The following is a 57,671-nucleotide window of genomic DNA, read 5'->3' as shown; positions in this document are numbered from 1 at the left end:
TCGGGGCAGTAGGGATACGTAAGATGGGAGACGCGCTGAAGGTCGGATTACTAGCCGACGTCGTCGGAATCGTAGCCGCCATCTTCATCGTCACGATTATGTTTTAAGGATTGGCATCTATTAATAATGGAAACAATGAGGTATAAAGAAATCGACTGAAAAGGTCGATTTTTCTTTATACCTTTCTATTTTGCCTGGATTGTGTAATAATTCATGAAGACAAATGTATTGAAAATTAAATGAGGTGAAATACCGTGGAACGATTACAAAAGGTTATTGCTCATAGTGGAGTAGCGTCTCGACGAAAAGCTGAGCAATTAATTATAGAGGGTAAAGTAAAGGTCAATGGTGTAGTAGTGAAGGAATTGGGAACAAAGGTCTCTAATTCAGATAGAGTTGAAGTGACAGGGATTCAGATTGAAAGAGAAAACAAAGTATATTATATGCTTTACAAGCCAAGAGGGGTTATTTCGGCTGTGGCTGACGACAAAGAGCGTCAAGTTGTAACGGACTTCTTCCCTGAAATCCAAGAAAGAATCTATCCTGTAGGAAGACTGGACTATGAGACGTCAGGTATTCTTCTTTTAACCAATGACGGAGACTTCGCTAACTCCCTGATGCATCCAAGTAACGAAATTGAAAAAACATACGTAGCAAGATTAAAAGGCATCCCGCCTAAATTTAAAATCAGAGAACTTGAAAAAGGGATTAAACTGGAGGACGGCATGACTGCTCCTGCAAAAGTGAAAGTGTTAAGTATTGATAAGAAACAAGGGAAATCCATCGTAGAAATCACCATTCATGAGGGCAGAAACCGTCAAGTGCGCAGGATGTTCGAAGCGATTGGGTATCCGGTACAAAAGCTGAAACGGGAAAGATATGCATTCCTGTCTCTCCATGGCTTGAACGCAGGAGAAGGAAGAGAACTTACTCCGCATGAAGTGAAACAGCTGAGAACACTGGCTGAAACAGGAAATATCCGATAAAGAATAGGTTGGAAAGTGTCACATATCCTTCATATAATTTACACTATCTCTAAAGTGATAAATGATATAATGGGAAAGGAATTTTACCCTGAAATCCAAGGGATATTTCCCTGCTTATTATGAAGGAATGGACATTACATTATGGCAGGGACTGATCTCATAAGGGTATTCTTATGACATCAGGCCCTTTGCTACTGTAAAGAGAGAAAAATCATTTCCATTCTTGAGAACGATTTCAATATGGGAGGCACACGTACATGAATAAGAAAAAACGCAGATTACTCATCCGGACAATTATTCTCATTGTGCTGACTTCTGCGGTTGCATATACTCTGTATGCAAACTTTACGAAGGATGAAAGAGGGAAATTAAAGGTGGGAGATCAAGCGCCTGACTTTGTATTACAAGATATGGAAGGGAATAAACATCGTTTGTCCGACTATGAGGGCCAAGGGGTATTCCTGAATTTCTGGGGAACATGGTGCAAACCATGTGAAAGAGAGATGCCATATATGAATAATCAATATGAAAAATATAAAGCTCAAGGTGTACACATATTGGCAGTCAATGTGGGAGAATCAGATTTCCTTATCAATCGATTCGTGTCTAAACACGGGTTGGAGTTCCCTATTTTAGTAGACCAAGAAGAGGAAGTTCAAAATGCGTACGGTATAGATCCGTTACCGACTACATTCCTCATTAACCCTCAAGGTGAAATTGAAAAAATCATTACAGGTACGATGTCAGAAAACGATATCATAGAAGATTTAGAGAGCATCAAGCCTTAGCTCAGCAGTTTAACTTGATATAAGGAGTTTTAACATGAAAGAAATCAAATGTGAATGCGGTCATGTAAATCCTAACGGTACCGTTTTATGCGAATCCTGTGGACGGGCTTTAACGGATGAAGCGAAGAATGAGAAGCTTCATGACATGCGTTATGAGGGTAGTGCAAGGCGTTCCCAAACGTATAACAGATCGATTATCGACAAGATTTGGAATTTCTTTTCATCTGTTAAGGTTGGCGTATGGTTAATTGTCATCACACTTATCGCCTCTGCAGTCGGCACGATTTTGCCCCAGGAACAATATATTCCGAATGGACAGCCAGCAAATGAGTACTATGAAGATGTATACGGCTTTTTTGGAGAGTTATATTACACGTTAGGTTTCCATGATTTATATAGTTCATGGTGGTATCTACTATTAATCGCATCGATTGGAGTTTCCCTCGTGATTTGTAGTCTTGACCGGGTAATTCCCCTCTATCGTGCCCTCAAGAATCAACGTGTTTCCAGACATGTTGGTTTCCTGAAGCGCCAACGAATCTATGGGAAAACAGAATTGGTCGACATCAATGACTCTATAAGTAAAATAAAAGAAAAATTAACACAAAAAAAATATAAGATCCGTGAAGAGGACGGCAACATCCTTGCAGAGAAAAATCGTTTTTCTAGATGGGGTCCCTATGTGAATCATATCGGTCTCATCATCTTCCTATTCGGGGGTATGTTAAGATTCGTTCCTGGAATGTATATTGATGAAACCGTGTGGATCCGTGAAGGTGAGACGAGAGCCGTTCCTGGTACGAAACAAGAATATTACTTAGAAAATAAAGGGTTTACGTTAGAGACATACGATAAAGAAAAAGACAAAGAAGTGTTTGGGGAAGCTATTGATAAGAATGGAACCATCGCCAAGAATTTCCAGTCTGACGTGGTACTGTATAAAGAATCCGGAGATAAACTTCCAGGACAAACGGCTGACCGGGAAGTGGAAAAAGAGGATTCGATCAAAGTAAATCATCCTTTGAAATTTGGAAACTTTGCCGTATACCAAACAAGCTACAAGCTGGATGAATTTAAATCAATGTCCTTTACATTTGATAATAAAGGGTCTGGGGAGAGCTTCGGCAAATTCACCGTCGATCTATTCGATCCTCAAGATACCTACGCATTTGAAGAAGGTTATAAAGTAGAATTGATGGGATATTATCCTGATTTCTCTGGATTTAATGAACAAGGGGAGCCGCAAACCAAGTCTCCTTTACCGAATAATCCTGCATTCCTTTTCAAATTGTTCTCGCCTGAGAAGCCCGATGGTGAAGTGAGCTTTGTAGGGATCCAGCAAAACCTGGAACCGCTTGGTGACAATGAATATAAATTGTCATTTGCAGGTGTGGAGACAAGAGATGTATCTGCTTTAACCGTTCATAAGGACCTCACTCTTTGGATCTTAGCCGTTGGTGGAGCCATCTTTATGATAGGTGTCGTACAAGGTGCTTATTGGCACCACCGAAGAATCTGGATCAGGCGGAGTGAAGATGGAGTCATCGTAGCCGGCCATACGAATAAAAACTGGCATGGATTAAAAAATGAAATCAACTTCGTTTTGGAAGGTACTGGAATACAGGAACCTGAAGATCAACAACAAAAGGACGAAGCAAGGAGGAATGAAGATGTCAACGCTAACAATGGCAGCGTGGAGTAGTAATTTACTCTATGTATCCTTCATGATGTATTTGATTGCTACGTTGTTTTTTGGTGGGAGCATTCGCCAAAAAAATACAACTGAAACGAATCAACAAAAGTGGGGATTAATTGGGATAGTTTTAACCCTTATTGGATTTGCCGCTCAAATAGGTTACTTCTTTTTAAGATGGGGAGCAGCAGGACACGCTCCGGTAAGTAATTTGTTTGAATTTACAACCTTTTTCGGAATGATGCTTGTCGGAGCCTTTATCATTCTTTACTTTATGTATAAGACAACGATACTTGGTGTCATTGCGTTACCATTTGCACTTTTGGTGATCGCCTATGCCAGTATGTTTCCTAAAGACATTAGCCCATTGATTCCTGCTCTTCAAAGTGATTGGTTGAAAATCCACGTCACAACTGTTTCAGCAGGGGAAGCGATTTTATCCATCAGTTTTGTGGCAGGGTTAATCTACTTATTGAAATCAGTGCAACATACAAAAGGAAGCAAGCAATCGTTTTGGCTTGAAACCGTCATGTATTCTTTAGTTGTCGTATTAGGGTTTGTAGTGGCATCAACTGCCTTTACCCTGGGGAATTACGAAGCGAACTTTCAATATGTAAATCAAGAAGGGACAGAAGCGGTTTCTGAATACACACTCCCGGCTCTTGTCGGACCGAATGAAGGCCGACTATTAACCGACAACGTAATGGAGCCGCTTGTAGAAATGCCAGCCCTTATTAACGCTAAGAAACTAAATACCGTTATTTGGTCGTTTCTGATTGGAACAGGTATTTATCTACTATTACGTTTAATCTTCAGAAAGCGTATTGCTGCAAAATTACAGCCATTGGTGAAAAATGTGAATCTGGATCTAATGGACGAAATTGGTTATCGCTCCGTTTTAATCGGTTTTCCAGTCTTTACACTTGGCGGACTCATCTTCGCCATGATTTGGGCGCAAATTGCCTGGACGCGATTCTGGGGTTGGGACCCTAAAGAAGTGTGGGCATTAATTACATTCTTATTTTATGCAGCCTTTCTGCACCTACGCCTATCTAAAGGATGGCACGGTGAGAAATCTGCGTGGTTAGCCGTGATCGGGGTTGCCATTATTCTTTTCAACCTGGTGGCCGTTAACCTTATTATCGCAGGGTTGCATTCATATGCTTAAATAATGAACGGGAGGGAGCTGACGATAGTGAGAATGATATTCTCTTTGAGTCAGCTTCTTTTTTCATATAAAATATAGGATAATATGGTTTAATTAGACAAAAGGGGGATATTACCCATGGAGGAAAACATTAGAATTTTAGTTGTTGATGATGAAGACCGGATTCGTAGACTTTTAAAAATGTATCTTGAAAGAGAAAACTATGAAATTGATGAAGCAGAGAATGGAGAAGAAGCATTAGCGCTTTCTCTCGAGAATAATTACGACTGTATCTTACTGGATATCATGATGCCGGGGATGGATGGGATCGAAGTATGTCAGCATCTTCGTGAAAAGAAAGCGACTCCCGTGATCATGCTCACTGCTAAAGGAGAAGAAGTGAACAGAGTGCAAGGGTTCGAAGTTGGAACAGACGACTACATAGTGAAACCTTTTTCTCCTCGCGAAGTGGTTTTGAGAGTGAAAGCGCTATTAAGACGTTCTTCAAAGACGAGCTTTATTCAAACAGACGCGAAGACGAAGGACCTGATCGTTTATCCTCATCTTACCATCGATAATGATGCCCACCGGGTAACTGCTGATGGAAAAGATGTGAACCTGACACCGAAGGAATACGAATTGTTATATTTCCTTGCCAAAGCTCCAGACAAAGTGTTTGACCGTGAGCACCTGCTCAAGGAAGTATGGCATTATGAATTTTTCGGAGACCTGCGCACAGTTGATACTCATGTAAAGCGATTAAGAGAAAAACTGAATAAAGTTTCTGAGATGGCTGCAAAAATGATTGTGACCGTATGGGGAGTAGGATACAAATTCGAGGTAACCAATGAATGAGGCTCTGGCGTAGTGTTGTAGGAAAGCTATGGCTAACGATCCTGCTCTTAGTTTCCTTTGTGTTATTTATCCTTACGATTCTTTTACTGGAATTCTTTCAAAACTATCACGTCGATGTGGTTGAAAAAGAATTAACCCATACGGCTGAAAAAGTGGCGAGGGTCATTCAGAATCATAAAGACTTGGAGCTCGGGATGGAACTGGGTAAAGAAATCATTGATGACCCGATAAACATCATTATCTCCTTAGATCAAAATGAGTCACTTTATTCACAGGATTCTACAGAATTTCAAAAGAATATTCACGACTATATTTCAGAAGATGAACAACTTCAATCAGTGAAAACAAAAGAAATTACCGTCAAGAAAGAGATTGAATTATCCTCGGAAATGTCATCGAACCGTTATGAAAACGTCATTATTGTCGGGACGCCCTTGCATATCAATGAAGAAGATGGAGCTGTGTATCTCTATCAGTCCCTTGGTGTTATTAAAGATACTACTCGTCAAACAACGAAACTGATTTTGCTTGCTGCCGGGATTGCCATTATTTTAACAACCATTTTTGCTTTCTTCCTTTCTACGCGTATCACCGCACCATTAAGGAAAATGCGGGAAGCAGCCTTTGAGGTAGCAAAGGGTAAATTTGATACAAAGGTTCCGATTTTGACGAAGGATGAAATCGGTGAACTTGCAACAGGGTTTAACCAAATGGGTAGGCAGTTAAAGTTTCACATTAACGCACTGAGCCAGGAGAAAGAGCAGCTTTCCTCGATATTAAGCAGTATGGCTGATGGCGTCATCACCTTTAATCGGGACGGCACGATCTTAATTACCAATCCGCCGGCGGATAGATTCCTGCAGCATTGGTATTATGAGCAAAGCGAAAGCAGTGAGGAAGCCATCCCTACTACTGTAAAAGAATTATTACAAAGCGTGGTCGTGACAGAAATGGAACAGACCGGTGAACTGAGTCTGCAAGGACGTTCGTATGTGGTGATTATCAGTCCTCTTTACAACAACAACAACATCAGAGGAGCAGTGGCGGTCGTCCGCGATATGACAGAAGAGCGAAGATTGGATAAGCTTCGGAAAGATTTTATTGCAAATGTATCCCATGAACTCCGTACGCCAATCTCTATGCTTCAAGGATATAGCGAAGCGATCGTTGATGATATTGCTGAAACTGAAGAAGAAAAGAAAGAGATAGCCCGAATTATTTATGATGAATCATTGCGCATGGGCCGTTTGGTCAATGACCTTCTGGATTTGGCTCGTATGGAGGCGGGGCATATCACTCTTAATAAAGACGTAATAGGTATCATGCCTTTCACCGAAAGAGTGACCAATAAATTTATTGGACTGGCCAAAGAAAAAAAGGTCTCCATATTCTTTGAAAGTGATGTAGGGATCAAAAATGAAATTCATATGGACCCGGACAGAATCGAACAAGTATTAACCAATCTTATTGATAATGCTTTAAGACATACTCCTACAGGCGGGGAAGTAACGGTATCCCTGACGGAAAGCAAGGGCGGTTATTTGTTTCACGTAAAAGACACGGGTTCAGGAATTCCTGAAGAAGATCTTCCTTTTGTATTTGAGCGCTTCTATAAAGCAGATAAAGCCAGGACAAGAGGGAAGTCAGGCACAGGTCTTGGCTTAGCAATCGCGAAGAACATTATTGAGTCCCATAAAGGTCATATTCAAGTGCAAAGTAAAGTCGATCAAGGGACAACCTTCACTTTCTTTCTTCCTATTTAGCCAAGAATCGATGGTATCCATAGAAACTTGACGATTTTTCTTGTTACATGGGAAACATTCTTTATTTTTTGGCTGCTCGTAGAAAACGTTGTTGAAAAAGTGATAAAAATAAATAGGAATAACTGGAGAAGTCAACAGGGGGAAAAGCACCCTGTTGGCTTTTTATTTGTAGAGAATCTTGTGAATAAAGTCTTTCCTTTTTACCGGTTAAATACTATATTGATAGTGTGTAACTTTTTCACATAAAAAACGACTAATAAATTGACGGGGAGGGGAACAAGTGGACTCCGTTTTTGAGAAATTATACTCTGATTATCATCAAGATGTATTTCAATTTCTAATATATATGGTACAGAATAAGCAGCAGGCTGAAGACCTGGTGCAGGAAGTATATATCCGGGTGCTTAAATCTCATGAGCGTTTTGAAGGCAAAAGCTCAGAAAGAACATGGCTTTTTTCGATTGCAAAAAATGTAGCCATTGATCATTTTAGAAAACAAAAGAATTGGAAGAATCGAATATTGGATAAATTCGATTGGAGCCGAAACGATGTGACAGACGACGTGGCACTCCCGGAAGAAATTGCCGTTGCGAAGGAAGAAATTAAAGTATTGTACGAGTGCTTAAAACAATGTTCGACGGATTATCGAATGGTGATTATTATGCGATATTTACAAGAACTTTCAATCGCTGAAACATCTGAAGTTTTAGGCTGGACTGAAAGTAAAGTGAAAACGACCCAGCATCGAGCCATCAAATGGTTAAGAATTGAAATGAATCAACGGCTACAAAAGGGGGAAAGAGACATTGAAGCAGTCAGAATGGAAAGATCGTGATATAGAGGACCTTGTCAAAAAGCTTCCTCGAATCAAAGATGATCGAACTCCTCAATCAATTTACGCAAGGATGGAGCGTCAGAACAAAAAGAGATTCTTTGCTTTAAACCGTTTAATTCCAACAGTCGCTGCGCTGGCAGCCATATTCATTATGGTTATGCTTGCTCCAACCGTATTAAATCAATTCAATGAAAATAGTATGGGAAAGTCTGAAATGAAATCCGAATCATCTGGCAGGGACATAACAGTGAAAAAGGCAGAAGAATCAGAGGGAAGTTCCGAAATGGTTCAAGACTCTGACAAGGAGCAAATTACGACTGAAAACGAGAATAATCAGCTAAGTATGGCTGAGTCTGAAAAAAGCCTTAAACCGCTTACAGAAGACAGATTATCTCTATATGAAGAAGACTTGGAAGGAAAGGACTACTATTCCTATGGACTTGTTTCTCCCGAAGCGGTACCTGTTCCCGTCTCGGTAGTCGACGACCCGGCAGAAGATGAAGAAAGCTGGTTGGCCCGACACGAACAACTTGCCGGTGTATTACCTGAAGGAAGCTGGGGAATGGAAGACTTTCTTCCCCTGAAAGGAAAATTCACCCTTGAAGACCGCAAAGTCATCTTCACTCTGGATGCAGATCATTCGTATAGTGGGAGTAGTTCGGTGGAATACGCTTTTTATCATTCTCTACTTTACTCATTTCAACATCAGGATTTAAACGAAGTGGTTCTTCAAGAACAAGACGGGTCAGTTCCGCAATTCAGTTCTACCGGGGAATTCTCAAAAGTCGATCTAACAGAAGAGGTTCATACGGCATATTTTCTATATTCACCAAATGGTAGAGAGCGCTTCCTTGTGCCGGATAACATAAACAGAGGAAATGTCAAAGAGTCCATTCAAGCAATGAAAAGATCCGACAAAAACCTTTTCCAAAGTGTGATTCCGAAAAACATCAATATTAGTGTTTCAGATTCAGATGACTATTTAACCATTAACTTCTTAAATGAATTGGATATTGAAACCTTAGATAAGGACACAGCTCTGGAGATGATAGAAGGTTTATTGCTGACAAGCAAAAGCTCCGGTTATGAAAGGGTTCTATTTGAAAATATTAAGCAGGAAAGCTGGAATGGATTCGAGTTCAACGAACCAATTGAGACACCGATCAGCCCGAATAAGAAAAGCTTAGAAAATTAGATGTGATGGAAAGACTGGAAGCGGGGAAGTAATCCGTTTCTGGTCTTTTTTTATGTGTAACTCCGGCGACTAGAGGCTCGAGGTCATAAGTCAAACATGCCAAAAAGGCAAAGGACGCCTTTTCGGCATGTTCGACTTATGCTTGTCGGGGCTGACCAAGCCGCCTCCGCATTTGTGTCATCCAGCTCCGGCGGCCAGCCCCTCGAGGTCATATGCTAAATTGGCCAAGAAGGCAAAGGACGCCTTCCAGGCCAATTCATCTTATGCTTGTCGGGGCTGACCAAGCCGCCTCCGCTTTTGGGATGTCTAGCTGCGCCTCCTAGTCCCTCGAGGTCACTTTGGAAAAATGGCATAAGGCAAAGTACGCCTTTTGCCATTTTCCCAAAGTGCTTGTCGGGCCTGATCAGTCGGCTCCGCATTTCCGTGTATATTTATCTCAAACTTAGACAAACTACTCAAAGGAAAATTATCTCATTCTGTTATGAATATTGAAGGGGGCATGTACATATAGTGGGGAGTGCATGAAATGAAGGTGAGAAGGCAAGAATGGTTTAATGCGTGAAAAGGTAGCGGTAGTGTCGCTTCAGTCGGGAAGAAATAAAGGTATTGCGTCAAATGGGTAAGGAGGACAAGCATGGTTTTGGATTATGTTAGAAGGTTATTAATCGTATTTCTGTTAGCGTTGTGTGTGAGCTTTATGTTCTTTACTGGAAAGATAGCGAAAGCAGAGACGAATGAGATCGCGGAAGAAACGGTATCCTGGACATTTCCAGTTGAAGGGGTGATAACCGACTCGTATGGGACAAGGTCAGGTACACATAAAGGTATGGACATAGGAGGAGATATCGGTTCTCCTGTTTATTCAGTAGCTAAAGGTAAAGTCACTAAATCCTATCTTTCTGCAAGCTACGGCCATGTAGTATTTATTAGGCACGATAACGGATACGAAACCGTTTATGCTCATCTTGAAAACCGGTTTGTAGAAGAAAATCAAGAGGTGGGTCAAGGTGAACAGCTTGGAAGTTTAGGAAACACAGGCAGGTCGACAGGAGCCCACTTGCATTTTGAAGTGCATAGGGGGAAATGGACGATCGATAAGGAGAATGCAATCGATCCCTATATGGTATTTGGACAAGGTCAGGTTGGGCAGCTTGTGTTTGCTCAGGAGAAAGATCCTTTTCAGGCAGTGGATGTTTCCGGAACACCTGAAAGCACCCATGGTGTAAGCTCTGCAGAAGAAGTTCAATCTAATGAAAAACAGGTAAGTCATATCGTACATAAAGGGGAGACCCTCTGGGGGATTTCTCAGCAATACAATATATCTGTGGAGGATATTAAGAGTGCCAATGAGTTAAATGACACCAATTTGGTGGTTAACCAGTCTTTAGACATCCCTCAATCAGCAGGGAGTAGGTATGTAGTGAAACAAGGAGACACCTTATACTCCATTTCAGTCGCACAAGGAATTGATGTGAATGAATTGGTGGCTTGGAACGGATTGGATCTTAAGACGCCTATCTATCCGCAGCAAGTTTTAAAGCTGCAATAATAGATGTGTAAACTTTATAGAATCAGGTTAATCAAATTTATTTCGAATTCGAACTTTTTCCTTCACATAATCCCCATCCTTATGTATAATGAGAATGTATAAAAAAATAAAGATTCGTCTTCGGGGCAGGGTGAAATTCCCTACCGGCGGTGATGAAACATTTGTTTCTAAGCCCGCGAGCCTTTTGGGGCAGGATTTGGTGCGATTCCAAAGCCGACAGTATAGTCTGGATGGGAGGAGATGAGGGTTTATGCCAAAACGTTTAGAAAAAGGGAAGCTAGACGTTTATTCGGGTATGCCTTATCATTCTCCTAGATATACGTATCTAGGGGTTTTTTAATGCTACCTTTGGCTTGAGCTATCTTCGATATGAGATGAGTCTCCTAAAGGAGAGAGGTTTTATGAGAAAAATGAATACGCGCATGTTTGTAACGGTTGGTATGTTAAGTGCCATATCCTATGTGTTGATGTTGTTTAACTTCCCGATTCCACCATTTCCAAAGTTTTTAATGGTAGATTTTAGTGACGTTCCTGCGTTAATTGCAACTGTGACATTAGGTCCTCTGGCAGGGATATTAGTTGAATTATTTAAAAATGTAATTGACTACATTATGACAGGAAGCGATACCGGCGTCCCAATTGGTCATGTAGCCAATTTTATGGCGGGAGTACTTTTAATTCTACCGACATATTATATTTATTCACGCTTTCAATCTAAAAAAGGACTGTTGATTGGTCTCATCACAGGTACTGTGGTCATGAGTATTAGCATGGGGATTCTTAATTATTTTGTGTTCCTGCCTGCTTATAAATACTTTATGAATTTTGAGCTTCCAGCTGAAATAATCATTACAGGAATTGTCCCATTCAACATTTTAAAAGGAATTTTAGTAACAACGGTCTTCATCTTACTATTTGTCCGCCTTCAAGGCTGGTTATCAAGACAGGTAGCCCTGAACAAAGCGGCATAGAGCTAATATAAATCGTAAACCCCTCAATCACAATTGAGGGGTTTTTCTAATATTTTCAATGTAAAAAGAAAAAGCTAAGGAGAATTTCTCCTTAGCTTTTGTGATTACTATTCAAACTTAAGTGCGTCTCCATCAAAAGGTTCGTCAGCTACTTTAATGGAATCAGTAGGACAACCTTCAAATGCATCAATCATATCATCTTCCAATACGTCAGGAACTTCAACCGTTCCTTGGTTATCGTCTAATGTTACAAATGCAATACCTTCATCATCATAGTCGTAAATATCTGGAGCAGCAGCCCCGCACGCTCCACATGCAATGCATGTATCCTTGTCAACGATCGTATATTTTGGCAAAGAAAAAACCTCCCGAGTAAATAATTCTATATAATTCATCATTATACACAATGTAAGTTTGTGAAAAATCACTTAATGTTTATTTTATAGAGGATTGTATAACTTTTCAATAGTTAGGTGGTTTCTTTTTATTTTTATCCTATATATGAAAAACAAAACATGGTTAAACAACAAATTCATGGTACAATATTTGACAATAACCTACATGTTAAGGAGTAGAGAATTGACCTATCTTAATTATGTGATTTTATATTGTCTCTTGCAAATAAATGGAGAGCGTTCAATTTACTCTGTTTTTCATATCTTAAAAGGAAAAAAATCCTCCCAGTCGATCCAGGATGCCCATATCTTTTATTTGCAGCCGTTTTTCCTTTCTTTACCTAAGCTTAAACGAGCGTACTTTAATCAGAAGGTAAAGGAATTAGAGAAAGTGGGGTATGTCATTGTCGACGAAAGTGGGAAAGCGACTGTGACCACTGATGGTATGATTTCTGTCAAAAATGATTTTCAAGGTGACTCATTTCCATCAAATATGAATGGACTCGTTTACGGTGATCAAACGGTTCTGTTTTGGAAAAGATTAAGCCTCCTTGTTCAAGTTCTTTCGAACGGGAAACAGCAGGAAACGCTCTATTTTCCTGTGCAACGCAACAAAAATGTTCAAGATTGGGTGAAGGGCTGCCTAAAAGCGAACCCTAATATCGATAATTTATCTTCCGCTCTATATAAGGAGCTGCACAGCCTGTTAACCAGGCTATCCCAAACCTTGGATCCCAACATCCTTGTTTTCCGCTTAACTGGATACAAGGATTATGGATGGACAGAACTGCAGGTTTCGAAGAAATTAAATATGCATCAAGAAGAATTCCGTTTTAAATTTCTTAATTTAGTACACGGTATGTTATCAGAATTAGAAAAGGAATGTTCAACTTACCCTATACTATATTCCATCGGCTTAAAAAGTGATCAACAGCAAAACCTGACAATTTCTACAAGTAAAACATATGAGTTGTATCAAAAAGGGCATACAATCGAAGAGATCTCACGTATACGTGATTTAAAAATAAACACCATTGAAGATCACGTGATCGAATTAATTTTAACACAGAAAGAATTTACCATTGAGCCGTTTATTTCTCAAGAAGAATATCAGAATGTATTGATGGTGATGAAAGACGCGAAAACCAAAAGGCTGAAACCGATTAAAGAAAAGCTTCCTCATTTATCTTATTTTCAAATTCGGGTAGCGATCGCAAAGGCAGGTGAGAACCGTGAAGTTGCAACAAGAGCTTAAAAAGAGATTTGGCTATTCTTCTTTTAGAAAAGGACAGAAGGAAATCATTCAATCCGTCCTGGATAGACGAGATACGGTGGCGATGCTCCCTACAGGAACCGGTAAGTCTCTGTGCTATCAATTGCCCGGATATCTAATGAGGGGACAAGTGTTAATCGTTTCTCCTCTTCTGTCATTAATGCAGGATCAAGTGGAACAGATGAAAATAATGGGAGAAAAAAGGGTGATCGCACTTAATTCATTTTTACCCTATATGGAGAGAAAAGCGGCTCTTGAGCAATTACATCTATACAAGTTCATCTTCATATCACCAGAAATGGTCATGAATCCCGGTATCATCTCATCCCTTCAAAGATTAGATATATCCCTGTTCGTCACGGATGAAGCTCATTGTATTTCGCAATGGGGTCCTGATTTCAGGCCGGATTACTTGAAGCTGGGAGAGCTTAAAGACAAGCTTGGGAATCCAACCACATTGGCGTTAACGGCCACTGCTACTGAAGAAGTAAGGAAGGACATTAGAGAAGTGCTTCAAATGGATGAAGCAGTAGAAAAAGTCTACTCAGTAGATCGTGAAAATATAGGTTTGTTTGTCGAGAAGGTCACGAATCATAACGAAAAGCTGGATTCCCTTCTAGAATGCATTACAAAATGGGATGGACCGGGAATAATCTATTTTTCAAGTAAACGAATGGCAGAAGACGTTTCTTTTTGGCTAGGGGAGAACGGTGTAACAGGTGTCGCTCATTATCATGGTGGGATGGAGCAGGAAGATCGGATTTTAATTCAGCAGCAATTTCTATCCAACAAGCTAAGAATCATATGTGCCACTTCAGCCTTTGGAATGGGTGTAAATAAAGAAAATATCCGATTTGTCATTCATTTTCATTTCTCTTCAAGTATAGAAGCGTTTCTACAAGAAATCGGAAGAGCTGGACGGGATGGAGAAGGTAGTGTGTCTGTCGTGTTATACTCTGAACAAGACCTTTCGATCCCTTTGCAGCTTATTCAAAGTGAATTACCTGAAGACGCACAGATACAAGGATATGTAAAGGAAGGCAGACAGGGTCAGACAAAAGAGATAGTCGATCTGTTGCAACTGTCAGAGGTTCAATATCGATTTCTTACTTATTATGCAGATGAGCTGACTCAAGGACAGGCACTTAATGATGATAGATTGATAGAAAAAATGAAACAAATACGGAACAATCGTTTACAATACAAGAAGGACAAACTGATTTCAATGATCGAGTGGATACAGGTCAGCTCTTGCAGAAGAGAGAGACTCCTTCATTATTTCGACGAAGTGCTTCAAAAGGAGAATAGTTTCTGCTGCGATCAATGCGGTTATACTCTTAAGGATTTCAAGAGTCAACCTTTTACCGCTGTCGCCCCAATAGAAACATCATGGGAAAAAAGGTTGGAAAAATTATTATTAGGATAAGTGGTAACGATGCAGAAACAAGGGGAAATCATACAACAGCTTACCAAGAAGCAGTTAACATTTCATTTGTATTTTACTCAAATTTTACTATTAACGATTGCCTTGGGATTAGGTATATTTTTATTTGATACATGGTCTGAATTTTGGAAACAGTTCTATATGTCCTCATCTATTTTAACAATTGGACTAACAAGCGGCTTAATTATTGTGGCCATCGACATCATATTAATGAAGCATTTACCGAGTAGATACTACGATGATGGCGGGGTGAATGCACGAATATTTACGAATAGAAGTATTGGAGAAATTGCTTTACTGGCTTTTTTCATTAGCATAAGTGAAGAAATATTATTCAGAGGTGTACTGCAATTTCACTTTGGCTTAATTATTTCAAGCATTATATTTGCTCTCATTCATTTCAGGTATTGGGCTCACTGGTTTTTAATTGTTAATATTGTCCTGCTTAGCTTTTGGATCGGTTTCATTTATGAACAAACAGAGAATTTATTGGTAACAATCATTATGCACTTTGTTATCGATTTCTTACTAGGTTTACACATGCGTAAGAAAGGAAGACAAGGGAGTAAAGAAGGGATGTCTCATGAGTAAAGACCCATATCGAGATCAGGCAGCGAGATTAAAGCAAAAAATTGAACGAGTCCCAGCGGAAGTGCCAGACAAAAAAAGAGAGACTCTCCCAGCCAGAAGTGAGCTGCATAGAGAGAAAAAGAAGAATAAGAACAAATTGAAAATGAAGTATCCATTGATTAGTATGCTGCTCTTATTTTTTATTCTTTTGCCATTGACTGTGTTCAGCATTTATTCTTATTTCGATAATAGAAATGGTCCCCTGGTGGTCATGTCTGAAGATGTGGATGACGTGGAAGAGGTTCGCTACGATCAGGCAGATAGTGATAACGAAGAGAGTGACACAGAGTCTGATCCCAAAAAAGAAGATGAGCCTTCTACAGGTGACAATAAACAAGAATCGGCTAAAGAGGCTGCTTCTTCTAATGCAGGTAAGGAACAACAAGCCCCATCTTCTCCACCCGCTAATCAAGAAACGGTAGAGGAAAAGCCGGAAGTAGAAGTAAAAGAGGAAACAAAGGAAGAACAGCCAATGTACAAGATCGTATATCACACGGTAAAACCTCAGGAAACACTCTTCCGAATTGCGATGAAATACTACAATTCACAATCAGGAGTTGACCGTATCAAAGAGTGGAATCATATTCAAGATAATGAAATTCAGACAGGACAAGTATTGGAAATTCCGTTAGACCAATAAAAAAGCACTCTCCCCACATCAGTTGGGGTGAGTGCCTTTTTTGTCTTCGATTATCATTTACAATTCCTTTGCAACAATTTTTAATAATATTTACATTGATTTATTAGAAGGGTTACAAACTGAAAATATAATAAAGTTGACAGTACTTTTAAGACAAAGAAGGGGTTGGTCTGGTGGACAGAATGATTACGCGATTTCGAAAAGTAGATGATTTGTTGTTTTACAGAATTAATGGCAGTAAACAGCTGTATCGTTCATTCTTCGGTATTGTTACTCATTTGGGAGGAGCGAGGCTTACGGTAGCCTCCATTCTGATCCTGTTTTTCTTGAGCCAGTACTATACATCTATGAAGAAAACCGTAACGGTCGCAATGATCTCATTATGTATCAGTCATATTTTTATGACCATCATTAAGAAATTGGTAAAAAGAATCCGTCCTTATCTATCATTACCAAATGCGATGGTTCACGGCTATGAATTTAAAGACCATTCATTTCCGTCTGGTCACTCAACCGCAATATTTGCCATTTCGATTCCTTTTATGATTCAGTATCCGGCAACGATTCTGATCCTATTTCCATTAAGTTGGTTGGTTGGATATTCAAGAGTAGTTCTGGGGGTCCATTATCCTTCAGATGTACTGGCAGGAGCATTCCTTGCATTTGCTACCACTTTAATGGTTCTATTGTTTATCTGATAAACCCATAGACTTTACAGATTGCACGCAATTACAAAGGGGGAAGTGTACATGCGAGTTGCATTGTTTTCTGATACTTATCATCCTCAAGTGAACGGAGTAGCAAGAACGTTGAAAAGGTTGACGAATCATTATGAGAAAAGAGGGATTGAATACAAAGTTTTTGTTCCCGATCCTCAAGAGAAAAAGGGATCCTACCCAAATGTACACTCCTTCACAAGTTTTCCTTTTTTCTTTTACCCCGAATGCAGAACAGCTATCGCCAATCCTAAAACGATTGAAAAGCAATTGAAAGATTTTTCCCCCACCCTGATTCATGTAACCACACCTCTTACTATGGGCCTGTATGGGGTCCGTGGGGCAAAGAAAATGAATCTTCCCCTTGCAGCCTCTTATCACACCCATTTTGATCTGTATCTGAATTATTACAAAATGATGTGGGTGAACCCATTATTGTGGAAATACATGAAATGGTTTTATTCACAGGCAGATCGCATTTTTGTACCCTCTAATGAAACGAAACTTCATTTAGAAAAGCAGGGTTTTACCGACTTATCCATATGGGGCAGGGGAGTCGATTGTCAAACCTATTCCCCTGAAAGGCGCAGTTCTGAACTAAGGAAGAAATACAATATTGACAAGAAATACATCCTCCTGTATGTTGGCAGGTTGGCGCCTGAAAAGGACTTAGATACACTTGAGAAAACCATTCAGCATCTTCCCCAAAAATTAAAAGATCAGGTTCAGTGGGTTATTGTAGGAGATGGACCCATGAAAAATGAACTTATGGAAAAAACTAAACTGGAAGATGTAGTTTTTACGGGTTATGTAACAGGAGATGAATTGGCGGAAGTGTATGCATCCTCTGACCTGTTCGTTTTCCCCTCTGCTTCAGAGACGTTTGGTAATGTGGTATTGGAAGCGCTCGCATCCGGTTTACCAGCTGTAGTGGCTGATAAAGGGGGAGTGACGAATATCGTTGATCATGATCAAACAGGAAGAATAGCTGAAGCTCATCAATATCCTTCATTTATTCACCATATCGAGGAAATATTACAAGAAGACCGCCTACCCGATATGAAACGAAAAGCTCTTCAAATAGCTGAAGAACAATCCTGGGATACCATCTTTGATCAACTCATTGTGGAATTCCGTGAAATAATCTTTTACCGCAATCAGAGACAAATGTTTGGGTGAAGATACAATTCGTCCTTTCTTATAGATGTGTAAGGGATCTGAAAAAGGTCCTTTTTTTATTCTACTATTCTATCTATATGGACAAGTTCATAAACTATAGGGAAGGGAAGGAGAGGATGGTAATGAATCATGCTGGAAACGATTTTGGCGAATGGACGGATCATGCCACCGGGCAGATGCTACATAATTTAATAGACAAAAAACAAAAGTTCGATAAAGCCAAAGTGATACACCTCTATAGCTTATGGGCAGCACTGTTTGCTTCCTTCTTTTTTCTCTATTATGTGACGAAATTTGTTCTTGGACCTTATTCTTATTCATTTGCAGAGATGTTTTCTGTATTTGTGTCCAGCTCTTTTCATTTATTTATTACCATGCTGTTGGTTGGACTCTGGGGTGCTACGAAAATCTTATATGAAAAAAAAGAGAAAAAAGAAAAAGAATATCATGCATTAAGGTGTGAAATCATTGATCGAAGTAAAGATTTATGGAAAGAAGAAGCGTGGAAAAAAAGGCATCAAGTGTATGAAAAAATGAAAAAAGAATGGGATATTAACTTATTTCATGGAAGTAAGTGAGATAAAATGCAAGCACTAAAAAACGAGTCCATGGGATACTCGTTTTTTGGTGCTTAGTTTTATAGGATTGGCCCATTCTCCCTTTGCTCGATGAAATGAGCCAACTCTACATTCCCATTCATTAAAAGAACACCTTTTTATCTCTTTCGTCCTTAAGTATTTCAACTGCTTCACGGAAGCGTTGGGAGTGTACGATTTCACGCTCCCTTAAAAACCGCAAGCCATCATTTAAATCCGGATCGTCACTCATATTAATGATCCACTGATAGGTAGCCCTTGCTTTCTCTTCAGCTGCGATATCCTCATATAAATCAGCGATCGGATCACCTTTAGCCGCTATATACGATGTAGTAAACGGCACACCCGCAGCATTGTGATAGAAGATCGCTCCATCATGATTGACATAATGAGGGTCAAGTCCAGCGTCCTTCATCTGCTGGGGAGTTGCATCTTTGATTAATTTATAAACCATTGTGGCGATCATTTCCAAGTGAGCAAATTCCTCCGTCCCAATATCCGTTAACAATCCGATGACTTTGTCCGGGATGGTATAGCGTTGATTGAGATACCTCAGGGCAGCGGCAAGTTCTCCATCTGCACCACCATATTGCTCAATCAGAAATTTAGCCAATTTAGGATTGCATGTACTCACTCTAACAGGATATTGAAGCTTTTTCTCATAAACCCACATTGTCATGCACCTCCTTATTTTTTTATACTTGCCATGGCCACGGAGCGTCCTTCCAGTCCCAAGGGTAATTGGAATAGCTATATCCATAGTTGGTCAGAGGACCAAATTCCTTTTCAAATTTCTTTTTAATTTGTTTTCGGGTTTTAATGTACATATTATATTGAGAGATTGCATCATAATCTTCTGGGTGTGTATCGAGATATAGCGTAAGATCGAGAATCACGAAATCAACCGCTTGTAACTCTTCCAGCACTTCATAATAATGGGGGGGAAGCTGTTTCATGTCAGTTTACTCTCCCTTCATCTTTTCATAGGGACTATAGTAGGGATCATAAAACACTTTCCAAAGAGTGCCTTTTTGTAGCGCTTCTTTTGGTGAATATTGCTCCAAGTTGGGAGGCTGAAAACCTAAGTAAAGGTTTGGAGGAGTTGAATAAACCTTACGGGTGATCGGCTTACATGGATCGAATGGACTTACATATGGATAATAAGCTTTATAAAATTCATGCATGATAATCCCTCCTTTAAAGTAAATCCTTCGTAACAACATATGAAATAAATAAATAGAACATGTTAAATAATTAAAATTCATAATTATGAAGGGAAATCCTTTGAAAATGTTGAATACTAAAAAGGTAGGATATTAATAATGAGGTGGTCAAATGTTTGTTAAAAGTGCCATGATACCGAAACACAAATGCTACGTGGTAGATGAAAATGATTCAATCGAAAAGACCCTAACAGTACTGGAGCATCATAAAATTGATGGAGTACCGGTCCTGGCGAATGATGAATATAAAGGGGTAGCAACTCGTTACAATATCTATCAGAGCTTCTTTCTTTCAGGAATGGATAAAGAAGCCTTTCTCAAGGAGAGAAAGGTGCGTGATATTATTGCAGATTCCGACAAATATATAACAGAAAAAGATGTATTTGAAAATGCTTTGGTCGAATTAAAGGATTCCCCGATTCTCCCTGTCGTAGGGGCAAATAAAAAATTCCTTGGCCTGATTACCCGCTTTGATGTACTCGATCAATTCAGAAGTGCATTCGGGATGGACCAGAAGGGAGTCCGCATCGCCTTTTCTTCTGTAGAAACAGAAGGAAGGATTGCCCGCCTTGGGGATATCATTCAGCAGTACTCGGAATCGGTCATATCCCTTGTAACCTTTGATGAAACCGATAAATTATTGCGACGTATCGTACTAAAGGTAGAAAAGAAGGATAATATGGATAAATTCCTTCATAAGTTAGAGAAATCAGGGTTCCGTATCCTGGATATTCAAGAAGATGAATAATTGACGGAAACCCTGTATGAAAAAAAATCCCTCTCATAAGATTTATGGGAGGGATTTTTTTGATCAATCATATTGCTAAACTGCTTATCACGTTTCTTTTAGGGTATCTATACATTAAATGGTTTCCTGCAGCAGAATTGCTTAATAGCTCAGAGTTCATTGTTGAGTTAGTCTTAAATCCTGTACCATTCTTTGCGGCAATGATGGCTTTTATGGTGGGACTGATGGTTCAAGGGAATTTACTTAAATTTGAATTGTATTCTATTCTGAGATTATTAAATGGTAAACTACATAAAGAATTACTCATCATTCCTTTTCATATAGTCATCATCTATTTATTAAGTTGTTTTGGGATGTGGCAAACAATGATTTTTTCCTTTTTATCCATTTTTTATGGTATTATTTCTATAGATTTTCGCCGCCAAGGAGGCCACAATGCTTGAATTTATTATTTTGTTATTAGCAGGGGGAGTCATGCTCCTCTTTTTTATGTCATATGAAGCACGTCGAAATGTTGTTAAAATGGAAAAGGTGAAGCTTACGGACTTTCCTGATGATACGAAGCCGATTTCCCTCTTTTTTATATCAGATATACATAAGCGGGAAGTTTCAGATGAAATTATTGAAGAAGTGAAGGGAAAAACCGATCTTGTCATTATTGGCGGGGATCTTCTAGAAAAAGGAGTCCCATTTTCAAGAGTTGAACGAAATTTAGATAAACTGCTGACTCTAGGTAGGATATATTTTGTCTGGGGCAATAATGATTATGAAGTGGATACAAATCGGCTGAAGGAAATATTCAAACAAAAGGGAATCATTGAAATCGTAAATGATTCAGTTAAAGTGCCGATCCATAACGGAATGATAAACATGATTGGAGTAGACGATGCGAGTACGCAAAGAGCTTCCTACACATCTGCTCTTAAAAGGACAAGACCAGATGAATTTAATCTTTTAGTGAGTCATGACCCGGGACTTGTGAGAGAGGTACGAAAAGAAGAAGGTATTGATTTGATGTTAAGCGGTCATACACACGGTGGACAAATTCGCTTGTTCGGCTGGGGACTGTATAAAAAAGGAAGACTTGAAAAACTCCCGCAGACCACCCTATTAGTAAGTAACGGTTATGGGACCACTGCACTTCCATTACGCTTGGGAGCTCCGGCAGAAACCCATTTGATGATAATCGAAAAAGAATGAAATGAACATTTGTTATTCATTACCTATACAAATTTTACACAAAAGGGTTTCTCGATTATAATTTCAGAGAGAAGAGAATTACTTGGGGGACTATTTATGAGCAATGATAAGAAGTTAGAAGGCAAATACAATATAAAAGCTGTGTCCACAATTTTAGGAATACAACCAGGTACATTAAGGGCATGGGAGAGAAGATATCAGATTATTGCTCCTGTACGAAATGAATCGGGTCACCGTTTATACACTGAACAGCATTTAAATATATTAAAATGGCTGGTTGAAAAGGTCAATCAGGGATTTACCATTAGTCAGGCTGTTGCACTGCTTGACAAACAAGAGCTGGAAGAAAATGAGATCACCTCATCTGAACAAAAGGATCGTACTCAAAGCATCTCAGATGATCTGTTAAAAGCACTCTTAAGCTTTGATGAAACAAAAGCACATGAGTTAATCAACCAGTCGTTTGCTGTTTACACGATCGATAAAGTAGTGATTGATATCCTGGGCAGTTTACTGGTGAGAATCGGAGACCTGTGGGAGAACGGCAAAATCACGACTGCACACGAGCATTTTGCCACATCGATACTCAGATCTCGAATCGGCATCATCATGCACTCGTTTCCACACAACGGCATCTTACCTAAAGTAGTGGCAGTTTGCGGACCTGGAGAATGGCATGAATTAGGATTATTAATCTTTACTCTCTATGTAAGAAGAAAGGGCTTTGAAGTAATCTATTTAGGTTCCAGTATAAAAGAAAATGATATAGACATTGTTCTTGACGAAGTAAATCCTAAGTTTTTATTCTTCTCCTGCACCTTACGAGAAAATGCAGACAACCTGCTGTCTCTAGTCACTACATTAAAAGATGAGCGTGAAGACCTGGAAATCGGGATTGGCGGGTTTGCTGTAGACAACCTCCCAGGAGATAAGAAAGAGCAATTCCAGGAACACATCGTCGGACAATCCAAATCCGATTGGGAACTATGGCTGAAAAGTAAATTATAAGTGGATTATGCACTGTTTTCTGCCCTTTACATAGTATGGTGATAAATCGTCACACTCTAGGGGGTACGAAGATGAAGCTCGAAAGAATTTCTGACAACAAAATAAAATTTTCCATTAGTGTGGAAGAGTTAGAGCAAAAAGGTTTATTTGAACAAGACCAATGGAAAGATTCCTATATGTGGCATGATCTTTTTGAAGATATGCTGGACGAAGTTCAAGGGAAGTTCGGCATTGAAACGCAAATGGAAATCACCGTGGAGATTGAGTCATTCGATGATCAGGAAATTTGTATGATCCTCACGTTAGAGTCAGAAGATGACTTTTCTGATTGGGAAGACGAAAATGGAATCATAAAGTCCATGAATGATCATGATGTGCTCGTCTACTTTGATGATTTCGAGGATGTACTGAACCTCCTTAAACGCATCAACGAATTGAGCAAAGTGAACAATCGTCTTATACAGTTAAGTATTTATTATTATGAAAATAAGTATTACTTACTTATAGAAAACCTACTTGAATGCGATAGCTTTATTTTGGAGGCCATTTGCGCTGAATATGGCCAGCACTCAAAGACTACGAAACATATCCTGATGGAATATGGCCGTGCTGTTTTAATAAAGGATTCCATTGAAAAAATTCTGTTTTATTTTTGATCGTGGTATGTGGTACTGAATCTTCACCCCCTTTAGATATATGGTTTACTATGATTTATAGGATAAATAGGTAAAGTTTTGCACTTTTAGGTTGATTCCTGGAAGTGTTTTTTGTTTTTGAGATGGTTGTTGTGATTTCTTCTCGGCCTGCCCAAGCCGCCTCCGCTTTTCGATGTGTCCAGCTCCGGCGGCTAGAGGCTCGAGGTCATAAGTCAAACCTACCAAAAAGGCAAAAGCGCATTTCCGGCAGGTTCGCCTTATGCTTGTCGCCCCAGGGCGAGCCCCTTCCGCTTTTCGATATGTCCAGCTCCAGGGGCTTGGGGCTCGAGGTCATAAGCCAAGCAACCCAAAAAGGCAAAAAGCGCCTTTCCGGGTTACTCGTCTTATGCTTGTCGGGTCTGCCCAAGCCGCCTCCGCTTTTCGTTTATGATAGCGTTTTCAAAAAAATCTTCTTTTTTTTATTTTCCTTCTTTGCAAGAGGAAATCAAACGTGTATACTATGTCATGAAAGCGGACGAGGTTCCGTTAAACAGTGAAGGATACTGGGAGGTTTACATACATGGTAGCCGAAAAGGGGAAAGAAAATCACCAAGCATCTGATCAACACGATGTACTGAAATCTACACAAACGGTTATTCATCTTGCACTTGATAAATTGGGGTATTCACAAGAAGTATTTGAATTATTAAAAGAACCTGTAAGAATGTTAACAGTTAAAATACCAGTCCGGATGGATGATGGGAAAGTAAAAGTTTTCACGGGATACCGTGCTCAACATAATGATGCAGTTGGACCGACAAAGGGCGGGATCCGTTTTCACCCGAATGTTACAGAGAAAGAAGTGAAAGCACTTTCAATATGGATGAGTTTGAAGTGTGGAATTGTAGACCTTCCGTACGGTGGAGGTAAAGGGGGAATCATTTGTGATCCCCGGGATATGTCATTTAGAGAATTAGAGAGGTTGAGTCGTGGTTATGTACGCGCGATCAGCCAAATTGTAGGGCCTTCTAAAGATATTCCAGCTCCTGATGTTTTCACTAATTCTCAAATCATGGCGTGGATGATGGATGAATACAGCCGAATAGATGAGTACAATTCTCCAGGGTTCATTACAGGGAAACCATTGGTGCTTGGAGGATCTCATGGTCGCGAAACGGCAACCGCGAAGGGCGTGACCATTTGTATCCATGAAGCAGCCAAGAAAAAAGGGATAAAGCTTGAAGGGGCGAGAGTCGTCGTTCAAGGCTTCGGTAATGCTGGAAGCTTCCTTGCAAAGTTTATGCATGACGCAGGAGCAAAGGTGATAGGGATATCTGATGCCTACGGCGGTCTTCATGACGAGGATGGCTTGGATATCGATTATTTGCTGGATCGTCGAGATAGCTTTGGAACGGTTACGAAATTATTTAATAATACGATTACAAATGAAGAACTATTAGAGCTTGATTGTGACATTCTCGTGCCTGCAGCAATTGAGAATCAGATTACAGAAAAAAATGCTCACAATATTCGGGCGAGCATTGTGGTAGAAGCTGCGAACGGCCCGACGACATTAGAAGCGACAAAAATCTTAACAGAGCGAGGGATTTTGTTAGTGCCGGATGTATTAGCTTCATCGGGCGGAGTAACGGTTTCTTACTTTGAATGGGTACAAAATAATCAAGGATACTATTGGTCTGAAGAAGAAGTGGAAGAAAAGCTGGAAAAGATTCTAGTCAACTCCTTTAATAATGTATATGAAACTTCGCAGTCCAGACGAGTCGATATGAGACTTGCGGCTTATATGGTAGGCGTTAGAAAAATGGCAGAAGCATGCCGATTCAGAGGTTGGATTTAATTTCATAAGAACGGGATGAGATGGACGCTATCTCATCTTTTTTTTATTTGTCTTTTTAATAGGCTCTTTTGGCAAAGATTGTTGTTTTCTAGCATAGGACCTGCCAGGGCTCCAACCAGCTTATGCTGGATGGTGAGGGGAACTGCTCCGCTTGCAGTTAGCGTTCGGCCGAGCCTCCTCAGCTTAGCCGAACGGGGTCTCGGCACGACCAAAATCCGCCGGAGTCTACACAGTTCCCCTCACCGTGTATAAGAGTTTTTCGTGACAGAGCTTATTTATGCTAATAAACAATTGAAAGAAACAGTTTGTCCTATACGAGCTAAAATCTACTGTACAATCAGAAAATTGCTGTATTCTAAACGATTATGATATTTATATTAGTCTATAGTAAGAAACTCACACTTAGAAAGTTGATTGGAGCGGAAGGTGCTCGACTCCTGCGGGAATAGCGGGAAAGTTGAGACCCCGCAGGGCAAAGCCTAAGGAGGCTCAACTCACGCCCCGCGGAAAGCGAGCACCTGGAGCGGAAATCAACTAGCACTTTCTCCTATACAATAGCAACAAACTATACGAAAAGAACCTTTTAATAAAAGTATTGAATAGCATTAAATTCAGCTGTTATTACAGATAATATTGAAGGCAGGGATAAAAGATGTGAGTGCTTCCTTTTGACCTAAACACAATCTTATTCCATAATAATTGGGTAGAGAATATTTTAACATCTGAAGTGCACGAACGTAAATCACCATTCAGATAGAGGAATTGAAGGAGTGTCTGAATTTGAAAATGGAAGAATGCATTATTGTGGGTGGAGGACCTTGTGGGTTGTCTGCTGCTATTAGTTTAAAAGAAAAAGGAATCAACCCTTTAATCATTGAAAAAGGGAATATTGTGAATGCCATATATCACTATCCGACTCATCAAACCTTTTTTTCATCAAGTGAGAAGCTTGAAATTGGTGAGGTTCCTTTCGTGATCGAAGAACATAAACCAAGAAGAAATCAGGCGCTCGTGTATTATCGTGAAGTGGCTAAGCGGAAAGAATTAAGAATCAACCGATTCGAAACCGTTCATAAAGTCGAGAAGCAAGGCGACCGTTTTTCGGTTTCCACTTCAAAGGGAACGTATGAAAGTAAGTCGATTGTCATTGCGACTGGCTACTATGATCATCCTAATTTTTTAGAGATTCCAGGAGAGGACTTAGAGAAAGTGTTCCATTATTTTAAAGAAGCACATCCCTTTTTTGACACAGATGTGGTTGTGATCGGAGGGAAGAACTCAGCGGTCGATGCAGCTCTGGAATTGAATAAAGCGGGGGCAAGAGTAACCGTTCTATACCGTGGGAGTGAGTACTCAAAGAGCGTGAAGCCTTGGATTCTCCCTAACTTTGATGCACTTGTCAGAAATGGCGAAGTAACGATGGAATTCAACGCGTGCGTAGAGGGAATTACAGATGACTCTGTCATTTACAATGTAAATGGCGAGAAAAAAGAAATCAAGAATGACTTTGTGTTTGCGATGACAGGTTATCACCCGGATCATAGCTTTTTGACGAAAATGGGGATTGATATTGATAAGGAAACCGGAAGACCTTCCTATCATCCCGAAACGATGGAAACCAATGTAGAGGGCGTCTATATTGCAGGTGTCATAGCTGCTGGGAATAATGCGAATGAAATATTTATTGAAAATGGCCGTTTGCATGGAGGATTAATCTCTGAATCCCTTACCCAAAAGTATAAATGATGAAAAGGAAAGAGGCTCTGATGTGAGCCTCTTTCCTTTCTGTTGGGTATCTATTTAGCCTGGCTGGAGAACAATCTTAATTTTTGAAAATCGTTTCTAATTCTTTAATGTCATTGGTTTGGGAAAGTGCAACCATTAATTTAATTCTCGCCTTTTGTCCGTTTAGACCGTTTGAAAAGATAACCCCTTTTTCTTTCAATTGTTTCCCCCCACCTGAATAGCCGTATATATCCTGAACAATTCCATTAAAGCATCTCGAAACCAAGACAACAGGAATGTTTGCAGCTAACAGCTCATTGATTCCATTGACCGTATCAGGTGGGAGATTTCCTTGTCCCAATGCTTCGATTACAACTCCATCATATTGTAAATCTTTAATGGCTATCAATAAGCCAGAGTCCATTCCAGCATATGCCTTGATCAGCGTCACTCTCTTTGAAATATCACAAACATGATAGTATTCATTTGAAGTAGGCTGGTGATGAAAGAGGACGCCTCTTTTCGTCACAATGCCGATCGGACCATACTGTGGACTTTGAAAGGTAGATACATTGCTTGTGTGAGTTTTGGTCACGTTCTTCGCAGAGTGAATTTCGTCATTCAGGACGACTAAAACCCCTTTGTTCTTGGATTTGTCATCAGCAGCTACCCGAACGGATGAAATGAGGTTATAAAGACCGTCCGCTCCAATTTCATTACTTGATCTCATTGCCCCTGTAACGACTAGGGAGACTGGAAGAGAAAGGGTTAAATCCAGGAAGTAGGCAGTTTCTTCGAGCGTATCTGTTCCGTGGGTAATGACGACACCGTCAAATGATTTTTCCCTATATTTCGTTTCAATGATCTCTTTCAATTGCTGCATGTGCTCTGTTGTAATATGGGGGGAAGGCAGATGAAATGCTTCTAAGACCGTTAAATTTGCTAAATTCGATACGATAGACGTTTGTACCGAAAGGGGATTTTCCTTCCCGGGAGTGACTGCTCCAGTCTGTTCGTCTTCCATCATAGAGATGGTACCGCCTGTATGTATGACCAAAATATCTTTCTTCATCATTCATTCCTCCAACCAAATAAATTCCTGTTTCCATTCCTACATTAACATGATACGATTAAGAAAACAGAAAGAAAAGAGGACTTTTTTATGCTGGTGATTTTATCAGCGGGTATAGCACCAGGATTAGCATTGCTAAGTTACTTTTATTTGCGGGATGAATATGAGGCAGAACCTATTACGCTAGTGTTCAAAACCTTTATGTATGGGGCCCTTATCACCTTTCCTATTATGTTCTTACAATATGTGTTAGAAGTTGAAGGAATCATTGATTCCAATTGGTCGACGGCTTTCATTTCTTCCGGGCTTTTAGAAGAATTCTTCAAATGGTTTATTTTAATGTTTGCGATTTTCCAACATGTTGATTTTAATGAACCATACGACGGCATAATTTATGGTGCAAGTGTGTCACTTGGTTTCGCTACTATTGAAAATATTTTGTATTTGGTTGCAAACGGTGTTGAACATGCATTTGGAAGAGCGATCCTTCCTGTTTCAAGTCATGCCTTGTTCGGTGTCATTATGGGATATTACTTAGGAAAAGCAAAGTTTTCCTCAAGTGAAGAGAGGCATAAGTGGCTATTTATTGCGATATCTGTGCCCATCCTGTTACATGGAACATATAATTACATCTTTTTAGCCGAGAAAAACTGGGTCTATTTTATGGTACCGTTTATGTTTTTCTTATGGTGGCTGGGTTTGAAGAAAGTGAAAAGTGCTCATCGTTTAACAGAAAAGAAATATACACGTACTGAATTCGATAAAGAAATTATCTAAAAGACGCTTTACTATTTGAAGCGTCTTTTTTTACATTGTATTTTCAGATACTCTTATGTACTCCCGGTAACAAAGAACCGCCTTTTTGCTAAGGCGGTCTCATTTAATATTCACTTGTAAGCAGCTGCCAGGTCTGTTTTGGGTGCTTCCTTTCGTTTCACTTCATCAATTTTATTCACGAACATTTGAAACACTTTTCTTTTTTCGTCCAATTCGCGTATGTATTCCTTCAGTTCATTGTACTTTTCTTCAAAAGGCTTATGATACATTTCCCTGATATTTTCGATGATTTCCTCATTCACTGTTGATTGAATGACTTGCTTTGTAATGCCGTACTTATAGGAATACACCTTCAGTTCCTTCTTTATCTCTTCGTAATCAGTATTAATCTGATCCAACACCTCTGAAATATCTTCTTTCCACTCATCTAATGACTTTGCTAAATAGTCCTCCATCATGACCTCCCTTTCAATTCCGGATTTGTTTGAAGTAATCCTCATTCCATTATAACTTCCATTGTTTACATGGCTTTTGCTGACACATTACATTGTCTTATCAAAGTGCTTGTAGCCTCTTAACGAGACGATTCCGCTTATGGGCTTGCTAATTTTTATTATTCACTTGTATAAAATGGGAGCCACTACAAAAACTAGAGTTAATGTTAATTGAAGATATGGAGGTTAAAGCATTATGAATAGTCGTTTCAAATTGATTTCTACTTCAGTCGTCATGGTGCTTATGTTTTCTCTTTTTATGATTTCATCTGAAGGAGAGAAGGCAGACGCTTTTTCTAATCAAGTAATCCAACATGGCGCAACAGGTGAGGATGTAATCGAACTGCAATCCAGACTTCAATATATCGGATACTATAACGGTGATATTGATGGAGTATTTGGGTGGGGCACATATTGGGCTCTAAGAAACTTTCAATATGAGTTCGGACTTCCTATTGATGGATTGGCAGGAGCGAAAACGAAAGAAAAACTGGTGAAAGCCTCAAAGTATAACAAGCAATTTGTAAAAAAACAAATTGAAAAAGGCAACAACTTCACTCATTATGGCGGAACAGATTTAAATAAACAAAAAGGTCCTGGAGGTGGCGGGGCTGGAGGCGGAAAATCCGGTGGAAAAGCAGCTCCTCAAAAGAAGCCTGCTCCAAAACCAACACCCACTCCTTCCAAGCCAACGGCAGTGAATACGCCTAATGGATTTTCACAAAACGACATTCAATTGATGGCAAATGCGGTATATGGAGAAGCCCGGGGTGAACCGTATGAGGGACAAGTTGCGGTAGCAGCGGTAATTCTCAATCGAATTGACAGCTCGGCATTCCCGAATACAGCGGCGGGGGTCATCTTTGAGCCTGGTGCCTTTACAGCCGTAGCAGATGGGCAAATATGGTTAACGCCAAATGAAAAAGCGAAAGAAGCGGTTTTAGATGCCATAAACGGCTGGGATCCTTCTTCAAGTGCTCTCTATTACTTTAACCCTGTGACAGCAACAAGCAAGTGGATTTGGTCACGTCCACAAATTAAGAAAATTGGAAAGCACATATTCTGTAGTTAAAGAGGTGAAGTACATTGCTACGTGTCATTTTAATAACGGTGCTCGTCCTTGGTGTTGCAGGAACCGCATTCTGGGGATACCAAGAGCATCAGGAAAAAAATGCGATATTAATCAATGCTGAAAATAACTATCAAAGAGCGTTCCATGAGTTAACTTATCAAGTGGATCTGGTTCACGATAAAATAGGTTCGACTCTTGCCATGAATTCAAGGAAATCATTGTCTCCGGCACTTGCCGATATATGGAGATTAACTTCTCAGGCGCACAGTGATGTAGGGCAGCTTCCGTTAACGCTGCTGCCGTTTAATAAAACAGAAGAGTTTTTAAGTAATATTGGAGATTTCAGCTACCGAGTAGCAGTGAGGGATTTAGATAAGAATCCTTTAACGGATAAAGAATATAAATCACTTGAAAATTTATATGCACAAAGTGCTGATATTCAGAATCAGTTAAGAAAGGTTCAACATCTGGTTATGGAGAACAACCTGAGATGGATGGATGTGGAGCTTGCTTTGGCGTCAGGGAATGAACAGGCTGATAACACCATTATCGATGGCTTTAAAACCGTTGAAAAAAATGTATCCGGATATGATGAAGCAAATTTTGGTACGACAACATTTGTGAATACTGAGAAGAAAGACCAAAATTTTCAGAAGATAAAAGGGAAAGAGATTTCAAAGGATGAGGCTGTTTCAATCTTAAGAAAATACTCCGGGATAAGTGAAAAGATAGATGCAAAAGTAACGAAGAGCGGAAAAGGCTCTGACTATAAATTTTATAGTGTTACGGTTGAAAAAGGTAAAACACATGCAAGTATGGATATTACTCAAAAAGGTGGATATCCAATCTGGTACATCAACAATCGCGAAGTCCAGGATGCTAAAATCAGCTTAAATAAAGCGGCAGAGAAAGCGACTGCGTTCCTGAAAGATAACGACTTTTCCAATTTAGAACTATTTGAAAGTGCACAGTATGATAACATTGGAATTTTCACATATGTGACAGTCCTGGATGGTGTAAGGATTTATCCGGATTCTGTTAAAATAAAGGTAGCATTGGATAATGGTCAAATCGTCGGGTTTGCTGCCGAAGAATATTTAAAGAATAACCATGACAGAGAGATTGCTGAACCGTCCATTACTCAGGAACAAGCGAAAGAAACGACCAACCCTAACCTTAAAGTAATGGAAGAGCGTCAATCTGTCATTGTGAATGATCTAAATGAAGAAGTACTATGCTACGAATTCTTAGGAATGCTAGGAAAAGATACCTTTAGAATATTCATCAATGCAAACACTGGAGAAGAAGAAAAAGTAGAGAAACTAAGAAAAGCGGAACCGATTTATGAAGAAGTCGTATGAGCAGACAGGGACGGACCTCCGAAATGGAGGTCCGTCCCTGTGTTATTAAATTCAGAACAGAGCTATAAAAAGGTATGGAAAGGGGATGAAAGTCATGCCATAATAAAGATACTTAAACTGAAAGTGGGAGTTTCGGACTATGATAAAAGCAGGTACCACATTGCAGTTGGAACCGATCCATAATGATACATTTGAACGTTATAGGTGCCGGGTCGTTGAGCTTGGCGATGAAGGCATTTATATTGATTACCCCATTCATACGAAAACTGAGAAAGCCATTTTTTTAATTGATGGTACACAGCTTAAAGCCAGTTTCATTGTTAATGAGCAAACGGTACTTATGTTTGAAACAGAAGTAATGGGACGGAAATTATCCAAAATCCCGATGATCCATCTTCACTACCCTGGTGAGGGAGGTTTAGTAAAGATACAAAGAAGGCAGTTTGTTCGTGTTGAAGCCAATACGGATATCTCTTTAAAAATAAATGATCACTATCACCCGACGTTAACAGAGGATATCAGTGCAGGTGGCTGTGCTGTAATGGTGAGACAAGGAATGAACCTTGAAAGTGGTTCTGTGATATCCACTATCATCGTCCTTCCAATGCAAACGGGTGAATGCCAGTATGTAGAGATAGAAGGCAAGGTCATACGGGTTTGGGAAAAAGATCATAAACAAATCGCCAGTATTGAATTTATACATTTATCTGAAAATCAACGACAGCTTATTCTAAGATATTGTTTTGAACGACAGCTAAATTTAAGGAAAAAAGGGTTGCTTGAATAAAAATCCATTATTTACACATACTTTTTCTATGAATAGGAAAAGGGTGAGTACAATTAAATCGGTTGAACGAATAATAATCAAATTAGTCATTATCCATTTTATTTTATTAATAGCAGTCCAATTTGTTTTTCATCAATTAAATATCTTTCCGGAGCTCCACAAGATTGTTTTTTATGAGGGAGTGGAGAAAATGGAATACAGTGAAATAGTCGAAACCTTATCGGGTAAAGCAGGTGATTGATTGCCTGCTCTTTTTTTTGAATAAAGATTCTTTCAACGTGATATAAGATTTATGTTAAAATAGGTAAGAAAATTATTAGGAATTTAAGTAGGTGGATTAGTTGAAGAAATTAAGAATTGCAATCGATGGTCCTGCAGCGGCGGGGAAAAGTACAGTAGCGAAAATTGTAGCAGGTAAATTATCTTATCTTTATATTGATACTGGGGCGATGTACCGTTCATTAACATATAAAGCTTTGAAAATGAATATAGACTTGCATGATGAAAATGAGTTGAAGAATTTATTGTCTCAAACAACAATAAAGCTTGAACCGACTGAAGATGGTCAAATTGTATATTTAGATGGAGAAAATGTGACAGATGAAATCCGTCAGGCTGCCGTTACCAATTCGGTATCTCATGTGGCCGTTCATTCTCAAGTCAGAGAAGAAATGGTGAATAGGCAGCAGCACTTAGCTGAACAAGGTGCTGTTGTAATGGACGGAAGAGATATCGGGACTCATGTGATTCCCGACGCTGAAATTAAAGTATTCTTATTAGCGAGTGTAGAAGAAAGAGCGCAAAGAAGACATGAAGAAAATGTGTCGAAAGGGTTTCCTTCTGACTTGGAACAATTGAAAGAAGACATCGCTCGCCGTGACAAGATTGATTCAGAAAGAGAAGTGGCTCCTCTTAAGAAAGCGGATGACGCAATTGAAATAGACACAACTTCACTGTCCATTTCAGAAGTAGTGGATCAAATTATGTTGCTAGTAGAAAGGAAAGGTTAATGTGAACTTGTATTCCTTTGCAAAAGGACTCGTTAAATCGATTCTTTCCCCGCTGTATCGTATCGAGGTCCAGGGGTTAGAGCACTTCCCGAAAGACGGGGGAGTCCTATTGTGTGCCAATCATATTGATAACTTAGATCCGCCTGTGGTAGGGATTTCAGCTCCCAGACCTGTTTCGTTCATGGCTAAAGAAGAGCTTTTCAGTGTCCCGGTATTAGGTAAGCTATTACCTGATTTACGGGCATTCCCGGTGAAAAGGGGAATGAGTGACCGGGAAGCACTCCGGAAAGGTTTACAGGTTCTTAAACAAGGGGATGTTTTAGGACTGTTCCCTGAGGGTACTAGAAGTAAGACAGGGAAAATTGGTAAGGGATTGGCTGGAGCGGGCTTCTTTGCTCTTCGTTCCGATGCTTACGTTGTACCATGTGCGATCATTGGACCCTATAAGCCCTTCAAGAAATTAAAAGTCGTATTCGGCCCCCCTATTCCTATGGAGGGCATTCGTGAAGAAAGATTAAATGCAGAGAAGACGACCGAGATTATCATGCAGCATATTGAAAAACTAATACACGAGCATCAATAATATGAGCTTTCTCGCTTGACAAAAAGTAGTATTTATTAGAAGTTAGTAGAAAGAATATTTTAAATTGTGAAGTCTCGCAATTATCAAAATCTTTGCAGTCATGGATTAAGGAGGAGTACATAATGGAAGACATGAATGGAATTGAAGTGAAGAATCTTGAAATCGGTGAAAAAGTTAAAGGAACAGTTACTAAGGTTGAAGAGAAACAAGTCTTAGTTGACGTTCAAGATAGCAAAGTGGATGGCATCATTCCAATTAGTGAACTCTCAAGCCTTCATATCGAAAAAGCTTCTGATGTAGTCAGTGAAGGGGATGTACTTGAGTTAATCGTGACGAAAGTTGAAGAAGAACTTCTGGTTCTTTCTAAACGTAAAGTAGATGCTGAAAAAGCATGGGAAGAAATGAAAGTTCGCTTTGAAAATGGCGACGTCTTTGAAGCGGAAGTGAAAGATGTTGTAAAGGGCGGACTTGTAGTTGATCTTGGAGTTAGGGGTTTTGTTCCTGCATCATTAGTGGAAGATTATTATGTTGAGGATTTCTCGGACTATAAGGATAAAACTTTAACGTTTAAGATTGTAGAATTGGATCAGGAGAAAAATCGTCTAATCCTCTCACACCGCGCTGTTGTAGAAGCAGAAAAGCAGCAGCAGAAGAAACAACTTCTTACTGATATTGAATCTGGTGCTGTTCTTGAGGGGACAGTTCAGCGAATTACAGATTTCGGAGCGTTCGTAGACATTGGTGGAGTAGATGGATTGGTTCATATCTCTCAGCTTTCTCACGAACACGTTGAGAAGCCTTCAGACGTAGTAACGGAGGGTCAGAAAGTACAGGTCAAAGTATTAAGCGTTGATCGTGACAACGAACGTATTTCTCTATCCATTAAAGAAACCCTACCTGGACCTTGGAGTAATATTTCTGAAAAAGCACCCAAAGGCAGTGTTCTGGACGGAGTGGTAAAACGCTTAGTATCGTATGGAGCATTTGTAGAAGTGTTACCTGGTGTAGAAGGACTTGTTCACATCTCTCAAATTTCACATAAGCATATCGGTACCCCTCACGAAGTCCTACAGGAAAACCAAGAAGTACAAGTGAAGGTATTGGATGTAAATGAGAATGATCAACGTTTATCTCTAAGCATCAAATCTCTTGAAGAAAAAGAGGAAGAAGTGACTGATTACGAAATGCCTGAGGAAAATACCGGATTCCAATTGGGTGAAATGATTGGTGACAAATTAAAAGATCTTAAGTAATGGTGATGAATTGTGACAAGAGCTCAAAGAAAGCAAGACCACATTAATTACGCTTTATCAACTGGCCAACAACGCAGAACAGGTTTTGATGAAGTTGCTTTTGTCCACCAAAGCTTACCGAATATAGCAGTAGATGACGTTCATCTACAGGCAAAAATTGGCGAACTTAATTGGAGTTCGCCAATTTTCATAAATGCTATGACAGGCGGCGGTGGTGAATCAACTTCTAAAATCAATGAAGAATTAACGATTCTTGCACGGGAAACCGGTCTGGCAATAGCTGTCGGTTCTCAAATGTCTGCACTTAAAGACCCTTCAGAACGAAACACATATAAAGTCGTTCGCCAACATAATCCAAACGGAATGGTTTTTGGGAATTTAGGAAGCGAAGCAACTGTTCAACAGGCAAAAGATGCCGTGGAGATGATTGAAGCCGATGCGCTGCAGATTCACTTAAATGTCATACAAGAATTAACTATGCCTGAGGGAGACAGGGATTTCAGAGGCGCTCTTGAAAGAATACAGGAGATTGCTGGGAGTATTTCAGTACCTGTCATTGTGAAAGAGACGGGTTTTGGTATCAGTAAAGAGGTTGCCGAATCCTTGTCCCACTCAAATATTTCAGCCATCGATGTAGGCGGCTTTGGCGGAACAAACTTCTCGAAAATCGAAAATCAACGAAGAAAACGAATGTTGGAATTTTTCGATGATTGGGGGATTCCTACTGCCATATCGATCGCTGAGACTCATGCAACATCCTTGAAACCAATCCTAGCTTCCGGAGGCATCCAAAATAGTTTAGACATCGTTAAGTCTCTAGGTTTAGGGGCATCTGCTGTAGGGATGGCAGGGGTCATTCTCAAACAGCTTCTGGAATCAGGTCTAAAGGATTCCATTGATGAAGTGAATCAGATTCATACGGATATTCAGTTTCTGATGTGTGCCCTGGGGTGTAGGCGTCTAGAAGATCTTCACAGCGTTCCACTCGTGTTGTCAGGGGATGTGTTTCATTGGCTGGAAGTTAGAGGGTTGAATCCTGCAAGTTATAGCAAAAGAACGTTTAATAAGTAAAAAGAACGAATTCTCTTTTGAGAATTCGTTCTTTTTTTCTTGCGTGAGTTGAGTTGTGAATTTTGGGTATTTTTGTAAAACGGCTGGATTAACCCATAAAACGGCTGGATTTTAGTTCAAATCGGCCTGATTCCTGGCCATTTCCGCTGGATTATCATTCAAAACGGCCGGATTATTTAGAATTTCGGCTGAATTATTGTTTGTCCAAATGATTTCCAGTCAAATACGCTTGTCGGGCCAACCCAGGCTACCTTTCCGTGTGACTTCGTCTTATGCTTGTCGCCTCTATCAAGCCGCCTCCGCTTTTCTTGATGTACAGCTACAGGGGCTTGGGGCTCGAGGTCATAAGCCAAGTCACCCAAAAAGGCAAAGAACGCCTTTCTGGGTGACTCGTCTTATGATTGTCGCCCCAGGGCGAGCCCCTTCCGCTTTTCTTGTTACCTTTGCCCCTTTTTGGCTTCTTCCGGTCCTTGCAGGCTTGTTGCTCCGTTGTAGTGCAGGCCCTGGTCTCGGTCTGATTCTACTCGTTTGCTTTGTTTTAGTTTCTTTTCTTGACGATCTTTACCCATCGTAAACACCTCCCTTTCTTATTTTTTCTTTGAAAAGTTGATTCATACATGAATGAGATACATAAAGATTTTCCATAATGTAGATAATAGGAGGGAGTGAGTGATTGTGGATGGGATCCTGTATTTATGGTTGCTTTGGGGAATTTGGATTTATACGACGTTTATGATGAATAAGGCGCACCCCTATCGTTTTCGCTATTCATTCTTGTGTTTAGTGTTATTATGCGTGTTTCCATATGGTGTAAAAGTAGGTTCTGTGGACGTCGCAGCACCGATTTTTATTATAGGCCTTATTTGTTTCCGTTACTTAAGAATTCTTAGTTTGAGAGAGAAGTTATATATGTATGTAGCTATTCTGACGATGGGAATGCTATATGCAGGCATAGGATTAGTGGCTATTTATGATCCTGTTCTAATGTTTATCGATCGGAACCTTATCATTGCTCTATCGCTTGCTTTCCTGGGTGTTCTTTTCTATGGCTCATCTTCATACGTGCTCCGGATGATCGCTATTGCCGGCAGTAGTATAGTTGGAGAAGTCTTTCTGAGCATTCCGTTAAAGAAGGTAGGATTATTTTATCCTATCGGTGGCCCTGTTTATCTTGATGTCCTGGCTATTTCTACTGGAATCCTTTTAATCATTAAGTTGTTTGGAGAAATTAATCAGTATTTTAACGTCAAAGTACAATCAAACAAAGGGGAAATGAAAAATCTATGAATGAGTATGTATATCCGGTCATCTTCGGAGTAGTTGTGGGGACATTAACCAGAATTTATATGCTGCGTACAGACTATCGCCAATATCCCACTTATTTGCATGGGAAGATTATACATATCGCTCTTGGATTTATTGCTGCTGGCTTAGGCACCATCGCGATTCCTGCTTTACTAGAGGAGAACTTCACGGCGATTACTTTCTTGACCGTTGCTGCGTCTCAATTTCGGGATGTGCGAAATATGGAGAGGAACACATTGACAGAGTTAGATGCATATGAACTTGTCCCTAGAGGGGCTACATACATTGAAGGGATTGCCGTAGCATTTGAAAGCCGTAATTACTTGGTTATTTTCACTTCTCTCTTAGCTACTTTAGCTTATATTGTCTTTAACTTCTATGTAGCGCTGGTGATCAGTGCGATATGTATGGTGATTGCACATAAGCTAATGGCTGGGGGCAGGTTAAAGGATATCGTAACGATTGAATATGTGAAGCCTCATTTTGATGGGGCCGGACTTTACGTTGATAATATTTACATCATGAATATTGGATTAAAGGTAAGACAAGAAGAAATTTTAAAGTATGGAATGGGGTTTGTCCTTTCTCCCAAATCATTCGATGCCAGATCAACGGTAGCGAACCTTGGTCAAAGGCAAGCGATTCTTCATGATATGTCTACTTCGTTGGGGATATTTAAAGATTCAGGCACTCCCGCATTAACGCCACTGGCCAAGAGAGATTTGGACGATGGTCGAATAGGTGTCTTCGTCCTTCCGCAGCGAAAGGATGTAGAGAAAGCCATTGCCATTCTTGGGCAGGTACCGACCTTGGAAAATGCGATAAGAATGCCATCTGAATCAAAGGCGAATCAAGAGGGGAGTAAATTAGAATGAGTACATCTATTCAGAAGTTTATTCTCGCGACGGTTACGACAACCCCTGAAAAGGTTCCAAGTGGAACGAGCGTCTTTTATTGTAAAACAGATGAAGAATTGCAGAAAATCTGTGCAAATTTAGAAGCGATACTGGATGGTATTGCTCATGAACTGGATGAAGGGCTATTTATCATTGTAAAACATTGATTGCCAGTTTATTCTTTTATTGATAAAATAGTTAAGTTAGGGGGGACTGTCCCATAAGGAAACAATACCTTAAGGGCCAGTCCTTCTTATTCATAGTTATAAAGATGATTGAAATGGCTAAAAAGAGGAAATGTAAGAATAGGACAACCTTCTTACAGAAAGGGTGAATAACGTGACAAAACCAGTAGTAGCAATCGTAGGGCGTCCAAACGTTGGGAAGTCCACGATCTTTAATAGAATAGTTGGAGAAAGAATATCCATTGTTGAAGATGTACCTGGTGTAACAAGAGACCGTATATATAGTTCTGCTGAGTGGCTGACTCATGAATTTAACATTATAGATACAGGTGGAATTGAACTGGGAAATGAACCATTCCTGGATCAAATCAGACAGCAGGCTGAAATCGCTATTGATGAGGCGGATGTGATCGTATTCTTAACGAATGGACGTGAAGGAGTAACAGCAGCGGATGAAATCGTAGCGAAAATCCTTTATCGTTCGAAGAAACCGGTCGTACTGGGGATTAATAAGATTGATAACCCTGAAATGAGAGAAATGATTTATGATTTTTACGCCTTGGGATTTGGTGAGCCGTATCCAATTTCTGGTTCACATGGACTTGGTTTAGGAGATCTTCTTGATGAGGTTGTGAAAAACTTCAAACATGAAGAAGAAGAGGATTATGCAGAAGATGTGATCAAGTTTTCATTAATTGGTCGACCAAACGTTGGGAAATCTTCCTTAGTCAATGCTTTATTAGGTGAAGAGCGTGTGATTGTGAGTAACGTTGCTGGAACTACAAGAGATGCGATTGATTCCTCCTACACTTATGATGGACAGGATTATGTCATCATTGATACTGCAGGGATGAGGAAAAAAGGTAAAGTATATGAAACCACTGAAAAATACAGTGTGTTAAGAGCACTTAGAGCAATCGAACGTTCCGATGTCGTCTTATCTGTCATTGATGGAGAAGAAGGGATTATCGAGCAGGATAAGAAAATTGCCGGGTATGCTCATGATGCAGGTCGGGCAGTCGTGATCGTCGTGAACAAATGGGATGCCGTTGAAAAAGACGAGAAAACCATGAATAAATGGGAAAAGAATATCCGCGAACATTTTCAATTCCTTGATTATGCTCCGATCGTTTTCCTGTCTGCTAAAACGAAGAGACGGATCCATACACTACTTCCGATCATTAATATGGCGAGTGAAAATCACGCTCTGCGAGTGCAATCGAGCGTGTTGAATGAAGTGGTCATGGATGCAGTAGCAATGAATCCGACTCCTACAGATAATGGTAAGAGACTCCGGATCTACTATGCGACGCAAGTAGCTGTCAAACCACCGACTTTTGTGGTATTTGTTAATGATCCTGAATTAATGCACTTTTCATACGAACGATTCTTGGAAAATAGAATCCGTGATGCATTTGGATTTGAAGGAACTCCTATTCGTATTATTGCTCGCGCAAGAAAATAATAAGGTGGGTGTAAAAATGAGAAATTCAAAGAAAGTAACTGTCGTTGGAGCAGGAAGCTGGGGTACGGCTCTTGCTATGGTCCTGGCTGATAATGGCTTGGAAGTAAGATTATGGGGACACAAAAAAGAACAGATCGATGAAATTAATACTCAGCATACCAACCAAAAGTACTTGAAAGAGATTAAACTTCCAGAATCTATCAAAGGGTATCACGATCTTAAAGAGTCTTTAGATAGCGTTGATACCATTATCCTGGCTGTTCCAACGAAGGCGATTCGCGGAGTATTAGGGCAGATTCAAGAGGTTCAAAGTGCACCATTAACCGTTGTTCATGTTAGTAAGGGAATTGAACCTGATTCCCTTCTAAGAATCTCAGAGATGATCGAAGATGAAATGGATCCTGCTAAATTACATACAGTGGTGGTACTGTCCGGGCCTAGTCACGCAGAAGAAGTGAGTCTGAGACACCCAACGACCGTGACCGTTTCCTCTAAGGATATGAAGGCAGCTGAAGAGATTCAAGACTTATTTATGAACATGAATTTTCGTGTGTATACGAATCCGGATATGCTCGGGGTTGAAATCGGTGGGGCCTTAAAGAATATCATTGCCCTTGCAGCCGGAATTACAGACGGCTTAGGATATGGAGATAATGCAAAAGCGGCTCTTATTACAAGAGGACTGGCAGAAATAGCCCGTTTAGGAACTAAGATGGGAGCTAACCCATTAACGTTTTCAGGTTTAACCGGTATCGGTGATTTGATCGTTACGTGTACAAGTGTACACTCTAGAAACTGGAGAGCGGGAAACATGCTTGGTAAGGGTCATAACCTTGATGAGGTCCTGGATAATATGGGGATGGTTGTAGAAGGTGTACGGACGACCAAAGCGGCTCACCAGCTGGCAGAAAAGTATGAAGTGAAGATGCCGATTACCAATGCTTTATATGATGTGCTCTTTAATAAGGTAGAAGCGAAAGAAGCGGTTGACCACTTAATGGGTCGTGTCAAGACAAACGAAATGGAAGACCTTGTGAATATTCTCGGTGAGCGGTTAAATTAAGCTGATTCTTTTACCATGGGATGACTTATCATCTTTCAAGGACAATGATATATAAAGAAGTGGAAATTTCTTTCGTAAACATTGAATTAATCTTGGAATAATAGGCATTCGAGGATGCGAACCTTGATACTGTTGCATACACTGTGATGAATATATACAGCTTTGCCTATGGATGGGTAGGTCTCCCTTTGTTTAGAGCAGCTCAAGTATTTTAACATCAAACGATGATGAAATACTTGAGAGGCTCTTTTTTTTTGAAAAGTTCTGCTAAAGGATGTTATCGAGCAGGATAAGTCTCTCTATCGGTTTGTAACAGATTGATGAACAACCATTCTTTTCTAGTCCTTTATAAAAATCTTATGATATAATACATTCGATAACAGGAGGGATGTACTTTGAGTTCGATGATGAAGATGTGGATTTCGTTTGCATCTATGGGATTCATGTTTTTTGCTATATTAACGATCTATTTTAGCCGGTATAAAATCAAACAAAAATTCTTGCGTTTTATAACAGCATTCATGGCCTACATACTGATGATTGCTGGTGGACTTATGATGATCTATATTGTATTTAGTGGACCGACCAATTAGGTTGCTGTCCGATTGAAAGGACGTTTTTAGATTGAAACGCTTAGGTTTAATTGCATTTCTTCTTATTTTTACTATGAGTATTCTTTCTGGATGTATGTACCCTGAGGAAAAGCTTAGTCAGAATCAGATCCCTTATGAAACGCAGGTGAAAGCTGTACAAGATGCGGTAGAAACCTATCAAAAGGACAATGATGGGTTACTTCCAATTAAGACCAGAGATCAGGATACTCCCATTTATCAGAAGTATCCGATTGACTTCAGAAAGCTTTCACCCCAGTACCTAGCAGAGATTCCAGGGAATGCTTTTGAAAACGGTGGGATTTTTCAATATGTGCTGATAAACGTGGAGGAAAATCCTCAAGTCAAGATTTTCGACCTTAGGCTAGCAGAACAAATAAGAGAATTGAAAATCAGAATTGAAGCTCAAGGCTATCCGCCATTTAAAGAAGAAGTAGCCAATAATGTGTATACATTAAATTATAAAGAACTGGGTTATGATGGTGAAGTGTATGTGAATAGCCCTTATTCAAACAAAAATCTTCCCCTTGTCATTAATGGGGATGGTGAAATTTTTGTAGATTACTCAATGGACTTATTTGAACAGATTGAAACCAGTGATAAAGAACTTGAACCTGGTGTGGATATCAGGAATTTACTTGTCGAGGACACCTTTTTTGTTCCGGCATATTCTTTACCCTATACGGTGGATGAAAATAACGAACCTGTCTTTATGACAAAATAGGCATAACCCTTCTCTTACAAAATATATTGTAAGAGAAGGGTTATTATTTTTATGTCATCCTTTATAGGGAAATTTCATCAAAACTAATGATCATAAATGCTCAGACATAATAAATTTTTATACTTTTAATCATAAGGGGGGAAAAATAGCATATTAATAGTCATAAGTCATTGGGACAACATCATAAATATAGAATGTGAGACAGAATACACGGATGAAACATCCCTGGAATATAAGATGGGAGGGAATCTCTTGGAAAGAGTCGATCTATTTAAGGACATTGCCGAAAGAACAGGCGGAGATATCTATTTAGGTGTGGTGGGAGCAGTCAGAACAGGTAAATCAACATTCATCAAGAAGTTCATGGAACTTGTGGTCCTTCCTAACATCGCCAGTGAATCAGAACGTGCAAGAGCGCAGGATGAATTACCTCAAAGCGCTGCAGGCAAGACCATCATGACGACTGAACCGAAGTTTGTTCCGAATCAAGCCATTTCCGTTCACGTGGATGAAGGCCTCGAAGTGAATGTGAGATTGGTAGATTGTGTGGGATATACGGTCCCGGGTGCTAAAGGGTACGAGGATGAAAATGGACCCAGAATGATCAATACACCTTGGTATGAAGAGCCTATTCCGTTCCATGAAGCGGCCGAGATCGGTACGCGTAAAGTCATCCAGGAACATTCCACGATCGGAGTTGTTGTGACAACAGATGGCTCTATCGGTGAAATTGGCAGAGGAGATTACATCCAAGCGGAAGAAAGGGTCATTGAGGAACTGAAAGAAGTGGGTAAACCATTTATCATGGTCATCAACTCGGCAAGACCTCATGCACCTGAGACAGAAGACCTAAGAGTGAAACTTCAGGATAAGTATGACATTCCAGTTTTGGCCATGAGTGTGGAGAGCATGAGGGACTCAGACGTTCTCAACGTGCTTAGAGAAGCACTATTTGAATTCCCGGTACTTGAAGTGAATGTGAACCTTCCAAGCTGGGTCATGGTTCTGAAAGAAGAGCACTGGCTACGACAGAACTATCAGGAAGCCGTGAAAGAAACCGTTAAGGATATTAAACGACTAAGGGACGTAGATCGTGTTGTTCACTACTTCAGTGAATTTGATCATATTGAACGTGCAGGACTTGCTGGAATCGATATGGGTCAAGGGATTGCGGAAATCGACCTGTACGCTCCGGATGAGCTGTACGATGAAGTCCTGAAGGAGATTGTCGGTGTGGAAATTCGCGGAAAAGATCACCTCCTTGAATTAATGCAGGATTTCGCACATGCGAAAGCGGAATACGATCAGATTTCTGACGCATTAAGGATGGTGAAACAGACGGGATATGGAATTGCAGCCCCGTCATTAAATGATATGAGCCTGGATGAGCCGGAAATCATCAGGCAGGGATCCAGGTTTGGAGTCAGCTTAAAAGCAGTAGCACCATCCATACACATGATTAAGGTGGATGTACAGTCTAAGTTTGAACCGATTATAGGTACAGAAAAACAGAGCGAAGAACTAGTGCGCTACTTAATGCAAGATTTTGAAGATGATCCACTTTCCATTTGGAATTCTGACATCTTCGGAAGAAGCTTAAGCTCCATCGTGAGGGAAGGGATTCAAGCGAAGCTATCTTTAATGCCCGAAAATGCAAGGTATAAACTGAAGGATACGCTGGAAAGAATCATAAATGAAGGATCGGGTGGATTAATCGCCATAATCTTATAAATCGTGTGGCCTTCCTCGGAAGGTCTTTTTTTTTGTGGAAAATTGAATGTCATAAAAGATTGGGGACAAAAAAATTGAATGAAATAGGAGAACTTGAACTTCTTGTTTCTTCTATTTCCAAACATGATATTGCTGTGTATATCTAATTTGTGAGCCTGGTTTTTGAAATGAATATTTATGAATTTCTCCTTGATATAATGGGTGTGTAATGACATGGGAATTAGCCTTTTAATACGTATAAACCCTTAATGATAAAGGGTTTGTAGTGTATTTATCCAAAGTAAACAGTAATAGTTAAATTGGTTTATTCAAAAATAAAAAGATCTCGTGAATGTTTAGAGGGTAATCAGGTTGGGAAGTAAGATAGAGTACCTGATGGGTGAGGGTATTAGTTGCAGTCATTGGAAAGAAGTGATAGGTTGAATAGACGGCAAGAATAAAGGGCTAGACAGGGATTCTATTACATTTGTGTTTCAAATAAGAAAAGATTCCCATTATTTCTTGATTTATTCTTGCTAAGGTTAATCTATTGTGATAATCTTTTAACAGAATTGTTGTTGAATATTGATTCAGCAACGTTTTCAAGCGTTTTTTCTACACTTTATGTATAGAATCCGCTAAACTTGTTTACTAATGATATTAAAGTAAATGAATCATGACTGAGACATTTCCTTGGGAGGAGGTGAATGGCATGAACAAGACAGAACTTATCAATGCTGTTGCAGAAGCTGCTGAGCTATCTAAGAAGGACGCTACAAAAGCGGTTGACGCTGTTTTCGATACAATTCAAAACTCACTTGCAAACGGTGATAAAGTACAATTAATCGGATTCGGTAACTTCGAAGTACGTGAGCGTGCAGCCCGTAAAGGTCGCAACCCACAAACAGGTGAAGAGATCGAAATCTCAGCAAGCAAAGTACCTGCTTTCAAACCAGGTAAAGCGCTTAAAGAAGCTGTAAAATAATTACATACTTTGAGCGTATCAGAAAGGCCGCATATTTATGCGGCCTTTTTTGCTTCTCATTTTTAGTATGGTTTCTCCTAACTGAAAATATGCACGAATCATATTCCTTTATAGACTGTTTTATAATATTATAAAACTTCTAAAGCACTAGTCTTTGATGACATTATGGGCTTGTGCTAATATTAACAATGTTACTATTTCTTTAAGTTATTTTAGGAGGACAACATAATGGCACAAGTCAATCACGGCCAAATAGAAGAAGCAGTTCGATTAATTTTAGAAGCTATTGGAGAGAATCCTAATAGAGAAGGTTTATTAGATACGCCTAAACGCGTGGCGAAGATGTATGCAGAAGTATTTTCCGGAATTGATCACGATCCGAAAGAATACTTTGAAACAATATTCAGTGAAGAGCATGAAGAGCTTGTGCTGGTGAAGGAAATTCCTTTTTACTCAATGTGCGAGCATCACTTGGTTCCTTTCTACGGTAAAGCTCATGTTGCGTATATTCCACGAGACGGTCGAGTGGCGGGCTTAAGTAAACTGGCCAGAGCAGTTGAATCTGTTGCGAAACGTCCTCAGCTTCAAGAAAGAATCACGTCCACAGTGGCGGATACCATCATGGAAACCCTGGAGCCCCATGGTGCCATGGTAGTGGTTGAAGCGGAGCATATGTGCATGACAATGAGAGGCGTGAAGAAGCCTGGATCAAGTACAGTGACAACAGCTGTAAGAGGCTCGTTTAAAGATAACTCTCAAGCACGCAGCGAAGTTCTTTCTTTTATAAAGAATTAGGAGTGGGCCAATGACGAATTCAAATGATTATATTGTGATTAAAGCGATTGAAGATGGTGTGAATGTGATCGGGCTGACGAGGGGAACGGATACCCGGTTCCATCATTCTGAAAAGCTTGATAAAGGTGAAGTCATGATTGCTCAGTTTACGGATCATACCTCTGCGATTAAAGTTAGAGGGAAAGCGACCATCGTCACAAGCTACGGTGAAGTAGAAAGTGATAACAAGAAATAATACTCTGAGAATGTTCGTTCCAGAGGAGAACCGGGTGGGACTGACTAAGAAGATGTGACCTTCGTAGTCGTCCCCTTTGTTATACACAGGATTATAAAGGGGCAAGTCGGATTCCCTATTGTTGAAGATTTTATGGTATAATATTTAATGCTGAAATTTTTAGACCGATACATAGTAGAAATGGGGATTATAGGGTATGAAATTCATTGATTGTAACCATCAAGCGAATATCATTCATCAATACATAGAAGAGCAGTTACATCACTCTTATTTAAAGGAATACATCGATCAACCATACATTGATCGGGACCGGATTTATTTCCTGCTCCTTCCTTTTGTAAGTGGGGGACGGACCTTGAATAAAGAAGTTGTACAATGGATTTCGACTGCCATGTTATTGCAGATAGCCCTTGATACCCATGAAAAGGTTACAATCTCTGAGCTTGATCCATTGAAAGAGAGGCAGCTTACGGTTCTTGCAGGAGTATACTTTAGCAGCCTTTATTACAAAATCCTTGCTGACACAGATGATGTGGACCTTATCGCGACATTAGCGAAAGCGATTAAAGAGATTAACGAAAGCAAAATTTCCATCTACAAAGAGGAACATCAAAATCTTGATGAGCTAATGGCAAGCTTAAAGACAAGAGAATCAGCGATCGTTTCAAACTTCTTTCGTTTTTTTGAAGATGACAAATGGAGCATGATTGTTGAGCAAGCCCTTTTATACAAGAAGCTTGTCCAAGAGAGAATTTGTATTGAGCATGCACAGAATACGAGCTTCATAAAAGCGCTGTCGACTTTAACAAACGATTCATGCAGTGAAACACCGTCTTTAAAGCTAACGAAGGAAGAGTCCAGACATTTGCTTTCAAAGCTGGATAAATTAATCGCGTCAACGAAGAAAACAATTCAAACTCAGTTAGAGAACATAGAACCGGTAACACCATATTTTAAAAAGTTGATTGTAGAGCTATTGCCTTATGCTGAGCCTGAACCTATGACCAAACTATATGCGGAAGAAGGGTAAATTGAAATGCAGCAGTCCAAAGAACAAAAAGTCCACGGAGTATTTGAAAAAATATATTCCAATTATGATAAGATGAATTCGGTAATTAGTTTCCAGCAGCATAAAAAGTGGAGAAAAGACACCATGAAACATATGAATGTGAAGCCGGGCTCAAAGGCTCTGGACGTTTGCTGTGGAACCGCGGATTGGACGTTAGCTATAGGAGAAAAAGTCGGAGAAACGGGCAAGGTAGTGGGGCTGGATTTCAGTCAAAATATGCTCTCGATCGGCCGGGAGAAAGTAGAACATTCCCACCTGAACAATATCGAGCTCATTCACGGCAATGCTATGGAGCTGCCATTTGACGATAACACGTTTGATTATGTAACAATCGGGTTCGGCTTACGAAATGTACCCGATTACCTCCATGTTTTGAAAGAAATGAATCGTGTGGTAAAACCTGGTGGAATGGCTGTATGTCTTGAAACCTCTCAACCAACCATGTTCGGATTCAAGCAGATGTATTACTTGTATTTTCGCTTTGTGATGCCGGTGTTTGGAAAGATTTTTGCTAAGAGCTTTACTGAATACTCCTGGTTACAGGAATCGGCAAGAGATTTTCCGGGGATGAAAGAGCTTGCAAAGATGTTTGAAGAAGCCGGATTTAAAGATATACACGTGAAACCCTATAGTGGCGGAGTGGCTGCTATGCATTCAGGCAGAAAGTAAGAAATTCGTAAATTAGGTGGAAAAACTATGAAGCTAAACAGTATGTATTCGTTTCTAAAAACGGATATAGATGAAATTGAAAAGGAACTTGAAGTTGCGATTGAGTCAGAATCACAACTTTTACAAGAGGCGTCCCTTCACCTTCTACAAGCAGGTGGTAAAAGAATCCGACCTGTTTTCGTCTTGCTGTCTGCAAAATTCGGACAATATGATATTAACATTGTGAAAAATGTAGCAGTGGCTTTGGAGTTAATTCATATGGCATCCCTTGTTCACGATGACGTGATTGATGATGCAGAGTTAAGAAGAGGAAAGCCAACGATTAAAGCTCAATGGGACAATCGTATCGCCATGTATACCGGGGATTACATCTTTGCACGCGCTCTTGAGTATATGACGAATATTAAAGCACCTGAAGCGCATCAAATACTTTCTCACACCATTGTTGAAGTGTGTAAGGGTGAAATCGCTCAAATAAAAGATAAATATCGATTTGATCAAAACCTGAGAGATTACCTGCTCAGAATCAAACGTAAAACGGCTCTGCTTATTGCTGTAAGCTGCCAGATTGGTGCTATCTCTTCAGGGGCTCCTGCAGAAATCCATCGACGCCTATATCGCTTTGGTTATAATGTGGGGATGAGCTTTCAGATTACAGATGATATATTAGATCTTACAGCAAGTGAGGAAGAACTTGGAAAGCCTGCTGGCAGTGACCTTTGGCAAGGGAATATCACCCTGCCGATTTTATATGCAATGGAAAAACCTGAACTTAAAACAAAGATTGAAAGAGTGACTGAATATACTTCTCCAGAAGAGATGAAAGAAATCATTTCGTCCATCTTGGCGACCGATGCGATAGATCGATCCCATCAGCTTAGTAGAATGTATTTGGACAGGGCGTTGGAAGATCTGAATCATCTCCCTTACAACCGTGTGAAGAAAACATTAAAAAATATTGCAAACTTTATTGGTAAGAGAAAATATTAAGAAAATTTAAAATGGAAACGTTGCCAAAAACCCCAATCAGTGTTACTATTTTCGTGGGATGTCCTTAGGACTTCTATACATACATATTTAGGAGTGGGGAAGATGGAAAAGACATTTTTAATGGTAAAGCCGGACGGCGTACAAAGAGGGTTAATCGGTGATATCGTATCACGTTTCGAAAAAAAGGGCTTTCAATTAGTTGGAGCAAAGCTTATGAGTATTTCAAATGAGCTAGCTGAAGAGCATTACGGTGAGCACAAGGAAAGACCATTCTTTGGAGAACTTGTTGACTTCATTACTTCTGGACCTGTGTTTGCGATGGTTTGGCAAGGTGAAAACGTCATCACCACAGCTCGTGGAATGATGGGCGCTACAAATCCTAAGGATGCTGCTCTTGGTACAATCCGAGGTGACTACGGCTTAACAGTCGGAAAGAATATCATCCATGGTTCTGACTCTGCTGAAAGCGCTGTTAGAGAAATCGCATTATTCTTTAAAGAAGAGGAACTAATTGAATATTCTAAGTTAATGAATGAGTGGGTTTATTAATCTTCGTACAATATTTAGAAAAGCAAGTCGTTTAAGACGACTTGCTTTTTTTGCTTGTTGGATTAACTTTTCTCATGAATGTTCGATATAGTTAATATAGATATATACTTAAAAGGTGCAAAGAGAGTGAATCCTATGTCCAATGATTATAATGAATTTATACAGGGGATAAAACGCAAAACGGGAATTGATTTATCCCTTTACAAAGAAGCCCAAATGAAGCGGAGATTAACGGCCCTATACGAAAAGAGGGGATACGGAAGTTTTCAAGAGTTCTTCAGTAGCATGACACGGGACAGAGAGGAAATGGAAGAATTCCTGGATCGGATGACGATTAACGTTACAGAGTTCTACCGCAACTACAAGCGGTGGGAAGTACTTGAGAAGAAAATTTTACCGAGACTGTTACGTGAACAGAAAACCCTTAAAGTCTGGAGTGCAGCCTGTTCTACCGGGGAAGAGCCCTACACCCTTGCGATGATGCTGTCAAGGTACATACCCCTTTCTCAAATATGCATCAACGCTACAGACATTGATAAGAATGCGATTCAGCGAGCGAAGAACGGTATCTATCCAGAGCGATCACTAAATGAGGTCCCAAGAGAGATGATAGCCCGATTTTTCACTCAAGAACCTCCCTTTTTTAAACTGAATGAAGAAATTAAGAGAGTCGTTACATTTAAGCAACAGAACCTTTTGGTTGACCCGTTTGAGGAGAACTATGACTTGATCGTTTGCAGAAATGTGTTAATTTATTTTACAGAAGAAGCAAAAAACATCTTATATAAAAAATTCAATGCTTCACTAAAAACTGGCGGCGTACTATTTGTAGGAAGTACAGAACAAATCTTTAACCCTTCTCAATATGGCTTTGAAACAGAAGACACTTTCTTCTACAAAAAAATATAAAAACGACGATGTAATCTGCATATAGTGGACGGCTGAATTGTTCCTTTCGAGTAACAATTCAGCTAATGCGTTCATATATAGTGGGTTCACATCGTTTTTTAATCTCAGGGAAAGAGATTGTTAGAAAATTTTTAAACTTAAGGACTAGGAAATGACATAAATTCTATGTTATATTGGTACATAATTCTTTAACGAGTTGAAGGGGGAAAGTAAATGAGATACTTAACATCTGGAGAATCACATGGACCACAATTAACGACCATCATTGAAGGGCTGCCTGCTGGAATGCCTTTAGTAGCAGAGGATATCAATGATAACCTGGCAAGAAGGCAAAAAGGGTATGGTCGTGGTCGAAGAATGCAAATCGAAAAAGATCAGGCCTCCATTGTAGGGGGAGTTAGACATGGATATACTCTGGGATCTCCTTTAGGACTGGTTGTGGAGAATAAAGACTGGACTCACTGGACGAAAGTAATGGGTATCGAAGCTCTCGAGCCTGGAGAAGAAGAAGAGGTAAAGAGAAAGATTTCAAGACCAAGACCGGGGCATGCAGATCTCGTTGGTGGCATGAAATATGGACATAGGGACCTGAGGAATGTATTAGAAAGGTCTTCAGCGAGAGAAACGACTGTTAGAGTGGCGGCAGGAGCCGTTGCCAAAAAATTGTTAAAGCTATTAGGTATCGAGGTTGTCGGTCATGTTCTTGAAATAGGTGGTATTAAAGCAGAGAAACTACACTATGATTCTATCAGTGAACTCAAGTATATAACCGAAGAATCTCCGGTAAGATGCCTGGATGAAGAAGCGGCACAAAAAATGATGGACTTAATAGATCAGGCGAAACAAAATGGAGATTCCATTGGTGGGGTTGTGGAAGTCATCGTAGAAGGTATGCCCTCAGGAGTTGGAAGTTACGTTCATTATGACCGCAAGCTTGATGCGAAGATTGCCATGGCAGTGATGAGTATAAACGCATTCAAAGGGGTTGAATTCGGCTTAGGATTTGAAATGGCCCGAAAACCGGGAAGTGAAGTTCACGATGAAATCGCCTGGAGTGAAGAACAAGGGTACTACCGAAAAACAAATCGTTTAGGCGGTTTTGAAGGCGGCATGACGACTGGAATGCCGATCCGTGTAAAAGGTGTCATGAAGCCCATTCCTACCCTATATAAACCATTGCAAAGCGTGGATATTGAAACGAAGGAACCATTTAAAGCAAGCATTGAGAGATCGGATAGCTGTGCGGTACCTGCTGCCAGCGTAGTGGCAGAAGCCGTAGTTGCATGGGAGCTTGCGTCTGCTATTGTAGAACAATTTCACAGTGATCAATTCGATAAGCTTTCTGAAGATATCAATAGACAACGTCAAGAATCAAGGGAGTATTAATGAATGAAACATGTAACCATTCAAACTGCTTCCAAAACGTATGAAGTGAAAATTGGAGTAGAAATGACGAATGAAATTGTTTCTTTTATTAAAAAGTCCTTTCCTGATATTTCTAAGTTATGGATCATTGCTGATAAAGAGGTCTACAAGCTTCATGGAGCAGCTTTCTCAGAGATTTTAAGTCAATCTTATGAAGTGACGATTTATGAGGCTCCTAAAGGCGAACACGCGAAAAGCTTCGCCATTTATGAAGATGCCATCACACATGGGCTGAAAAATCATGTCGATCGAAGGTCGCTGGTGATAGCATTCGGAGGCGGGGCCATCGGTGATCTTGCTGGTTTCGTCGCTTCCACCTATATGAGGGGAATCCCATTCATAGGCGTCCCTACAACGATACTGGCTCATGATAGTGCTGTCGGAGGGAAGGTTGCGATTAATCATCCCCTGGGTAAAAACATGGTAGGGCAGTTTTATCAGCCTGAAGGTGTGTTTTTTGATTTAGATTATTTTACAACTTTACCCAGAACTGAAGTGCTATCAGGATTCTCTGAAGTGATCAAGCATGCTTTTTTATCCGATCGATCCTTTTTACAAGAATTAATGAATTCGTTCCATTCTCCGGAAAAAATGGATAAGGAATTTTTAACAGATTCCCTAATGAAAGGGATTCGTGTAAAAGGGGATATTGTTTCAAAGGACGAAAGAGAGTCGAATATACGAGCTTTTTTAAATTTTGGACATACGTATGGGCACGCTGTTGAAAGTGCCAGCGGCTACGGAAATCGCACACATGGTGAATCGGTAATGATCGGGATGATCTTTGCTCTGTATCTTAGTGAACAGTACTGCGGACTTTCATTTAATCTACAAGAATTTATTAAATGGGTCACTACACTTGGCTACAATCTAAACATTCCGCCTCATATCACATTTGACAAATTATATGAGGGAATGAGACATGATAAGAAATCCCAATATGGAAAACCTGTTTTTGTGTTATTGAAGGATATTGGCGAGCCAGTAATGGTGAAGGTATCTGCCGGGGATTTAAGACGGGCAGATGAGTTTATCCGCCAGTTGTAAAGCCTACTCTGGATATAATTAAACCAGCACTAACAAATAGAGAGTTTTTAATAAAAGGAGAAAAAGGGTGTGGAAGAATGATCAGGGGAGTTCGAGGCGCCACTACAACGGATTGTGATAATGAAAAGGAGGTTCTCCTTTCAACTGAAAGTCTCTTAAAGGAAATGATTTTACATAATAATATTATGGCAGAGGATGTTGCATCTGTATTTATTTCTGCCACGAGTGATATTACGAGCGTATTTCCGGCTAAAGCATTAAGAAGGTTCGAAGAATGGAAATATGTACCCGTTATGTGTATGCAAGAGTTGGATGTCCCGCATGGATTGTCATACTGTATTAGAGTGATGATTCACTATAATACATCAACACCTCAGAAAGACATTCAACATATTTACATGAAAAATGCAGTCAGCTTACGGCCTGACTTGAAAGATAACTAGCCTCTCTTTAATGAAAACGACTGAAAGGAAGTTAAACATGAAGTGGAAATCTCAGATTCAAAATCTTAAAGCATACCAGCCCGGGAAAACGATGGATGATGTGAAAGAACTATTCAATCTTGAGAAAGTAGTGAAGCTTGCTTCAAATGAAAATCCATTTGGATGCTCAAAGAAGGTGGAAACCTTTTTAAAAACAAACGCTTTTTCACATGCCATTTATCCCGACGGCTACGCGAAAGAATTGCGTATGAAGGTGGCTGAACAGCTATCTGTGGGCCCTGGACAATTACTGTTCGGGAATGGTTCAGATGAAGTGATTGAGATCATATCAAGAGCTTTATTAGACGGTGATAAGAGCACGGTGATGGCTACACCGACCTTCCCTCAGTATAAGCACAATGCCATTGTTGAAGGAGCGGAGATAAGGGAAGTTCCCCTTGATCCGGCTGGTAAACATCAGTTAACCAAAATGCTTGCTGAAATTGATGAAACTACCTCAGTCGTTTGGCTTTGTTCACCAAACAATCCAACAGGGGAATATATTCGCAGTGAAGAGCTAATTTCATTTCTGGATGCTGTTCCTGCACATGTATTAGTCGTATTGGATGAAGCCTATTATGAATATGTTGTGGCCGAGGATTACTATGATTCATTGGAATTATTAAAATCGTACCCTCAATTATTAATTACACGTACTTTCTCAAAGGCATACGGATTAGCAGGCTTTAGAGTAGGATTCGGAATTGCGAATGAAGATGTGATTAGGAAATTGGAGCCAATCCGTGAACCGTTTAATAATAATGCTTTAGGTCAAGGAGCCGCTGCCGCAGCCGTTGAAGACCAGGAGTTTATTAGAGAATGCAGGGATCACAATCGTAAAGGGCTGGAACAGTATTACCAGTTCTGCCGGGAACACGGTCTACATTTTATTCCATCACAAGCAAACTTTGTGTTAATCGATTTCGGTGTTAGCGGTGATGATGTGTTTCAATACTTAATGAGCAAAGGGTACATTGTGCGTTCCGGAGAGGCTCTGGGGTATCCTAACTCTGTAAGGGTAACCGTCGGCTCTCATGAACAAAACGAAGAGGTTATTGAAAAAATGAAGGAGTTTTTAGTCCTTCAAAACCGAGTGTAAGAAGGAAAATGATGGTCGGAAGGGCTTCGCTATGTGAGCCCTTTCCGACTTTTTTCAAATCATATGAGGGGGACAATTATGAAAGGGACGGTATTGGTCATTGGCATGGGTTTAATCGGAGGATCATTGGCGCTCTGTATCAAGAGCGAACACCCCGATGCTAAAATCATTGGCCATGATGTTAATCATAAAGAATTAAGGTTGGCGAGGTCACTGGGAATTATCGATGAAATGTCTCTTTCCTTACAGTCTGCTGCTGAAAAAGCGGATCTCATCATCATTTCCACTCCAGTATTTCAAACTGAAAGGATCATTGAGCAATTTCAATCATTCGCCTTGAAAGAAACGGTTTTAATCACCGACACGGGGAGCACGAAAGAACAAATTATGATGTGTTCCGAGCAGCTGACTTCAAAAGGTTTTCAATTTATTGGTGGTCATCCAATGGCGGGTTCTCATAAAAGCGGTGTTGCAGCCGCTAAAAAAATCTTATTTGAAAATGCCTTTTATATGCTGACTCCCAGTCCTGATGCTTCTAACAAAAAAGTGGAAGAGCTTCAAAAGTGGCTGAAAGGTACTAATGCCAAATTTCTGATCGTAGAACCAAAGGAACACGATGAATTAACGGGTACGATTAGTCACTTTCCACATATTGTAGCCGCTTCTCTTGTTCATCAGGCGAAAGAGTCATCTGTACAGCACCCATATTTGCGACGACTGGCTGCTGGCGGTTTCCGTGATATTACACGGATTGCCTCGTCTAACCCGACAATGTGGAAGGATATCACGCTCCAGAACAGAACGGTGTTGCTTTCTCTCCTCGAACAATGGAAATCAGAGATGGATGAGGTAATGACCATCATCGAAGAGAACGATTCACAGAAAATCTTTGATTACTTTAGTGAAGCGAAAACCTTTCGAGATGATCTCCCAATCCTTGAAAAAGGGGCAATTCCTTCGTTCTATGACCTATTTGTTGATGTACCGGATTATCCGGGGGTGATTTCTGAAGTTACAGCTTACCTCGCACATGAAAACATAAGCTTAACAAACATTAGAATCCTGGAAACGAGAGAAGATATTTACGGAGTATTAGTCATTAGCTTTCAAACACTGGAAGATAGAGAAAGAGCTTTAAACTGTTTAAAAGAAAATACGGGCTATGAATTATTCTTAGGATAAAGGGTGATAAGGATGGAAGGAAAGAAGAAATTAATAAACCCCCAAAAAGGCCTTAATGGAGAACTGCAGGTCCCTGGGGATAAATCTATTTCCCACCGGGCTGTTATGTTTGGTTCAGTCGCTGAAGGAAAAACGGTTATACATAATTTTCTTATGGGAGAGGATTGTTTAAGCACAATCGAATGCTTCCGTAAGTTAGGCGTAGACATTAAAGTGACAGAGGAAAAAGTAATTGTCACGGGCGAAGGATGGGATCATTTAACAGAACCACAGGACATCCTGGATGTAGGAAACTCGGGTACCACGACTCGTCTTATCATGGGGATTTTGGCAGGAAGACCATTTCATTCAATCCTTATTGGGGATGACTCGATTGCTAAACGCCCAATGAAAAGAGTGACGGAACCATTAAAGAAGTTTGGAACAATAATAGACGGTCGTTCGGAAGGTAACTATACTCCATTGTCGATTCGGGGGGGTAACCTTAGAGGGATTCAATATACATTGCCTGTAGCCAGTGCACAGGTGAAATCTGCCCTACTATTAGCAGGACTTCAGGCTGAAGGAACAACTGAAATTGTAGAGCCGGAAAAAACGAGAAATCATACGGAAAAAATGATCATCGAATTTGGGGGTCATATCGAGAGGCATGGAGATACAATCAAAGTAAAGGGCGGTCAGGTATTGAAAGGGACTGAAGTCTATGTCCCAGGAGATATTTCTTCAGCAGCCTTCTTTATGGTAGCCGCTGCAATCGTACCTGATAGCAGAGTGCTTCTGAAAAATGTCGGTCTTAACGAAACCCGTGTAGGGATTGTAGAAGTGATGAAGCAAATGGGGGCATCCATAGAAATAATGGAGAGTTCGAAAGATGGAGAACCGATAGGTGATATTCTGGTGGAATCTTCTGATCTTACTGGCATTGAAATTGGGGGTGACCTGATTCCTTCGTTAATTGATGAAATTCCTGTTATCGCTTTGTTAGCTTCCCAGGCAAAGGGGAAGACAACCATTAAGGATGCAGAAGAATTAAAAGTTAAGGAAACAAATCGTATCGATGCCATTGTTCAAGAGCTCGGGAAGCTTGGGGCTGACATTCAAGGAACAGAGGACGGGATGATCATTGAAGGGAAAACGCCATTACATGGCGGTGAGGTCCATTCCTGGGGTGATCACAGGATTGGTATGACACTGGCTGTAGCTTCTTTAATAACGGATTCTGACGTCTATCTTGAAGGAGCGGGTGCAGTGAACATTTCGTATCCAGCATTCTTTGAGCATATAAATCATCTGATAAAGAAATAATGTACAGTAACTCTTTGAGGGAGGTGTTTGGACTGGGGTTTAGTCCTTTCACCTCTCCTTTTATATGAATGCATAGCATGATTTCATCACTTCTTTCATAGCTTGTCTATAAAGGAAGGTGATGGTGATTTGAGTACGTATATTATTGAAAATGCGAATTGGGTAAAAGATTCCAAAGTCACTCAAACTTCTTTGCTGGTTAAAGACGATAAAATATCGGCCATAAGAGACAGCTTTTCTTATTATCGCTACATGAGGATGGATGTTTCATCTTTTATGATGACTCCCGGACTTGTAATGTGTGATTTAGAGGTACCTAAAGGGACGGAATTTCTTTCAATCAAGAATTATTACGTAGATGAATTTATCAATAAAGGGTGTACCACAGTGCTAACGGCATTTGATTTAAAGTACGAATTTGAATTTCAAACTAAATTAA

Annotated in this window: 64 protein-coding genes and 1 riboswitch (2 of these 65 cut by a window edge); of the genes, 57 read left to right on the top strand and 7 right to left on the bottom strand. The window is 40.0% G+C overall.

The features are described from left to right. The 11 genes from Q1B03_RS03135 to Q1B03_RS03085 form a co-directional block, all read left to right on the top strand. Nucleotides 1–107: the 3' portion of a spore maturation protein gene (locus tag Q1B03_RS03135; protein WP_299738088.1), read on the top strand. Its footprint begins 421 nt before the window's first position; only the last 107 of its 528 coding nucleotides appear in the window; its start codon lies beyond the left edge, outside the window; its stop codon occupies nt 105–107. Between the two features lie 147 nt (nt 108–254). Beyond that, nucleotides 255–986, top strand: coding sequence for a pseudouridine synthase (locus Q1B03_RS03130; RefSeq protein ID WP_299738086.1), 732 nt, complete (start codon nt 255–257; stop codon nt 984–986). A gap of 257 nt (nt 987–1,243) precedes the next feature. After that, complete coding sequence (locus Q1B03_RS03125) at nt 1,244–1,774, top strand: thiol-disulfide oxidoreductase ResA (protein ID WP_299738084.1); 531 nt, start codon at nt 1,244–1,246, stop codon at nt 1,772–1,774. A 34-nt stretch (nt 1,775–1,808) separates the two neighbouring features. Next, a complete protein-coding gene (locus Q1B03_RS03120; protein ID WP_299738082.1) occupies nt 1,809–3,476 on the top strand; it encodes a cytochrome c biogenesis protein ResB in 1,668 nt (555 codons plus the stop codon). Next, nucleotides 3,460–4,635, top strand: coding sequence for a c-type cytochrome biogenesis protein CcsB (gene ccsB / locus Q1B03_RS03115; protein ID WP_299739588.1), 1,176 nt, complete (start codon nt 3,460–3,462; stop codon nt 4,633–4,635). Before Q1B03_RS03120 ends, ccsB begins: the two co-directional genes overlap by 17 nt. Nucleotides 4,636–4,752: 117 nt before the next feature. Next, nucleotides 4,753–5,469 carry a response regulator transcription factor gene (locus tag Q1B03_RS03110; protein ID WP_299738080.1) on the top strand — a complete coding sequence of 239 codons (717 nt, stop codon included), beginning with the start codon at nt 4,753–4,755 and terminating at the stop codon, nt 5,467–5,469. Further along, a complete protein-coding gene (locus Q1B03_RS03105) occupies nt 5,466–7,232 on the top strand; it encodes an ATP-binding protein (RefSeq protein WP_299738078.1) in 1,767 nt (588 codons plus the stop codon). Before Q1B03_RS03110 ends, Q1B03_RS03105 begins: the two co-directional genes overlap by 4 nt. A 280-nt stretch (nt 7,233–7,512) precedes the next feature. Beyond that, the gene (sigX, locus tag Q1B03_RS03100) at nt 7,513–8,067 is read left to right on the top strand and encodes an RNA polymerase sigma factor SigX (protein WP_299738076.1); all 555 of its coding nucleotides are present in this window, start codon (nt 7,513–7,515) and stop codon (nt 8,065–8,067) included. Next, on the top strand, nt 8,039–9,262 hold the full coding sequence (locus Q1B03_RS03095) for a hypothetical protein (RefSeq protein ID WP_299738074.1): 1,224 nt from the start codon (nt 8,039–8,041) through the stop codon (nt 9,260–9,262). The genes sigX and Q1B03_RS03095 overlap by 29 nt, the downstream gene beginning before the upstream one ends. 634 nt (nt 9,263–9,896) lie before the next feature. Continuing rightward, the gene (locus tag Q1B03_RS03090) at nt 9,897–10,811 is read left to right on the top strand and encodes a peptidoglycan DD-metalloendopeptidase family protein (protein WP_299738072.1); all 915 of its coding nucleotides are present in this window, start codon (nt 9,897–9,899) and stop codon (nt 10,809–10,811) included. A 112-nt stretch (nt 10,812–10,923) separates the two neighbouring features. Then, nucleotides 10,924–11,057: riboswitch (FMN riboswitch) on the top strand. Between the two features lie 155 nt (nt 11,058–11,212). Next, nucleotides 11,213–11,782 carry an ECF transporter S component gene (locus Q1B03_RS03085; RefSeq protein ID WP_299738070.1) on the top strand — a complete coding sequence of 190 codons (570 nt, stop codon included), beginning with the start codon at nt 11,213–11,215 and terminating at the stop codon, nt 11,780–11,782. Nucleotides 11,783–11,889: 107 nt separating this feature from the next. Here Q1B03_RS03085 and Q1B03_RS03080 read toward each other — a convergent pair whose 3' ends face one another. Then, nucleotides 11,890–12,138 carry a ferredoxin gene (locus tag Q1B03_RS03080; RefSeq protein WP_032087848.1) on the bottom strand — a complete coding sequence of 83 codons (249 nt, stop codon included), beginning with the start codon at nt 12,136–12,138 and terminating at the stop codon, nt 11,890–11,892. A 223-nt stretch (nt 12,139–12,361) separates the two neighbouring features. Between Q1B03_RS03080 and Q1B03_RS03075 the strand changes: the two genes are divergently transcribed. The 7 genes from Q1B03_RS03075 (at nt 12,362) to Q1B03_RS03045 (ending at nt 18,637) form a co-directional block, all read left to right on the top strand. Further along, nucleotides 12,362–13,432, top strand: a complete 1,071-nt coding sequence (locus tag Q1B03_RS03075; protein ID WP_299738063.1) for a helix-turn-helix domain-containing protein — start codon at nt 12,362–12,364, stop codon at nt 13,430–13,432. Further along, nucleotides 13,410–14,876 (top strand): ATP-dependent DNA helicase RecQ, encoded by a 1,467-nt coding sequence (locus Q1B03_RS03070; RefSeq protein ID WP_299738061.1) that lies wholly within the window; start codon nt 13,410–13,412, stop codon nt 14,874–14,876. Before Q1B03_RS03075 ends, Q1B03_RS03070 begins: the two co-directional genes overlap by 23 nt. A gap of 9 nt (nt 14,877–14,885) precedes the next feature. Continuing rightward, nucleotides 14,886–15,485 (top strand): CPBP family intramembrane glutamic endopeptidase, encoded by a 600-nt coding sequence (locus tag Q1B03_RS03065; protein WP_299738058.1) that lies wholly within the window; start codon nt 14,886–14,888, stop codon nt 15,483–15,485. After that, complete coding sequence (locus Q1B03_RS03060) at nt 15,478–16,164, top strand: LysM peptidoglycan-binding domain-containing protein (RefSeq protein ID WP_299738057.1); 687 nt, start codon at nt 15,478–15,480, stop codon at nt 16,162–16,164. Before Q1B03_RS03065 ends, Q1B03_RS03060 begins: the two co-directional genes overlap by 8 nt. Before the next feature lie 182 nt (nt 16,165–16,346). Next, nucleotides 16,347–16,862, top strand: a complete 516-nt coding sequence (locus Q1B03_RS03055) for a phosphatase PAP2 family protein (RefSeq protein WP_299739586.1) — start codon at nt 16,347–16,349, stop codon at nt 16,860–16,862. A gap of 51 nt (nt 16,863–16,913) precedes the next feature. After that, complete coding sequence (locus Q1B03_RS03050; RefSeq protein WP_299738055.1) at nt 16,914–18,059, top strand: glycosyltransferase family 1 protein; 1,146 nt, start codon at nt 16,914–16,916, stop codon at nt 18,057–18,059. A gap of 122 nt (nt 18,060–18,181) precedes the next feature. Continuing rightward, nucleotides 18,182–18,637 (top strand): DUF2663 family protein, encoded by a 456-nt coding sequence (locus Q1B03_RS03045; protein ID WP_299738053.1) that lies wholly within the window; start codon nt 18,182–18,184, stop codon nt 18,635–18,637. A gap of 121 nt (nt 18,638–18,758) precedes the next feature. On the opposite strand, the gene Q1B03_RS03040 is transcribed toward Q1B03_RS03045, so the two are convergent. From Q1B03_RS03040 to Q1B03_RS03030, 3 genes are read right to left on the bottom strand one after another with little or no spacing between them, the layout of a single operon-like run. Further along, nucleotides 18,759–19,328, bottom strand: a complete 570-nt coding sequence (locus tag Q1B03_RS03040) for a manganese catalase family protein (RefSeq protein ID WP_299739584.1) — start codon at nt 19,326–19,328, stop codon at nt 18,759–18,761. Nucleotides 19,329–19,350: 22 nt separating this feature from the next. Continuing rightward, nucleotides 19,351–19,611, bottom strand: a complete 261-nt coding sequence (locus Q1B03_RS03035) for a spore coat protein CotJB (protein ID WP_299738050.1) — start codon at nt 19,609–19,611, stop codon at nt 19,351–19,353. Between the two features lie 6 nt (nt 19,612–19,617). Further along, the gene (locus Q1B03_RS03030; protein WP_044340146.1) at nt 19,618–19,839 is read right to left on the bottom strand and encodes a spore coat associated protein CotJA; all 222 of its coding nucleotides are present in this window, start codon (nt 19,837–19,839) and stop codon (nt 19,618–19,620) included. A gap of 151 nt (nt 19,840–19,990) precedes the next feature. Between Q1B03_RS03030 and Q1B03_RS03025 the strand changes: the two genes are divergently transcribed. The 7 genes from Q1B03_RS03025 (at nt 19,991) to Q1B03_RS02995 (ending at nt 27,073) form a co-directional block, all read left to right on the top strand. After that, complete coding sequence (locus Q1B03_RS03025; protein ID WP_299738045.1) at nt 19,991–20,626, top strand: HPP family protein; 636 nt, start codon at nt 19,991–19,993, stop codon at nt 20,624–20,626. Nucleotides 20,627–20,685: 59 nt separating this feature from the next. Next, nucleotides 20,686–21,069 carry a hypothetical protein gene (locus Q1B03_RS03020; RefSeq protein WP_299738042.1) on the top strand — a complete coding sequence of 128 codons (384 nt, stop codon included), beginning with the start codon at nt 20,686–20,688 and terminating at the stop codon, nt 21,067–21,069. Continuing rightward, on the top strand, nt 21,062–21,826 hold the full coding sequence (locus tag Q1B03_RS03015; protein ID WP_299738040.1) for a metallophosphoesterase: 765 nt from the start codon (nt 21,062–21,064) through the stop codon (nt 21,824–21,826). Before Q1B03_RS03020 ends, Q1B03_RS03015 begins: the two co-directional genes overlap by 8 nt. Nucleotides 21,827–21,922: 96 nt before the next feature. Then, nucleotides 21,923–22,834 (top strand): MerR family transcriptional regulator, encoded by a 912-nt coding sequence (locus Q1B03_RS03010; RefSeq protein WP_299738038.1) that lies wholly within the window; start codon nt 21,923–21,925, stop codon nt 22,832–22,834. A 71-nt stretch (nt 22,835–22,905) separates the two neighbouring features. Beyond that, nucleotides 22,906–23,490, top strand: coding sequence for an adaptor protein MecA (locus tag Q1B03_RS03005; RefSeq protein ID WP_299738036.1), 585 nt, complete (start codon nt 22,906–22,908; stop codon nt 23,488–23,490). A 559-nt stretch (nt 23,491–24,049) separates the two neighbouring features. Beyond that, entirely contained in the window at nt 24,050–25,327 is a 1,278-nt protein-coding gene (locus Q1B03_RS03000) for a Glu/Leu/Phe/Val dehydrogenase (protein WP_299738034.1), read from the top strand. A 780-nt stretch (nt 25,328–26,107) separates the two neighbouring features. Next, nucleotides 26,108–27,073: a YpdA family putative bacillithiol disulfide reductase gene (locus tag Q1B03_RS02995; RefSeq protein WP_299738031.1), complete on the top strand. Its 966-nt coding sequence runs from the start codon at nt 26,108–26,110 to the stop codon at nt 27,071–27,073. A 76-nt stretch (nt 27,074–27,149) separates the two neighbouring features. Here Q1B03_RS02995 and Q1B03_RS02990 read toward each other — a convergent pair whose 3' ends face one another. Continuing rightward, nucleotides 27,150–28,124, bottom strand: coding sequence for an asparaginase (locus Q1B03_RS02990; protein ID WP_299739582.1), 975 nt, complete (start codon nt 28,122–28,124; stop codon nt 27,150–27,152). A gap of 90 nt (nt 28,125–28,214) precedes the next feature. Between Q1B03_RS02990 and prsW the strand changes: the two genes are divergently transcribed. After that, entirely contained in the window at nt 28,215–28,901 is a 687-nt protein-coding gene (gene prsW / locus Q1B03_RS02985) for a glutamic-type intramembrane protease PrsW (protein ID WP_299738028.1), read from the top strand. Between the two features lie 110 nt (nt 28,902–29,011). On the opposite strand, the gene Q1B03_RS02980 is transcribed toward prsW, so the two are convergent. Beyond that, entirely contained in the window at nt 29,012–29,356 is a 345-nt protein-coding gene (locus tag Q1B03_RS02980) for a hypothetical protein (RefSeq protein WP_148970017.1), read from the bottom strand. A gap of 274 nt (nt 29,357–29,630) precedes the next feature. On the opposite strand from Q1B03_RS02980, the gene sleB reads away from it, so the two are divergent. The 8 genes from sleB (at nt 29,631) to fni (ending at nt 36,532) form a co-directional block, all read left to right on the top strand. Continuing rightward, nucleotides 29,631–30,467 (top strand): spore cortex-lytic enzyme, encoded by an 837-nt coding sequence (gene sleB / locus Q1B03_RS02975; RefSeq protein WP_299739575.1) that lies wholly within the window; start codon nt 29,631–29,633, stop codon nt 30,465–30,467. A 14-nt stretch (nt 30,468–30,481) separates the two neighbouring features. After that, entirely contained in the window at nt 30,482–31,828 is a 1,347-nt protein-coding gene (gene ypeB / locus Q1B03_RS02970; protein WP_299738026.1) for a germination protein YpeB, read from the top strand. Between the two features lie 139 nt (nt 31,829–31,967). Further along, the gene (locus Q1B03_RS02965) at nt 31,968–32,615 is read left to right on the top strand and encodes a flagellar brake protein (protein WP_299738024.1); all 648 of its coding nucleotides are present in this window, start codon (nt 31,968–31,970) and stop codon (nt 32,613–32,615) included. A gap of 28 nt (nt 32,616–32,643) precedes the next feature. Further along, nucleotides 32,644–32,856, top strand: a complete 213-nt coding sequence (locus Q1B03_RS02960) for a YpfB family protein (protein WP_299739573.1) — start codon at nt 32,644–32,646, stop codon at nt 32,854–32,856. A 100-nt stretch (nt 32,857–32,956) separates the two neighbouring features. Next, nucleotides 32,957–33,625, top strand: coding sequence for a (d)CMP kinase (cmk, locus tag Q1B03_RS02955; RefSeq protein WP_299738022.1), 669 nt, complete (start codon nt 32,957–32,959; stop codon nt 33,623–33,625). 1 nt (nt 33,626) lies between these two features. After that, nucleotides 33,627–34,208 (top strand): 1-acyl-sn-glycerol-3-phosphate acyltransferase, encoded by a 582-nt coding sequence (locus tag Q1B03_RS02950; RefSeq protein WP_299738021.1) that lies wholly within the window; start codon nt 33,627–33,629, stop codon nt 34,206–34,208. Nucleotides 34,209–34,327: 119 nt separating this feature from the next. Then, nucleotides 34,328–35,461: a 30S ribosomal protein S1 gene (gene rpsA / locus Q1B03_RS02945; RefSeq protein ID WP_299739571.1), complete on the top strand. Its 1,134-nt coding sequence runs from the start codon at nt 34,328–34,330 to the stop codon at nt 35,459–35,461. A gap of 12 nt (nt 35,462–35,473) precedes the next feature. Further along, nucleotides 35,474–36,532, top strand: coding sequence for a type 2 isopentenyl-diphosphate Delta-isomerase (gene fni / locus Q1B03_RS02940; RefSeq protein ID WP_299738019.1), 1,059 nt, complete (start codon nt 35,474–35,476; stop codon nt 36,530–36,532). 437 nt (nt 36,533–36,969) lie between these two features. On the opposite strand, the gene Q1B03_RS02935 is transcribed toward fni, so the two are convergent. Continuing rightward, on the bottom strand, nt 36,970–37,101 hold the full coding sequence (locus tag Q1B03_RS02935; protein ID WP_299738017.1) for a YpzI family protein: 132 nt from the start codon (nt 37,099–37,101) through the stop codon (nt 36,970–36,972). A gap of 100 nt (nt 37,102–37,201) precedes the next feature. On the opposite strand from Q1B03_RS02935, the gene Q1B03_RS02930 reads away from it, so the two are divergent. From Q1B03_RS02930 to Q1B03_RS02820, 23 genes are all read left to right on the top strand, one after another. Beyond that, nucleotides 37,202–37,819: a hypothetical protein gene (locus tag Q1B03_RS02930; RefSeq protein ID WP_299738015.1), complete on the top strand. Its 618-nt coding sequence runs from the start codon at nt 37,202–37,204 to the stop codon at nt 37,817–37,819. Next, complete coding sequence (locus tag Q1B03_RS02925) at nt 37,816–38,712, top strand: YIEGIA family protein (RefSeq protein WP_299738013.1); 897 nt, start codon at nt 37,816–37,818, stop codon at nt 38,710–38,712. The genes Q1B03_RS02930 and Q1B03_RS02925 overlap by 4 nt, the downstream gene beginning before the upstream one ends. Continuing rightward, a complete protein-coding gene (locus tag Q1B03_RS02920; protein ID WP_299738011.1) occupies nt 38,709–38,900 on the top strand; it encodes a capping complex subunit for YIEGIA in 192 nt (63 codons plus the stop codon). The genes Q1B03_RS02925 and Q1B03_RS02920 overlap by 4 nt, the downstream gene beginning before the upstream one ends. Nucleotides 38,901–39,072: 172 nt before the next feature. After that, nucleotides 39,073–40,383 (top strand): ribosome biogenesis GTPase Der, encoded by a 1,311-nt coding sequence (der, locus tag Q1B03_RS02915; protein WP_299738008.1) that lies wholly within the window; start codon nt 39,073–39,075, stop codon nt 40,381–40,383. 16 nt (nt 40,384–40,399) lie between these two features. Next, nucleotides 40,400–41,446 (top strand): NAD(P)H-dependent glycerol-3-phosphate dehydrogenase, encoded by a 1,047-nt coding sequence (locus tag Q1B03_RS02910; RefSeq protein ID WP_299738006.1) that lies wholly within the window; start codon nt 40,400–40,402, stop codon nt 41,444–41,446. A gap of 404 nt (nt 41,447–41,850) precedes the next feature. Then, nucleotides 41,851–42,039, top strand: coding sequence for a DUF2768 domain-containing protein (locus Q1B03_RS02905; RefSeq protein WP_299739569.1), 189 nt, complete (start codon nt 41,851–41,853; stop codon nt 42,037–42,039). A gap of 31 nt (nt 42,040–42,070) precedes the next feature. Then, nucleotides 42,071–42,781: a hypothetical protein gene (locus Q1B03_RS02900; protein WP_299738004.1), complete on the top strand. Its 711-nt coding sequence runs from the start codon at nt 42,071–42,073 to the stop codon at nt 42,779–42,781. A 252-nt stretch (nt 42,782–43,033) separates the two neighbouring features. Next, entirely contained in the window at nt 43,034–44,512 is a 1,479-nt protein-coding gene (gene spoIVA, locus Q1B03_RS02895; protein ID WP_299738002.1) for a stage IV sporulation protein A, read from the top strand. A 691-nt stretch (nt 44,513–45,203) separates the two neighbouring features. Then, nucleotides 45,204–45,476 carry an HU family DNA-binding protein gene (locus Q1B03_RS02890; protein ID WP_034758336.1) on the top strand — a complete coding sequence of 91 codons (273 nt, stop codon included), beginning with the start codon at nt 45,204–45,206 and terminating at the stop codon, nt 45,474–45,476. 228 nt (nt 45,477–45,704) lie between these two features. Beyond that, nucleotides 45,705–46,271 (top strand): GTP cyclohydrolase I FolE, encoded by a 567-nt coding sequence (folE, locus tag Q1B03_RS02885; RefSeq protein WP_299737997.1) that lies wholly within the window; start codon nt 45,705–45,707, stop codon nt 46,269–46,271. A 10-nt stretch (nt 46,272–46,281) separates the two neighbouring features. After that, complete coding sequence (gene mtrB, locus Q1B03_RS02880) at nt 46,282–46,506, top strand: trp RNA-binding attenuation protein MtrB (protein WP_044336317.1); 225 nt, start codon at nt 46,282–46,284, stop codon at nt 46,504–46,506. 196 nt (nt 46,507–46,702) lie between these two features. Continuing rightward, nucleotides 46,703–47,536: a heptaprenyl diphosphate synthase component 1 gene (locus Q1B03_RS02875; RefSeq protein ID WP_299737995.1), complete on the top strand. Its 834-nt coding sequence runs from the start codon at nt 46,703–46,705 to the stop codon at nt 47,534–47,536. A 6-nt stretch (nt 47,537–47,542) separates the two neighbouring features. Continuing rightward, entirely contained in the window at nt 47,543–48,244 is a 702-nt protein-coding gene (locus tag Q1B03_RS02870) for a demethylmenaquinone methyltransferase (protein ID WP_299737992.1), read from the top strand. Nucleotides 48,245–48,271: 27 nt separating this feature from the next. Next, nucleotides 48,272–49,234, top strand: coding sequence for a heptaprenyl diphosphate synthase component II (gene hepT, locus Q1B03_RS02865; RefSeq protein ID WP_299737990.1), 963 nt, complete (start codon nt 48,272–48,274; stop codon nt 49,232–49,234). A 102-nt stretch (nt 49,235–49,336) separates the two neighbouring features. Further along, a complete protein-coding gene (gene ndk / locus Q1B03_RS02860; RefSeq protein WP_299737988.1) occupies nt 49,337–49,783 on the top strand; it encodes a nucleoside-diphosphate kinase in 447 nt (148 codons plus the stop codon). A gap of 135 nt (nt 49,784–49,918) precedes the next feature. Continuing rightward, entirely contained in the window at nt 49,919–50,692 is a 774-nt protein-coding gene (locus Q1B03_RS02855; RefSeq protein ID WP_299737985.1) for a protein-glutamate O-methyltransferase CheR, read from the top strand. 213 nt (nt 50,693–50,905) lie between these two features. Next, on the top strand, nt 50,906–52,078 hold the full coding sequence (gene aroC / locus Q1B03_RS02850) for a chorismate synthase (RefSeq protein WP_299737983.1): 1,173 nt from the start codon (nt 50,906–50,908) through the stop codon (nt 52,076–52,078). Nucleotides 52,079–52,081: 3 nt separating this feature from the next. Beyond that, nucleotides 52,082–53,164, top strand: coding sequence for a 3-dehydroquinate synthase (aroB, locus tag Q1B03_RS02845; RefSeq protein WP_299737981.1), 1,083 nt, complete (start codon nt 52,082–52,084; stop codon nt 53,162–53,164). Between the two features lie 77 nt (nt 53,165–53,241). Further along, on the top strand, nt 53,242–53,607 hold the full coding sequence (gene aroH / locus Q1B03_RS02840; protein WP_299737978.1) for a chorismate mutase: 366 nt from the start codon (nt 53,242–53,244) through the stop codon (nt 53,605–53,607). A gap of 37 nt (nt 53,608–53,644) precedes the next feature. Further along, nucleotides 53,645–54,745, top strand: coding sequence for a histidinol-phosphate transaminase (gene hisC / locus Q1B03_RS02835; protein WP_299737976.1), 1,101 nt, complete (start codon nt 53,645–53,647; stop codon nt 54,743–54,745). 78 nt (nt 54,746–54,823) lie between these two features. Continuing rightward, entirely contained in the window at nt 54,824–55,927 is a 1,104-nt protein-coding gene (locus tag Q1B03_RS02830; RefSeq protein WP_299737974.1) for a prephenate dehydrogenase, read from the top strand. Nucleotides 55,928–55,939: 12 nt separating this feature from the next. Continuing rightward, complete coding sequence (gene aroA / locus Q1B03_RS02825) at nt 55,940–57,232, top strand: 3-phosphoshikimate 1-carboxyvinyltransferase (RefSeq protein ID WP_299737972.1); 1,293 nt, start codon at nt 55,940–55,942, stop codon at nt 57,230–57,232. Between the two features lie 129 nt (nt 57,233–57,361). Then, nucleotides 57,362–57,671: the start of a hypothetical protein gene (locus tag Q1B03_RS02820; protein ID WP_299737969.1), read on the top strand. It continues 587 nt past the right edge of the window; the window shows 310 of its 897 coding nt (coding positions 1–310); it begins with the start codon at nt 57,362–57,364; the stop codon falls past the right edge of the window.

The sequence above is a fragment of the uncultured Rossellomorea sp. genome (assembly GCF_947488365.1).
Classification (GTDB): Bacteria; Bacillota; Bacilli; order Bacillales; family Bacillaceae_B; genus Rossellomorea.
Note: the sequence above shows the minus strand (reverse complement) of the source record. Positions and strands in the feature narration are given on the sequence as shown.

Excerpts from the sequence above, each read along its gene's own strand:
- Q1B03_RS03125 (WP_299738084.1), top strand. The coding sequence starts at position 1,244 with ATGAATAAGAAAAAACGCAGATTACTCATCCGGACAATTATTCTCATT.
- Q1B03_RS03120 (WP_299738082.1), top strand. The coding sequence starts at position 1,809 with ATGAAAGAAATCAAATGTGAATGCGGTCATGTAAATCCTAACGGTACC.
- ccsB (WP_299739588.1), top strand. The coding sequence starts at position 3,460 with ATGGCAGCGTGGAGTAGTAATTTACTCTATGTATCCTTCATGATGTAT.
- Q1B03_RS03110 (WP_299738080.1), top strand. The coding sequence starts at position 4,753 with ATGGAGGAAAACATTAGAATTTTAGTTGTTGATGATGAAGACCGGATT.
- Q1B03_RS03105 (WP_299738078.1), top strand. The coding sequence starts at position 5,466 with ATGAGGCTCTGGCGTAGTGTTGTAGGAAAGCTATGGCTAACGATCCTG.
- Q1B03_RS03090 (WP_299738072.1), top strand. The coding sequence starts at position 9,897 with ATGGTTTTGGATTATGTTAGAAGGTTATTAATCGTATTTCTGTTAGCG.
- Q1B03_RS03085 (WP_299738070.1), top strand. The coding sequence starts at position 11,213 with ATGAGAAAAATGAATACGCGCATGTTTGTAACGGTTGGTATGTTAAGT.
- Q1B03_RS03065 (WP_299738058.1), top strand. The coding sequence starts at position 14,886 with ATGCAGAAACAAGGGGAAATCATACAACAGCTTACCAAGAAGCAGTTA.
- Q1B03_RS03060 (WP_299738057.1), top strand. The coding sequence starts at position 15,478 with ATGAGTAAAGACCCATATCGAGATCAGGCAGCGAGATTAAAGCAAAAA.
- Q1B03_RS03055 (WP_299739586.1), top strand. The coding sequence starts at position 16,347 with ATGATTACGCGATTTCGAAAAGTAGATGATTTGTTGTTTTACAGAATT.
- Q1B03_RS03050 (WP_299738055.1), top strand. The coding sequence starts at position 16,914 with ATGCGAGTTGCATTGTTTTCTGATACTTATCATCCTCAAGTGAACGGA.
- Q1B03_RS03045 (WP_299738053.1), top strand. The coding sequence starts at position 18,182 with ATGAATCATGCTGGAAACGATTTTGGCGAATGGACGGATCATGCCACC.
- Q1B03_RS03040 (WP_299739584.1), bottom strand. The coding sequence starts at position 19,328 with ATGTGGGTTTATGAGAAAAAGCTTCAATATCCTGTTAGAGTGAGTACA.
- Q1B03_RS03035 (WP_299738050.1), bottom strand. The coding sequence starts at position 19,611 with ATGAAACAGCTTCCCCCCCATTATTATGAAGTGCTGGAAGAGTTACAA.
- Q1B03_RS03030 (WP_044340146.1), bottom strand. The coding sequence starts at position 19,839 with ATGCATGAATTTTATAAAGCTTATTATCCATATGTAAGTCCATTCGAT.
- Q1B03_RS03025 (WP_299738045.1), top strand. The coding sequence starts at position 19,991 with ATGTTTGTTAAAAGTGCCATGATACCGAAACACAAATGCTACGTGGTA.
- Q1B03_RS03015 (WP_299738040.1), top strand. The coding sequence starts at position 21,062 with ATGCTTGAATTTATTATTTTGTTATTAGCAGGGGGAGTCATGCTCCTC.
- Q1B03_RS03010 (WP_299738038.1), top strand. The coding sequence starts at position 21,923 with ATGAGCAATGATAAGAAGTTAGAAGGCAAATACAATATAAAAGCTGTG.
- Q1B03_RS03005 (WP_299738036.1), top strand. The coding sequence starts at position 22,906 with ATGAAGCTCGAAAGAATTTCTGACAACAAAATAAAATTTTCCATTAGT.
- Q1B03_RS03000 (WP_299738034.1), top strand. The coding sequence starts at position 24,050 with ATGGTAGCCGAAAAGGGGAAAGAAAATCACCAAGCATCTGATCAACAC.
- Q1B03_RS02990 (WP_299739582.1), bottom strand. The coding sequence starts at position 28,124 with ATGAAGAAAGATATTTTGGTCATACATACAGGCGGTACCATCTCTATG.
- prsW (WP_299738028.1), top strand. The coding sequence starts at position 28,215 with ATGCTGGTGATTTTATCAGCGGGTATAGCACCAGGATTAGCATTGCTA.
- Q1B03_RS02980 (WP_148970017.1), bottom strand. The coding sequence starts at position 29,356 with ATGGAGGACTATTTAGCAAAGTCATTAGATGAGTGGAAAGAAGATATT.
- sleB (WP_299739575.1), top strand. The coding sequence starts at position 29,631 with ATGGTGCTTATGTTTTCTCTTTTTATGATTTCATCTGAAGGAGAGAAG.
- Q1B03_RS02965 (WP_299738024.1), top strand. The coding sequence starts at position 31,968 with ATGATAAAAGCAGGTACCACATTGCAGTTGGAACCGATCCATAATGAT.
- Q1B03_RS02960 (WP_299739573.1), top strand. The coding sequence starts at position 32,644 with ATGAATAGGAAAAGGGTGAGTACAATTAAATCGGTTGAACGAATAATA.
- Q1B03_RS02935 (WP_299738017.1), bottom strand. The coding sequence starts at position 37,101 with ATGGGTAAAGATCGTCAAGAAAAGAAACTAAAACAAAGCAAACGAGTA.
- Q1B03_RS02925 (WP_299738013.1), top strand. The coding sequence starts at position 37,816 with ATGAATGAGTATGTATATCCGGTCATCTTCGGAGTAGTTGTGGGGACA.
- Q1B03_RS02920 (WP_299738011.1), top strand. The coding sequence starts at position 38,709 with ATGAGTACATCTATTCAGAAGTTTATTCTCGCGACGGTTACGACAACC.
- Q1B03_RS02910 (WP_299738006.1), top strand. The coding sequence starts at position 40,400 with ATGAGAAATTCAAAGAAAGTAACTGTCGTTGGAGCAGGAAGCTGGGGT.
- Q1B03_RS02905 (WP_299739569.1), top strand. The coding sequence starts at position 41,851 with ATGATGAAGATGTGGATTTCGTTTGCATCTATGGGATTCATGTTTTTT.
- Q1B03_RS02890 (WP_034758336.1), top strand. The coding sequence starts at position 45,204 with ATGAACAAGACAGAACTTATCAATGCTGTTGCAGAAGCTGCTGAGCTA.
- folE (WP_299737997.1), top strand. The coding sequence starts at position 45,705 with ATGGCACAAGTCAATCACGGCCAAATAGAAGAAGCAGTTCGATTAATT.
- mtrB (WP_044336317.1), top strand. The coding sequence starts at position 46,282 with ATGACGAATTCAAATGATTATATTGTGATTAAAGCGATTGAAGATGGT.
- Q1B03_RS02875 (WP_299737995.1), top strand. The coding sequence starts at position 46,703 with ATGAAATTCATTGATTGTAACCATCAAGCGAATATCATTCATCAATAC.
- Q1B03_RS02870 (WP_299737992.1), top strand. The coding sequence starts at position 47,543 with ATGCAGCAGTCCAAAGAACAAAAAGTCCACGGAGTATTTGAAAAAATA.
- hepT (WP_299737990.1), top strand. The coding sequence starts at position 48,272 with ATGAAGCTAAACAGTATGTATTCGTTTCTAAAAACGGATATAGATGAA.
- ndk (WP_299737988.1), top strand. The coding sequence starts at position 49,337 with ATGGAAAAGACATTTTTAATGGTAAAGCCGGACGGCGTACAAAGAGGG.
- Q1B03_RS02855 (WP_299737985.1), top strand. The coding sequence starts at position 49,919 with ATGTCCAATGATTATAATGAATTTATACAGGGGATAAAACGCAAAACG.
- aroC (WP_299737983.1), top strand. The coding sequence starts at position 50,906 with ATGAGATACTTAACATCTGGAGAATCACATGGACCACAATTAACGACC.
- aroB (WP_299737981.1), top strand. The coding sequence starts at position 52,082 with ATGAAACATGTAACCATTCAAACTGCTTCCAAAACGTATGAAGTGAAA.
- aroH (WP_299737978.1), top strand. The coding sequence starts at position 53,242 with ATGATCAGGGGAGTTCGAGGCGCCACTACAACGGATTGTGATAATGAA.
- hisC (WP_299737976.1), top strand. The coding sequence starts at position 53,645 with ATGAAGTGGAAATCTCAGATTCAAAATCTTAAAGCATACCAGCCCGGG.
- Q1B03_RS02830 (WP_299737974.1), top strand. The coding sequence starts at position 54,824 with ATGAAAGGGACGGTATTGGTCATTGGCATGGGTTTAATCGGAGGATCA.
- aroA (WP_299737972.1), top strand. The coding sequence starts at position 55,940 with ATGGAAGGAAAGAAGAAATTAATAAACCCCCAAAAAGGCCTTAATGGA.